Raw genomic sequence first — 56688 nt, 5'->3', positions numbered from 1 at the left:
AGAAGATATTCGGCAGTCATGCCCTTCAGCATCATCGCCGCCGTGGTTTCGTCGGCGATGCCATCGGGGATCTTGACCAGATGCCGCGCTTCGATGACCCGCTGCTCGCGATAGGCGCCCAGCGGCGTGACATAGGCAACGCGATCGCCCTCCTTCAACCCCTCGACGCCCTCGCCTACGGAAAGGACCACACCTGCAGCCTCGCCCCCGAGGATGAGCGGGAAGCCGGTTGGCGACGGGTAAAGGCCCGAGCGGTAATAGGTATCGATGAAATTCAGGCCGATGGCTGTATGACGGATCAGCACCTCGCCGGCGCCGGGCGCGCGCACATCGATCTGCTCGTAGCGCAGGACCTCCGGACCGCCATTTTCATGAATGCGAATTGCAGCGACCATTTAGTCCCCCTTTTTAAGTCCAAGCTTCGGAAACAGCTGCATCACCCCGCCGATGCAGAACAAATAGATGCCCGCGAGGCCAATTCCGATCTGGATCGGTCGCGATGCGTCCATGTCCTGCACCAGCGCAACGATGCCGAACAGGCACCATGCGAGGAAAATGCCGAGGTTGAGCGAGCGCAGCCGCTTCACGCGCACCGGGTGCAGGAAGTTCATCGGCACGAACGAGAGCATTGCGGCAATGACGACCACGACGAACGACACCCACTCGCCCGGCGCGATTACGAAGAGCGTGAACACGATCATGTTCCAAACCACCGGGAACCCCTTGAAGAAGTTCTCCTTCGTCTTCATCCCGGTGTCAGCGTAGTAGATCGCGCTCGATACCACGATGATCGCCGCCGACAGGAACGACAGCTTTTCGCCCATGAAGCCGCTCTGGTAGAGCGCGAAGGCCGGGATCAGCACGTAAGTGACATAATCGATGATGTTGTCGAGCACCTCGCCCGACCAGTTCGGCAGCACTTCCTTGACGTCGAGCTTGCGCGCAATCGGGCCGTCGATGCCATCGACGAACAGCGCAAGGCCCAGCCACAGGAACATCGCCGTCCACTGCTTCTCCGCCGCCGACACCAGCGACAGAAAGGCGAGGAACGAGCCTGACGCCGTCAGCAGGTGAACCGAAAAGGCGCGCGCCTGCGGCCACGTTACCTTCTTCTTCGGACGCGGAATGCGGTCGGCGATTTTCTTTTTCAATGGGATATCGTCTTCTGTCACGGTCCGCGCCAATCCAGCTTGCAGATTTCGGCCGATCGGCCGGCGAAGTTCCAGTTGCGGCCGAAGGCGCGCATCCTGCTCTTGTCGGACTTTGCCACGATGATTTCTGGCGCGATCCAGTATTGCGAATTGGTGATGACGGTGTCGCCATCCGGGCTCTTGCCCGGAACCGGCGTCACAGCGCCATCGATGATGCCGGGTATCTGGAAAATGCGGGTCTTGTCACGGATCTCGTAACTGATCTTGGCGCGCTGCACGCCGAGGAACTTGCCGACGAGGATCGAAAGAAGGCCCGTGGTGCCGCCGGCCTTGCCCGAAAAGATCTTCTCGATCCCCTTCTGGGCATAGATCGAGGCGCGGTCGTCGAGGAACAGCCCGGCGGTCCAGTTCCCGCGACTCATGTAGCCCGGAATTTCCATCACGAGACCGAGGTTGAGGCCGGAGAGATCCACATCGTCGAAATGGCCCGCATCGATGCGAAAGCCCGCCCAGGTCTGGCAATAGCCCTCGGTCGGCGGATGCTGGCCCAGCGACAGCACGCAGGGGCAAAAGACCGTGCAATTGCACGACAATACAAGTTCGCCTTTCAGCGCCCAGCTCTTAACGGCCATCGCAACCTCCCTATGAAAGAGACGCTACAAGGAGCGCCGCCGCCCATACAAGCAATATTCCGCCAGCGAGCCTTGTGAATACCCTTCCGGCCTCCTGCTTTTCAACAAGTGAGAAGATGCCGATCAGCACCATCCAGAACAGGTTCATGGTGCCGACGGCGAACATCACCAGCATCAGCGCCCAGCAGCAGCCCACGCACCAGACGCCCTGCTCCATGCCGAGCACGAAGATGCGAATCGGCCTGACGCTCCAGCGGGCGAAAAGGATCGTGAACGGGTTGCGGCATTTTTCGAGGCAGGCGTCCTTCAGGCCGCTGAATTGGTAGAGCCCTGCGAGGCCGAGAATCACTGCCGCAGCGACGGAGCCCAGGGGCGCTCCAAGGTCGTGGCCAAGTGCTCGCAGGATCGCGGTCACGGTGGCAAAGATGAGCGCGACGCCCGACCAGACGGTGAGGTAGCCGGCTACCAGCAACAACGGCGAAACGGCTGCCTCCCCCTTGGCCGTGGCGGTATCCGCGATCTCGCAGTAGGTGCGGATCATCGGCGCCGCCGACGGAAGCATCATCGCCACCGACATCAGAACCCACATCGCCAGCAAGGCGAAGAATTCGCCGGCGGCTCCTCCGGGTGCGCTCGGAGACAAGCACAGAACGAAGAATGTCTCCAGAAAGCCAGGCAGCTCGAGCGCCGGAAGTGCTTCAAGCAGATTGCTTCCCGGACCGCCGCGCTGAATCTCCGCTGCGCGTCGCGACATCGACAGCAGGACCAGCCATGACAGGACGACACTCAGTCCCAACGTCAGGTAGACCAGGCTTCGTGGCCGGCGCGACGCCTCGGCAACGGCCCGCGCGGGTCCTTCAAGGTTCGAGAAATCGTCGCGCGGATCGGCCATCCTTCTCGAATGAGCCATTTCGTCTCGTTGATCAAGCGCCTGAAAAGGCTCTATATCGCGGTATGAAGTTCGATGCTGATATCGTCATTGCCGGCACCGGCCCCGCTGGTCTTCTGGCAGCCCTGGCTCTGGCTCAGGCCGGCCTGTCTGCAATCCTGGTCGGACCTCCGGTCAACACTGGCGACCGGCGCACGACGGCGCTGATGAAACCGTCGCTCGACTTCCTCGATGGGCTGGGCGTCCTTGACGCGGTCAAGGAAGGTTCGGCTCCGCTGCGCGTCATGCGCATCGCCGACGCCACCAGCCGCCTGCTGCGCAGCCCCGTCGTGAGCTTCCGGGCCGCCGAGATCGGCGAAGAGTACTTTGGGCTCAACATTCCGAACCGGAACATGCTGCCGGCCCTCGATGCAGCGGTAAAGGCTAACGACGGTATCCGCATCGAGACATCGATCGTCGCGCACTGGCAGCCGCTTGAAGACGGCATTCAGGCCGAGCTCGAGAACGGCAAGATCATCACGGCAAAACTAGCGGTCGCGGCTGATGGCCGCCTTTCGCCCGCCCGCGAGGCTGCGGGGATCAGCGTGCGTACTGCCTCCACCGGCCAGTCCGCCCTCGTCTTGGATTTCGCGCATACGCGTCCGCACGACGACACGTCGACCGAGTTCCACACCGAGCATGGCCCGTTCACGGTGGTGCCGCTGCCCGGTATGCGTTCGAGCCTCGTGTGGGTCTCGCGCCCGCATCGTGCGGAAGAACTCAAGGCCCTGCCTGACGCTGAACTGTCGCGCCTGATCGAAGAGCGCATGCAGTCGATGTTAGGCCGCGTCGAGGTTTCGCCTGGCCGTCAGGTCTATCCGCTGAACGTCACCCTCCCCGCGCGCTTTGCCGCGAACCGCATAGCGCTGGTCGGTGAAGCTGCGCACGTATTCCCGCCGATTGGCGCTCAGGGCCTCAATCTCGGCATCCGCGACGTCGAGGGACTGGTGAAGATGGCTCGACGCTATCCCGCCGATCCGGGTGCTGCGGCAGCACTGTCTTACTACGACCGCCTGCGCCGCCCGGACATCATCGCGCGCTCATCGGCCGTCGACCTGTTGAACCGCTCGCTGATGGCGGACGCCCTGCCTGTCCAGTTCGTGCGCACCGCGGGGCTGAACCTCCTCGGCGCTGTCCCGCCCCTGCGCAACTTCTTCATGCGCGAGGGCCTGCGCACCGGCGCCGGCATCATGAGCCTCTTCAGGGAAAGAGGTCCGGTGGCAAGGTTCCGCTCCGAATGAGGTAGAGCAGACCGGTGATGGTCGCGATCGACAGTACGGTCGTGATCAGGATGCTCGCCGAGGCCCGCTGAACCCAAACATTGTACTGTTGGGCGATGACGAATACGTTCGTCGCCGTCGGCAGCCCCGCGAGTATCACTGCCGAGTACATCCAGGCGGGCTCGAAATTGCCGACCAGGCTCAGCACTACGTAGCAGAGCGCCGGGTGCACGATGAGCTTGAGCGCCGTGATGAGGCCGAGCTCGCGCGGCACCCGCTTCAGTGGCCGCAGCGCCAGCGTCACGCCCATTGCAAACAGCGCGCAAGGCGCGGCGGCCTGCGCAAGATACTGGATCAGCTTCGAAATGGCTTCCGGCGGCTGGTATTCGTACACCGCCGCCACCACGCCGATCATCGTCGCGACGATGAAGGGGTGGGTCAGGATCTTGCGAACGACGTCGAAGACCAGCTGAGAGGCTGGCGGCTTCTCGTCGCTCGCAAGCGCCATCATCAGCGGCGCGACGGCAAAGTGCAGCGCGTTCTCGCAGCTGAAGATCAGCGCCACCGGCACGGCCGCTTCAGGACCGAATGCGAGCAGTGCCAAGCCTGGCCCCATGTAGCCGATGTTACCGTAGGCAGCCGCCAGGCCCTTGATCGTACTTTCAGCCAGATTGCGTGAGAAGATCAGTGATCCGGCGAACATCAACGTGAAGACGATGTAAGTTGCCAAAGCCGAACCGGCGATGAAGCGCCACTCGGTCAGCTGATGTACGGGAGTGCGCGAGATGAGCTGGAAGAACAGTGGAGGCAAGGCCACGTAGATGATGAAGGTATTCATCCATCCGAGGGCTTCCAGAGGCTGGCGGSTGAGACGGGCTGCGATGGCGCCTATGAAAATCATCCCGAAGAAGGGAAGGACCAACCCGACAATTTCAGCCATAGTTCCCTCAGTTACCAACCTTGTTGTGCGGCTACTTCGCCTACATACGTCGGTCAAGCCGAGACAGTTGAAAAGCCGACCGTCATGCGCAAGATTACGCGCAAAGGTTCATGCACATGCCTGAGTTCAAGACTGCGAAATTCAAGATCGGCCAGGTCGTCCGCCACCGGCTGTTCCCCTTCAGGGGCGTCATCTTCGACGTTGATCCGGAATTTGCGAACACCGAGGAATGGTACGAGGCCATTCCGGCCGAGGTACGCCCCGCGCGCAACCAGCCGTTCTACCATCTGCTGGCCGAGAACGATGATACCGAGTACGTCGCCTACGTCTCCGAGCAGAACCTGGTCATCGACGACTCGGGGGTCCCCGTGCGTCATCCTGCGTTGAAGGACATCTTTGACGTCACCGGCGAAGGCTACGTCCTGAAGCAGAAGATCAAGCATTAGCCAGAAGACAGAAGGCAACAAAAAAGGCGGGGTCGAACCCGCCTTTTCTCGTTTCGCATTGATCGAAGGGATCAATTGCCCTTCTTCGCCTTTTCCTGCTCTTCCTTGAGCTTGGCGGCAAAGTCTTCCGTGTTGCGGTTGACGAATTCCTGCAGCTGGCGCTGGCGGTTCTCGATGTCCTGCTGCTGCAGCGGCTCACCATCGAACGCGCCGGTGAAGCCGGCGAGCGAAACCTTGATCGGGTTCGGCTGGTTCTGGAAATTCACCGACGTGAACGTCACGTTCGAACCCTTCTTGAACTGCGCCACAAGCTGGTCGGTCAGCGGAGCTTCCGCGATGCAGCGATCCGGCAGGCAGATCATGTAGTCGATCTTCTGGGTCTGGCCGCCGTCGATCTGCATGCCAATGCCCGGAGGCACGAGGCGGCCGGTCGGGACCGTTACCTGGAAGATCTTGCGGTTCACCTTGCCCTTCACCTCGATCAGGCTCACGCCCGTCAGCAGCTGGCCGGTGTCGGCAACGCTGATGTTCTGCACATTGCAGATGTCGACGTCTTCCTGCTTGCTGCAGGCCTTGAACCAGCCCTTCGGCATTTCCGGCTGCTGAGCGGCTGCAGGGGTCATCGTCATGGCCGCGACGGCAAAGGCACCGCCAGCCAGGAGTGAAAGGCGGGACACGTCGGTCTTCCGGCTGTTCATAGGGTCGTGTTCCTCTCAAGACATATGAGCTGCTTGGCAGCCGTCTGTGCTGCACAGGTGATCAGCAAATACGGCGACAGCATGACTTCTAGCGCCTGTTACACCGCCATGTCGAACGAATCCAGTGCCGCCATCGATATTGCCAGGCGACTACCGCGATTCCGGCACTTTCCCTGTCATGCTAGGGTCAGTTGATTCGCCGTGCATATCCGTTCCGGAGCCTGATTGATGCGCCTTCTGGCCGCTGCCTTTGCCGTTTTCTCTGCGCTCGCCAGTCCGGCACTCGCCGCAGGACCGAGCCATGCCCTTGCCATGCATGGCGAACCCGCCCTCCCCGCCGACTTCCAACATTTTCCCTATGTCAATCCAGACGCACCCAAGGGTGGCAGGGTCGACTATGCCTGGCAGGGCTCGTTCGACAGCGTCAATCCGTTCATCGTCCAGGGCGACGCAGCGCGCGGCCTTGCCGACCTCGAGCTGGGCAACAACGTCTTCGAGACGCTGATGCATCGTTCGGCCGACGAGCCGTTCACGCTCTATCCGCTGATCGCGAAGACCGTGGAGACGGACGACCAGCGCACCTTCGTCGAGTTCACGCTGGACGAACGCGCGCGCTTCTCCGATGGCGAGCCCATCAAGCCGGAGGACGTGATCTTCACGATCGAACTGCTGCGCGACAAAGGTTTTCCCCGCTACGCGACCACCGCCAACAAGGTCGCCAGCATGAAGAAGGTCGGCGAGCGCGGCGTGCGCTTCGAGTTCGCGGAACCCGACCGCGAGCTGCCGCTGATCCTCGGCCTGATGCCGGTGCTGCCCAAGCATGCAACAGACGCCGAAAACTTTGACCGTTCGACGCTGAAGCCGATGGTCGGCTCGGGCCCCTACCTGATCGCCAACATCCGCCCGGGCGAGTCGATTACCCTGAAGCGGAACCCCGACTACTGGGCGAAGGACATTCCGACCAAGGTCGGCCACGACAATTACGACGAGATCCGGATCAACTACATCCGCGACGACAACACGATTTTCGAGGCCTTCAAGAAGGGCTCGACATCGATCAATATCGAGACGGATACCGGCCGCTGGACGACGGGCTATGATTTTCCGGCAGCGCGCCAGGGCCGGGTGATCAAGGACGAGTTCCCGAAGCGCACGCCGTCCGGCATGTACGGCTTCGTCATGAACACCCGTCGGCCGGTGTTCGGCAACCGCGATGTTCGCCATGCACTGAGCGGCCTGTTTGATTTCGAATGGGCGAACCGCAACCTCTTCAATGGCGCCTACGCGCGCATCCGCAGTTTTTATGATGGCTCGGAGCTTTCCTCGTTCGAACGTCATGCAAGCCAAGAGGAAAAGGCACTACTTGCCGACTTCCCGGACGCGGTGCTCCCTGAAATAATGGAAGGCACCTGGCAGCTGCCGGTCTCCGACGGCTCGGGCCGCGATCGCAACTTCCTGCGCAAAGGCATGGATGCGCTGAAAGCCGCCGGCTACCGGCTGGAAGGCTCCAGGCTGGTCGATGCGGAAGGGAAACCCCTCTCGTTCGAGATCATGCTGAACGGTCCCTCCGCGGTGCCGGTCGCAACCGCATGGAGCCGCACGCTCGAACGCCTCGGTATAACGGCGCAGATCCGCGTGGTCGACGCAGCGCAGTACCTGCAGCGCCAGCGCGTCTATGATTTCGACGTCATGCTGTTCAACTACACCTCGTCGCTTTCGCCGGGCGTCGAGCAGGTCTTCCGCTGGGGCTCGGCCAACCGCGACCGCGACGGCACCTACAATTTCGCCGGGGTTGCGGAACCGGCGATCGATGCGATGATCGACAGACTGCTGTCGGCGCGGACGAAGGAAGAATTCGTTACCGCGGTCCGCGCCTATGACCGCGTGCTGCTTTCCGGCGCCTATGTGGTGCCGCTCTATCACCAGCCCGTGCGCTGGATCGCCCGCTGGGAACAGATCCAGCGCCCCGAGGTTACGCCGCTTCTCGGCCCGCAGCTGACGACGTGGTGGCATGCCGGCAAATGATTGGAAACGCTGATGCTTGAACGCACGGAACTTGTCATCGACGTCATCTCGGATGTGGTCTGCCCATGGTGCTTCATCGGCATGAAGCGGCTGGAGCACGCCGCCAACCTTGTCGAAGACGTCGAAATCAAGCCGCGCTGGCGGCCCTACCAGCTCGACGGGAACATTCCAAAGGGTGGCCTGCCCCGCAAGAAGTACATGCTCGACAAGTTCGGCAGCGAGGACCGCATCAACCAGATGCACGAGCGGATTTCGCAGCTTGGCGAAGTCGAGGGCATCCGCTTCAACTTCGACGCCATCCAGGTGTCGCCGAACACGCTCGATGCCCACCGCCTGATCCGCTGGGCGGGCTCGCCCAAGGCGCCTGCGGGTGCGCAGCGGCTGATGGTCAAGCGCCTGTTCGAGCTTTATTTCGAGGAAGGCCGCGACATCGGCGACCACAACGTGCTCATAGAGGCTGCCGACGAATGCGGCCTGGACGCCGCCCTCGTTACAGCTCTTCTTCCCTCGCCGGCTGACGAAGAATCGCTTCGCGCGGAAATCGCCTCGGCGGGTGCAATGGGAATTACCGGTGTTCCAAGCTTCGTCTTCGAGAGCAAATATGTCGTCGTGGGGGCGCAGGAGTCGGAAATGCTTGCGGATGCGATCCGCCAGATCGGCGCCGCCAAGGCGCGCGGCGAACTCGCCAAGGACTTCTGAAGACAGCTTGTTTTAATGAAAGAACGCCCCGGCCGTTACCGGGGCGTTTTCGTTTCAGGCCGCCTTGTCGACCAGCTTTGCTAGCTGGGTCATTATGACCGCGGACCCGGCAAGCCGCTTCTTCGGCGTCGGCCAGTCGCGCATCAGTACGATGCTCTGGTCGGGCCGGATCTTTGCCAGCGAGCCCTGCTCCGCGATGTAGCGCACCAGTCCTGCCGGTTCCGGGAACGTCTTGTTGCGGAACTGTATGACGACGCCCTTGGGTCCGGCATCGAGCTTTTCGACGTTCGCCTTGCGGCACAGCGCCTTGATGTAGACGATCTTAAGCAGGTGCTCGACTTCCTCCGGCATCGGCCCGAAGCGGTCGATCAGTTCGGCGCCAAAGCCGTCGATCTCTGCCGGCGTCTCGAGGTCGGCGAGGCGACGGTAGAGAGCAAGCCGCAGCTGCAGGTCCGGAACGTAGCTTTCCGGGATCATGACTGCCGTGCCGACGGTGATCTGCGGCGACCAGCTTTCATCAAATGTCTCGCCGGTGCCGCGCAGCTCTGCCACGGCCTCTTCCAGCATCTGCTGGTAAAGCTCGAAGCCGACTTCCTTGATGTGGCCGCTCTGCTGGTCGCCCAGGAGGTTGCCGGCGCCGCGAATGTCGAGGTCGTGGCTGGCAAGCTGGAAGCCAGCGCCGAGCGTATCGAGCGACTGCAGCACCTTGAGACGTCGTTCGGCCAGCGGGGTCAGAGACTTGCGTGCGGGCAGCGTGAACAGCGCGTAGGCACGCAGCTTCGAACGGCCGACGCGGCCGCGCAGCTGATAAAGCTGGCCGAGACCGAACATATCGGCGCGGTGGACGATCATCGTGTTGGCCGTCGGAATGTCGAGGCCGGATTCGACGATGGTCGTCGACAGCAGCACGTCATACTGGCCGTCGTAGAAGGCGTTCATGATGTCGTCGAGCTCGCCGGCAGCCATCTGTCCGTGCGCTGTCGCAACCTTCAGTTCGGGCACGTGCTCTGATAGGAAGGTCCTGATCTCGTCGAGGTCGGCGATGCGCGGGACGACATAAAAGCTCTGGCCGCCGCGATAGCGCTCGCGCAGCAGAGTTTCCCGGATCACCAGCGGATCAAACGGCGAGATGAAGGTGCGCACCGCCATGCGGTCGACTGGCGGCGTCGTTATCAGCGACAGCTCGCGAACGCCGGTGAGCGCCAGCTGGAGCGTGCGCGGGATCGGCGTCGCTGAGAGTGTAAGCACGTGGACGTCCGTCTTCAGTTCCTTCAGACGTTCCTTGTGCTTGACGCCGAAGTGCTGCTCCTCGTCGATGATGAGAAGGCCGAGGTTCTTGAAGGTGACGCCCGAGCCAAGCAGCGCATGCGTGCCGACGACGATGTCGACGGTGCCCTCCTCAAGCCCCTTCTTGGTTTCGGAGAGTTCCTTGGAAGTAACGAGGCGGGAGGCTTGCCGGACGTTGACCGGGAGACCGGCAAAACGCTGGCTGAAGGTGCGGAAGTGCTGGCGCGCAAGCAGCGTCGTCGGCACCACGACAGCAACCTGAAAGCCTTCCATCGCCGCAAGGAACGCCGCGCGCAGGGCAACTTCCGTCTTGCCGAAACCGACGTCGCCGCAGATCAGGCGGTCCATCGGCCTGCCAGCGGCAAGATCCTCCATGACGGCGTCGATTGCCGTCTGCTGGTCGTCAGTTTCCTCGTAGGGGAAGCGCGCCGCGAACTCCGCATAAACGCCTTCCGGCGGCATCATCACCGGCGCCGGGCGCAGCTGGCGCTCGGCGGCGATCTTGATGAGCTGGCCCGCCATTTCCAGCAGGCGCCGCTTGAGCTTTGCCTTGCGCGATTGCCAGGCAACGCCGCCGAGCTTGTCGAGCACCGTCTCCGACGACTCGGAGCCATAGCGCGACAGAAGCTCGATGTTCTCAACCGGGAGGAACAGGCGATCATCGCCGGCATAGTGGATTTCAAGGCAGTCGTGCGGCGCACCTGCCGCCTCAATCGTCTTGAGGCCGACAAAGCGGCCAATGCCGTGGTCCGCGTGGACGACGATGTCGCCTTCGGAGAGTGCAGCTACCTCGGCGATAAAGTCAGACGCCTTCTTGCGCTTCTTGGCGCGGCGGATCAGGCGGTCGCCGAGGATGTCCTGCTCGGCGAGAACGGCGAGGCTGTCCGTCTCAAAACCGGCCTCGAGCGGCAGGACGACAAGCCCGGCCTGCCCCTTCGCCAGCTTCTCAACCTCGTCAATGCTGCCGATCTTCTGCAGGTTTTCGAGCCCATGCTCGGTGAGAACCTGCGTCAGCCGATCAAGCGAGCCTTCGCTGTAGCCCGCGATCAACACGCGCTTCTTGCCGGCGCGGCTGTCTGCAATGTGCTTTACGGCATGGTCGAAGACGTTGACGTTCGGGTCAGCGCGCTCTTCCGCAAAGTTGCGGCCCTGGCGGGCCCCAGCGTGGCGCAGCGCGCGGCCGAGCGTCGGCGGCGTATCGAACGGCGTGAAGTCGACCGATTGCCGCTCCTCTGCCCTCGCCTTCACCTCTTCCGGCGTCAGGTACAGGAGCGGCGGGCGCACCGGCTTGTAGGGAACAGCGTCGACAAGGCCTTCGCTCTGCTTCGACCGCGCCTCGTAGTGATCAACGATCAGCGCATAGCGCTCGGCAATCGCCTCATGCGCGAGATGATCAAAGATCACCGGTGCGTCGGGCAGGTAGTCGAAGACCGTCTCCATCTCCTCGTAAAAGAGCGGCAGCCAATGTTCCATGCCGGCGAAGCGGCGTCCTTCGCTCACCGCCGCATAGAGGGCGTCGTCTCGAGAAGGCGCGCCGAACGCCTCGATATAGGCGCGGCGGAAGCGGCTGATCGTATCGGGCGTTAGCGACACCTCGCTCATCGGCTTGAGCGAGAACGACTGCTTCTGGCCGGTCGTGCGTTGGGTGGCGGGGTCAAACGCGCGGATCGACTCCAGCGTATCGCCAAAGAAGTCGAGGCGTACCGGCTCACCCCCGGGCGCATAAAGATCGAGAATGCCGCCGCGCACCGCATATTCGCCGACATCGCGCACGGTGGGCACGCGCTCGAAGCCGCTGGTCTCCAGATGCGCCAGCAGCTGCTTCATGTCGACCTGGTTGCCGGGTCGTGCTGCGAAAGACTGGGCCGCAATCGCCGCGGCCGCAGGCATCCGTTGCAGGAGCGCGTTGGCGCTGACGAGGATGATGGCGCGGTGCGGCTTTTCCCGCAGCGCGGCCATTGCCGTCATGGCGTCGAGGCGCCGCGCGGCTGCGTCCGCACCGGGCGAGACGCGGTCATAGGGAAGGCAGTCCCACGCCGGGAGTTCGAGGAGGGGAATGCCGGGCGCCGCGAATGCAAGCACTTCGGCAAGCGCCGGAATGCGCTGGCCGTCGCGCGCGACGAAGATGAGCGGCTTCTCCCCCAACTGGCCGGCGATCGAGGCGAGTGCAAACGCCTCGTAGCCGTCAGCAATGCCGTCGACGATGGTTGCCCCGCGCTCGGGCAGGTGGATAGCGGGAAGAATGCTCATCGGCAAATACTAGACCAGAGCGGAGTCGCGATAGCTGAGGATCTTGGCGAAGACGGGCGTGTCGTGCTCCGCCGGCACGGGCTTTTCGCCGAGCACCCACTTCAGGATGTCTCCGTCGTCCTCGGACATGAGACGTTCGTAGATATTCAGCTCCTCCTCCGTCAGCTTGTCGATCTCGCCATCGGCGAAGGAGCCCAGGATGAGGTCGACCTCGCGCATTCCGCGATGCCATGAGCGATACAGGATCCTGCGGCGGCGTGTATCAAGGTCGGCGCTTGTGCGCGTTGTTCCGGTCATGTCGGACGAAATTCCTCTGGGCTGTGGAAAGCCATGGATGATGGGCGGATATAGCGTCTGAAATTGCCAATGTCAGCCTTTGCGGTCACACATGACCGTCATAAGGTTCGCGCATGCGACCTACCCTGCTTGATCCGATCTTTGCGCCGGCCACTACCCTCGATGGAATTGGGCCTAGGCTTGCGGGCCTGCTCGCGAATGTCGTGCCGCACGACACGAGTGGCCGCGAGGTCCGCGTCGGTGATCTACTCTTCGTGCTGCCGTACTCGATCATCGACAGGCGCAAGACGTTTCGGATCAGCGAGGCGCCGGAAGGCGTGGTGGTCACGATCAGGATCACCATCGATCATCACCAGCCGCCGCCATCCGGAAAGGGCAAGTTGCCGTACCGCGTCTTCGGCCACGACTCATCCGACGACATCGCGCTGACTTTCTTCCATGCCAAGGGCGAGTGGCTGCTCAAGGCTTTGCCGGAAGGCATGGATGTAATTGTCTCCGGCAAAATCGAGCGCTTCAACGGCCGCGCGGCAATGGTGCATCCCGACCACATGGTGCCGGTTTCGCGGGCAGAAGAGCTGCCCCTGCTCGAAAACGTCTATCCGCTGACCGCCGGACTTTCGGGAAAGGTGCTGCGCCGCGCAATCCTCGCTAGCCTCGACCGGCTCCCGGACCTGCCGGAATGGCTGGATCCGGAACTGGCAAAGCGCCAGAGCTTCCCGAGCCTCCGCATGGCATTGCACCGGCTGCACCAGCCGTCCGACCCCCTCGATGTAAATCCCGACAGCCCGCCCTGGCGCCGGCTCGCCTATGACGAGTTCCTGGCTGGCCAGCTTGCGCTGGCTTTGGTGCGCAAGCGCCTGCGCAAAGCGAGCGGACGGCCGCTCATCGGCGACGGTTCTATCGAGCAGAAGATCAGGGCGGCACTGCCCTACTCGCTCACTGGCGCGCAGGAAAAGGCCATCGAGGACATTCATGCCGACCTTTCCTCATCTGAGCGGATGCTGCGCCTTCTGCAGGGCGACGTCGGCTCGGGCAAGACGGTTGTGGCGCTGATGTCTATGGCACGCGCGGCGGAAGCCGGCGGCCAGTCTGCGCTGATGGCACCGACCGAAATCCTCGCGCGGCAGCACTTTACCACCATCAGCAATCTTGCCGCCAAGGCTGGACTGCGGACAGCAATTCTGACCGGCCGCGAAAAGGGACGGGAACGCACCGAGACGCTGAAGGCGATCGCTTCCGGCGAGGTAGAAATCGTCATCGGCACCCATGCCATCTTCCAGGATACGGTGGAGTTCAAGAACCTCGTGCTCGCCGTCATCGACGAGCAGCACCGCTTCGGCGTCCACCAGCGCCTCGCGATCTCTGCCAAGGGCCAGGCCGTCGACATGCTGGTGATGACGGCAACCCCGATTCCGCGCACGCTGGTGCTCACCGCCTTCGGCGACATGGATGTCTCGCGCCTGACCGAAAAGCCGGCGGGTCGCAAACCGATCCAGACCGTCACCCTGCCGCTCGAACGCCTGCCTGATCTCATCCGCCGCATGCAGTCGGCGATTGCCGAGGGCCAGAAGGTCTACTGGATTTGCCCGCTGGTCGAGGAGTCGGAGGAAATCAAGCTGATGTCGGCCGAGGACCGCTTCGCGGCTCTCAAGCCCGTCTTCGGCAACCAGACAGGCCTGATCCACGGCCGCATGAGCGGTGCGGAGAAGGATGCCGCAATGCTCGCCTTCAAGAACGGCGAGACGCGCATTCTGGTCGGCACCACAGTCATCGAAGTCGGCGTCGACGTGCCCGACGCGACCATCATCGTCATTGAACATGCCGAGCGCTTCGGCCTGGCCCAGCTGCACCAGTTGCGCGGCCGCGTTGGGCGCGGGGACCGCCCGTCGAGTTGCGTGCTGCTTTACAAAGAACCGCTGGGGCTGATCGCCAAGCAGCGCCTGTCGGTCATGCGGGAGACGGAAGACGGCTTCCGCATTTCCGAGGAGGACCTCAAGCTGCGCGGCGAAGGCGAATTGCTGGGCACCAAGCAATCAGGCACCCCGGGTTTCCGCGTTGCGCGGATCGAGCGCCACTCGGACCTGCTTGAAATCGCCCGCAACGACGCACGCCTCATCCTGGAGCGAGACCCGGAACTGGTCTCGCCCCGGGGTGAAGCGCTGAAAGTGCTTCTCTACCTCTACGGCCGCGACGATGCGGTGCGGCTGCTACGGGCGGGGTAAGCCGCCCTACTCCACCGTCACGGACTTGGCGAGGTTGCGCGGCTGGTCGACATCCGTGCCAATGAACACCGCCGTGTAGTAAGCCAGCAGCTGGATCGGCAGCGCGTAGACGATCGGCGAGATGATCTCGGGAACATCCGGCACCACGATGGTCGACAGCGTCTCGACGGTCGCCTCGGCAGCGCCCTTTGCGTCGGTGATCAGGATGATCTTGCCGCCGCGTGCCGCCACTTCTTGCATGTTCGAGACGGTTTTCTCGAAGATGCGGTCATGCGGCGCGATGACGATGACCGGCATCTTCTCGTCGATCAGCGCGATCGGCCCGTGCTTCAGCTCGCCAGCGGCATAGCCTTCAGCGTGGATGTACGAAATTTCCTTGAGCTTCAGCGCGCCTTCCATCGCCAGCGGGAAATTGGTGTCGCGGCCGAGATAGAGGACGTGCTTGTAGTGCGAGAGATCGCGCGACAGCCGCTCGATCTGGCTCGCCAGCTTCAGCACCTGATGCGCCATGCCCGGCGCTTCCGAAAGCTGTCTCACCAGCTGGGCTTCCTGCGTGGCGTCGATGGTGCCGCGCGCCACCGCCGCCCGCAAGGCGAGCGATGCAAGGACGGAAAGCTGGCATGTAAACGCCTTCGTCGACGCGACGCCGACCTCGGGGCCTGCCAGGGTCGGGAAGACGATGTCGGATTCTCGGGCGATCGTCGACTCGCGCACGTTGACGATCGCGCCGATCGGCAAGCCTTCACTGCGGCAGTAGCGCAGTGATGCGAGCGTATCGGCCGTCTCGCCCGACTGCGAGATAAACAGCGCGGCGCTGTTCTTCGTAATCGGCAGTTCGCGGTAGCGGAACTCGGACGCGATATCGATGTCGACCGGCAGGCGCGCGTAGCGCTCGATCCAGTATTTGCCGATCAGGCCGGCCAGATACGCCGTGCCGCAGGCTGAGATGTAAAGCCGGTCGAGTTTTGCGAAGTCGAAGGGCAGCTGGAAATCCTTGACCTTTCCGTTTGCGAAGTCGAGGTAGTTCGCGAACGTGTGCGAGACGACTTCTGGCTGTTCATAGATCTCCTTCTCCATGAAGTGCCGGTAGTTGCCCTTGTCCACCATGTAGGCAGAGCCAAGCGACTGCTGCTTGCGGCGCGTGACCGGCGCGCCATCAATGTCGAATACCTGAACACCGCTGCGGCGAATGACCGCCCAGTCCCCATCCTCAAGGTAGGTCACCGAATTGGTGAAGGGCGCGAGCGCGATCGCGTCGGACCCGAGATACATCTCGCCATCGCCATGGCCGACCGCAAGCGGCGGGCCGTTGCGCGCACCAACGATGAGGTTTTCGTCGCCGCGGAACATGATCGCGAGCGCGAAGGCGCCGCGCAGCTGCTTCAGTGCAGCGTGGGCGGCGGCGACCGGTTCCTTCCCGGATTTTAGTTCACGAGTGACCAGGTGCGCGACCACCTCTGTGTCCGTCTGCGAGACGAAGTTGTAGCCGTCGGCCATCAGCGAGGAACGCAGCTCAGCAAAATTCTCGATAATTCCGTTGTGTACGACCGCCACATCACCCGAAAAATGAGGGTGCGCGTTGGTCTCGTTCGGCACGCCGTGGGTTGCCCAGCGGGTATGGCCAATGCCGATTGTGCCGGCGAGCGGCTCTTCCTTCAGGCGGCGCTCGAGATTTACGAGTTTGCCCTCGGCGCGGCGACGGCCGAGCTGGCCGTTCGAAATGGTGGCAACGCCGGCGGAGTCATAGCCGCGATATTCGAGCCGCTTCAATGCATCGACGATGAGGGGAGCCACGTCCGTGCGCCCCAAAATCCCCACGATACCGCACATGCCGAAGACCCTTTCCTGCCCGCGTTGCAACCGTCATAGGAGGCCAACTGCTACGGGAAAAATCACAATAGTTTTCAGAAAGTATTGCAACCGAAGGCAGGCCGCCTCCGGAAATTCCCGTCTATTTTCCGGCTTTTGCCTTGAGTCTTTCACGCAACTGCCGGCCAAGGTCGGGCTTGTTTTCCTGCCGAGCCCGGCCGAACGCCAGCGCGTCCGTGGGAACGTCCTGGGTAATCACGCTGCCCGAAGCGACATAGCCGCCTTCGCCGACGCGTACCGGGGCGACGAGCGACGAATTCGAGCCAATGAAAGCCCCCGCGCCGATCTCTGTCCGGTGCTTTCCGAAACCATCATAATTGCAGGTGATCGTTCCCGCGCCAATGTTGGCCTTTGCCCCGACATGGGCGTCGCCAATGTAGGTCAGGTGGTTGACCTTCGCGCCCTGGTCGAGAACGGCGTTCTTGACCTCACAGAAATTGCCGACCTTGGCGGTCGGGGAAACGCGCGTGCCGGGACGCAGGCGCGCGAATGGGCCAATCTCGGCATTGGCCTCCACAATGGCACCCTCAAGGTGGGAGAAGGCACGGATGCGCGCACCGGCAGCGACTTTGACGCCCGGACCGAAGAACACGTTCGGCTCCAGCATCACATCGGCTTCGAGTTCGGTGTCATGCGACAGCCGCACCGTTTCCGGCGCCAGCATCGTCACGCCTGCGAGCATGAAATTCCGGCGGCGGCGCTGCTGCCAGACGGCTTCCGCCTCTGCGAGTTCGGCACGCGTATTGATGCCCAGAACGTTCTCGTATGCCGCTTCGGTGGCCACGACCTTGAGGCCACGCGAGGTCGCAATCTCGACGATATCGGTGAGGTAATACTCGCCCTTGGCATTCTCGTTGCGGACGGCATCGAGCAGGCTAAGTGCGTGCTCGCCCGCAATTGCCATCAGGCCACCGTTGCAGAAGGTGATGAGGCGCTCCTCATCGTTGGCGTCGCGTTCCTCGCGGATGGCAACCAGCGCGCTGTCCTTTTCGATCAGCCGGCCATATCCATCCGGATTGGGGGTCCGGAACCCCATGACGACCACAGCAGCGCCCTTCGCAAGTTCCGCACGGAGCGCTGACAAGGCTTCAGCCTCGACGAGCGGTGTGTCACCGAACAGGACCAAGATATCATCATAGCCGCGGCCGATCTTTTCGCGGGCCGCAAGAACCGCATGCGCTGTGCCCAGCCGCTCGCTCTGCAGAAAAACCTGTGCCTCCGGTGCAAACGGGGCAACTGCCTGGCGCACCCGTTCGGCTTCCCGCCCGACAACGACGGCGATGTCGGTTCCGCGCGCCGCGTTTACCACATGCGCCACCATCGGCAGGTCCGCCACCGGATGCAGCACCTTGGGCAGCGCACTCTTCATGCGCGTACCCTCGCCTGCAGCGAGAATGATCGAAAGGCAGCTTCTCTGGCTCATGCGGGAATCCAATGATGTCTGGCTCGCGGCTTGTGTAGCATCGGGATCGGATTGCTCCAACCCCTGCAAAACGTCATGCCAGTACGGCGTCCTCTATCCGAAATTGGACGGAACGCTGACCATTCCACCAATTGGATGAGATTGTCCCCGCCACGTGGACTGCACGCCCCCGGTTTGTGAGCAGGAAATTGCCAAGATCGGTCCCGATCGTGCGGAACGCCATGGCCTGCAGCCGCGCGCCGGTTTGGGAGCGCAGATCGACGCGCAGATGATTCTCGCCAACGACACGTGCATCCGCGATAGTGTGCCGCGGCATGGCCAGCACCGGCTGCGGATGGCCCGGCCCGTAGGGACCAGCGCTTTCCAAACGGTCGAGCAGGTCGAAATTCGCACCGTCAGCCGACAGCGCCGCGTCGATCTCCAGCACTGCCGCATCGCGCAGCCGCATCACGTCATCGGCCGCCCATTCCTCGAAGAAGGCCCGCAGCGCGCCGAGTTTTTCGCGCTCGACAGTAATGCCGGCTGCCATCGCATGTCCGCCGCCCTTGACGAGCAGGCCGCGCTCGACTGCCTCGCGAACCATGCGGCCGAGGTCGAAGCCGGGAATCGAGCGGCCAGACCCGGTACCGATGCCGTTCGGGTTGAAATTGATCGCGAACGCTGGGCGCTTGGCGTGTTCCTTCAAGCGCGCGGCGATGAGGCCAACGATACCGGCATGCCAGCGATCGCTCGCGGTCACCAAGACAGCGGGGCCGTTACCGGCTGCCAGCTCGGCATCTGCCTCGTTCTTTGCCTCGGCGAGCATGACCTGCTCCATGGCCTGCCGCTCGCTGTTGAGGCGGTCGAGCGTCTCGGAAATGGTGCGGGCATCAGTCGGATCATCGGTGGCGAGCAAGCGGCTGCCGAGCGCTGCATCGCCGATGCGCCCGCCTGCATTGATGCGCGGACCAAGCAGGAAGCCGAGATGGAAGGTGTTGAGCGGTTCGCCGATGCGCGAGACACGCGCAAGCGCCGTCAGCCCGGCATTGCCCAGCCGACGCATCGCGATTAGCCCCTTCACCACGAAAGCACGGTTGACGCCGATGAGCGGAACGACGTCGCAGACGGTTGCCAATGCGACGAGGTCAAGGAAAGAGAGAAGATCCGGCGGCGAGGTGCGGCTGCCCCGCTCGCGCAACATCGCCACCGTACGCACCAGCGTGACAAACACGACGCCCGCAGCGCAGAGATGTCCCAGCCCCGAAATGTCGTCCTCGCGGTTCGGATTGACGACCGCGATGGCATTTGGCAGCGGACCACCGACCTGATGGTGGTCGAGCACGACCACCTGCGCACCAGCTTCGTTGGCCGCATCGATCGCAAGGGCGCTGTTGGTACCGCAGTCGACGGTGATGATCAGCCTCGCGCCGCGTGCCACCAGTTCGCGCATCGCATCCGGATTGGGGCCATACCCTTCAAAAATCCGGTCAGGAATGTAAATCTCGGCGTCGATGCCGTAGTGAGCGAGAAAGCGCTTCAGCAGCGCGGAGGAAGCCGCGCCGTCGACATCATAGTCGCCGAAGATCGCCACCTTCTCCTGTCGCGCGATCGCATCGGCAATGCGCCCGGCGGCAGCATCCATGTCGGTGAATGAGCGAGGATTGGGCAGGAGATCCCGAACCGTCGGATCGAGAAAGCGCAGCGCGTCCTCCTGCGACACGCCGCGGCCCGCTAGGACCCTGGCCACGATGTCCGGCACGCCATGCGCCTGTGCCATGGCAAGTGCCGTGTTTTCCTCGCGAAGACCCAGCCGGTGAACCCACGCAAGGCCGTTCACCGACTTATGTACATCAAGAAAGTAGCGCCGATCCGCCATATCCGACCCCAATCAGGCCGCGAACATAGAGGCTCGGCGCTGTTTTGCCAAAGCTCAGCCGAACTTTTCCATATCCTGATGGTGCGCCTTGATCTCGCGAACGGTGCGCGAGGACGAGCGCATGACGATGGTGTGCGTCTGGATCGAGTCGCGGCCGAACTTGACACCGGACAGAAGGTTGCCGTCGGTCACGCCGGTTGCAGCAAAGAGCACGTCGCCGCGAGCCATCTCTTCCATCGAGTACACTTTGTTGGGATCGGAGATACCCATCTTTGCGGCGCGCTCGATCTTCTCCTCGGTGTTGAGCTGCAGGCGACCCTGCATTTGGCCACCGATGCAGCGAAGTGCTGCGGCAGCCAGAACGCCCTCGGGAGCGCCGCCGGTGCCCATGTAGATGTCGATGCCAGTCTCGTCCGGGTTGGTGGTGTGAATCACGCCAGCGACGTCGCCGTCGCCGATCAGGCGGATTGCGGCGCCCGTCGCACGGACAGCCTCGATCAGCCGGGCATGGCGAGGACGGTCGAGAATGCAGGCCGTGATCTCCTGAACCGGAACGCCCTTCGCCTTGGCGAGGTTTTCAATGTTCTCCTGCGGCGAGGCGTCAAGATTGACGATACCGGCCGGGTAGCCCGGACCGACCGCGATCTTGTCCATGTAGACGTCCGGCGCGTAGAGCAGGCTGCCCTTCTCGGCAATCGCGATAACCGCGAGCGAGTTCGGCAGGTTCTTGGCGCAGATCGTGGTGCCTTCCAGCGGATCGAGGGCGATGTCGACGCCCGGGCCATCACCCGTGCCGACTTCCTCGCCGATGTAGAGCATCGGAGCCTCGTCGCGCTCGCCTTCGCCGATGACGACGGTGCCCTTGATGGGCAGGCGGTTCAGTTCGGCGCGCATGGCGTCGACAGCCACTTGGTCGGCGGCCTTCTCGTCGCCCCTGCCGCGAAGACGTGCGGCGGCAACCGCTGCGCGCTCCGTGACACGAACCAGTTCAAGGGTGAGAATGCGGTCGAGACCGGATGTGGCAGGCTTGGCCATCATGACGAACCTTCTGTGAGATCAGGCATTTGCCGGATAGGGTTGGCCTCTTTTGTCAAAGAGACCCACCCCTAGCAAGAGCGATTCACGGTCCGTCCCGACATCAATCGATTGAATTGATCCGGCTTTTTCAGGCCGGACGTTCAATCCGGATGACCTGCGGCTTGTCGACCAGATGACCATCCTTGGTGATGGCCTCGACGGCCTTGCGGATGGACGCCTCGCTGGTCGAATGGGTGACGAGAATGACGGTCTTGTGGTCGCCGATCTGCGGGTCGGCGGCGCGCTGGACGATCGACTCCAGCGAGATATCGTTTTCGGCCATGCGCTTTGCAATCGCTGCAAACACTCCCGTCCGGTCATGGACGGTCAGGCGGATGAAATAGCCGCCCTCGTGCTTGCGCATCGCTGCCTTCTTGTAGGGCGCGAGCTCCTTCGCCGGACGGCCGAAGACCGGGCCGTGCTGGAAGCCGGGACGGCTCTTGGCAATGTCGGCGATGTCGCCGATGACGGCCGAAGCGGTCGCGTTGCCGCCGGCGCCCGGACCGGACAGCAGCAACTCACCTAGAATGTCCGTTTCGATGGCAACTGCGTTGGTGACGCCGTGGACCTGCGCAATAACCGACGACGTGGGCACCATCGTCGGGTGGACGCGCTGTTCGATGCCGCTTTCACTGCGCTGGGCAACGCCCAGGAGCTTGATGCGGTAGCCGAGCTCAGCCGCGGCCTTGATGTCGGCCTGGGTGATGTTGGAGATGCCTTCGAGGTAGATGTCGTCCGGCGAGATCTTCGTGCCGAAGGCAAGGCTCGTCAGGATCGACAGCTTGTGCGCGGTATCGTTGCCCTCGATGTCGAAGGTCGGATCGGCCTCGGCGTAGCCGAGACGCTGCGCGTCAGCGAGGCACTCTTCGAACGAGATACCTTCCGCTTCCATCCGGGTCAGGATGTAGTTGCAGGTGCCGTTGAGGATGCCGAACACGCGCGAAACCGAGTTGCCGGCGAGCGACTCGCGCATGGTCTTGATGACCGGAATGCCGCCGGCGACTGCCGCTTCGTAGTTGAGCAGCACGCCGTTCTTTTCCGCGATCGCTGCGAGTGAGACGCCAGAGCGCGACAGCAGGGCCTTGTTCGCGGTGACGACATGCTTGCCGCGCTCGAGGGCTGCTTGGACACTCGCCTTTGCCGGACCGTCCTCGCCACCCATCAGCTCGACGAAGACGTCGATGTCGGTCTCACGTGCAAGCGCGACGGGATCATCGAACCATTGGACGCCGGAAAGGTCGACGCCGCGGTCACGAGTGCGGTCGCGTGCGGAGACCGCGGTGACGGTGATCGCCCGGCCGCACTGGCGGGTTAGTTCATCCGCCTTCTCAGCCAGAACGCGCGCCACCGAGGCACCAACGGTGCCCAGACCGGCAATTCCAACACGCAATGCTTCGCTCATGCCGCGGGCATCCTTTTCTGTCAGTCTTTGATTGAGGAACTATCTGCGGGCGTTCAGCGCAACGACATTGTCCGGAGTCGAGCCCACCGAGCTCAGGAAGCGCTTGATGTTGCGCGCTGCCTGCCGGATGCGGTGCTCATTCTCGACCAGAGCGAGACGGACATAGTCGTCACCGTGTTCGCCGAAGCCGACACCCGGCGCCACCGCAACATCGGCCTTCTCGACGAGGAGCTTCGAGAACTCCAGCGAGCCGAGGTGGCGGAACTGTTCGGGGATGGGCGCCCACGCGAACATGGTCGCTGCGGGAGCGGGAATCTCCCAGCCAGCGCGCGAGAAGGAGTCGACCATTACCTCGCGACGGCGGTGGTAAACTTCGCGCACTTCGGCAATTTCGGAGCCGTCACCGTTCAGCGCAGCCGTCGCCGCAACCTGGATCGGCGTGAACGCGCCGTAGTCGAGGTAGGACTTCACGCGGGTCAGCGCGGCGATCAGACGCTCGTTGCCAACCGCAAAGCCCATGCGCCAGCCCGGCATCGAAAACGTCTTCGACATCGAGGTGAACTCGACCGTGCAGTCGATCGCGCCCGGCACCTGCAGCACCGACGGAGGCGGATTGCCATCGAAGTAGATCTCGGCGTAGGCGAGGTCGGACAGGATGATCAGCTCGTTCTTTTTCGCGAACGCCACGACGTCCCGGTAGAAATCGAGCGTGGCGACCAGCGCCGTCGGATTCGACGGGTAGTTGAGGATCAGCGCCAGCGGCTTCGGCGTCGAGTGGCGGATCGCGCGCTCAAGCGCCGGGATGAACTTGTCATCAGGCTCGGCCTGCATCGAGCGGATCACCCCGCCGGCCATCAGGAAGCCGAAGGCATGGATCGGATAGGTCGGATTGGGGCACAGGATCACGTCGCCCGGCGCGGTGATCGCCTGCGCCATGTTGGCGAAGCCTTCCTTCGAACCCAGAGTCGCGACGATCTGGGTATCGGGATTAAGCTTCACGCCGAACCGGCGGGCATAGTAGTTCGCCTGCGCTTTACGCAGACCCGGGATGCCCTTCGACGACGAATAGCGGTGGGTGCGCGGGTCGCGGACGACCTCGACCAGCTTGTCGACAATGTTCTGCGGAGTCGGCAGGTCGGGGTTGCCCATGCCGAGGTCAATGATGTCTGCACCACCCGCTCGCGCCGCTGCCTTCAGCTTGTTAACTTGCTCGAAAACGTATGGCGGAAGCCGGCGGACCTTGTGAAACTCTTCCATTGGAGAATCCGATCGCGAGGAGGTTGGGGCAGTTGACGCGCGCTATACACCTAAACCTTCTGGTGGTCGATAGTTCAGCGGCCTTCTATTGCCTTCAAAGCCTCGTCTGCATGGCTGTTTCCAAGCCGGCGCAAGGTTGCCGTTTCATCGGCGACACCTCCCCCTCCGGCAGACAGAGTATCGCGCCTCTGGCGCAATTCTTCGGACTTCGCGGCCACTTCCTCCGGCGTCAGGTGCTCGGCGGCGGGAGTGGGAATGACATTTAGATTCGGATATGCGCCAGGGGTGGCAAACGCAGCCGACGAGGGCTGCGGCTGCGCAGACGTCTGCGCTGCGCCGGACGGCACGGCGTCTTCGATTGTCGCGGTCCCGCACCCCTGGAGTGCCGGAAACAGAATTGCCATCAGGAGGGCGATGCGCCGCATTGTCATTGTTTCACCGCCTATCACAAATAGATGATCGCTGTTGGACCGGACTTCACGTCACATGGTAATATGCCAACACAGGCTTTCTGAAAAGGAAGCAACGGAGGACGCGATTTAGCATGACCATACGCGAGGATCGCGGTGCCCATCCCCTGCCCCCCAATGTGGAACAATATCTGGTCAAGGATCCGGAGCGCTTTGCGCTGAACATTGCTCGCGCGATCGAGCAGGCCGGCAAGGCGGCGGCGGCGTGGGCGGCTGCGCGCGAAACCGGTGAAATACGTGACGCGGCTGCCGAACCCGTCACCGACATGGTCAAGACGTTCTCCCGGCTCACAGAATACTGGCTGAAGGACCCTTCCCGCGCGCTCGAGGCGCAGACGCGCCTCTTCGCATCCTATCTCGACGTGTGGTCGAACTCCGTCCAGCGCATGTCTCATCCCGAACTGCACGCGATCGCCGAACCGGAGAAGGGAGACAAGCGCTTCCAGGACCCTGAATGGGCGGAGAACGCGTTCTTCGACTTCCTGAAGCAGGTCTATCTCGTTACCACGCGCTGGGCGACCGAACTGGTCGAACACGCGGAGGATCTCGATGAGCGCACGCGCCACAAGGCGCAGTTCTACGTCAACCAGATCAGCCATGCGATCTCGCCGTCGAATTTCCTGCTCACCAATCCCGAGCTGTTCCGCGAAACGATGGCGACGAATGGCGAGAACCTCGCCCGCGGCATGGAGATGCTGGCCCAGGATATCAACGCCGGGCACGGCGAGCTCAAGCTGCGGCAGGCGGAACCGGACCACTTTCAGATCGGCAAGCACCTTGCATTGACGCCCGGAAAGGTGGTGGCGCGCAGCGAACTCGCGGAGATCATCCAGTACGAACCGACAACCGACACCGTGCTGAAGCGGCCGCTGCTCATTTGCCCGCCCTGGATCAACAAGTTCTACATTCTCGATCTCAACCCGCAGAAATCCTTCATCCGCTGGGCGGTCGGGCAGGGTCATTCGGTGTTCGTCATCTCCTGGGTGAACCCGGACGAGCGACATGGCAACAAGGACTGGGAAGCCTATATCCGCGAGGGTCTGCAGTTCGCACTCGACACGATCGAGCAAGAGACCGGCGAGCGAGAAGTCAACGCAATCGGCTATTGCGTTGGCGGAACGCTGCTTGCCGCAGCACTCGCCCTCTTCGCACAGGAAGGCGAAGACCGCATCAAGTCGGCCACGTTCTTCACGACGCAGGTCGACTTCACCCATGCGGGCGACCTGAAGGTATTCGTCGACGAGGACCAGGTGGCGGCCCTCGAGCGCGCCATGTCCGGCAAGGGCTATCTTGAGGGCACACGCATGGCGATGGCCTTCAACATGCTGCGGGCCGGCGACCTCATCTGGCCCTACGTCGTCAACAACTACATGCGCGGCAAGGCGCCGGTTCCGTTCGACCTGCTCTACTGGAACTCGGATTCGACCCGCATGAGCGCGGCCAACCACTCCTACTACCTGCGCAACTGCTATCTAGACAACAACCTGTCGCAGGGCCGGATGGTGCTGGCCAACCGCACCATCTCGCTCAAGGACGTCACCGTCCCGGTCTACAACCTCGCCACGCGCGAGGACCACATCGCCCCTGCCCGCTCGGTGTTCCTTGGCTGCAGTTTCTTCGGCAGCGACGTTACCTATGTCCTGGCTGGCTCCGGCCACATCGCCGGCGTGGTCAACCCGCCATCTTCAGGCAAATACCAGTACTGGACCGACGGCGGCGCACTTGATGATTTCGACACCTGGGTCGCAAAGGCTAAGGAAACGCCGGGCTCGTGGTGGCCACACTGGCACACGTGGATCGAGCAGCAGGACAGCGAACGTGTTCCCGCGCGCGCGCCGCTTGCGAGCGGCCGGCCTTCGTTTGGCGATGCCCCCGGAGAATATGTGCGGGTGCGCGTCTAGGCTCTAGCCCAGCGTTCCAAGAACCGGGAAAGTCTCGAGCAGCCAGAACGACGCCGTCTGGATGCCGCCGGTGAGGAACAGCACGCCGGCGACTACCAGCAGCCCGCCCATCACCTTTTCGACCCGGCCGAGATGCACACGGAACCGGCCAAGGAATCGCATGAACGCGCCGGAGAACAGCGCCGCGACAAGGAACGGAATTCCGAGCCCCAACGAATAGGCGAAGAGCAGCAAGGCACCTTCGCTGACGGTGTCGCGACCGCCCGCAAGCGTCAGGATCGGCCCAAGGACCGGGCCGATGCAGGGCGTCCAGCCAAATGCGAAGGCAAGGCCCATCACATAGGCGCCGAGGGCGCTCGCCGGCTTGCCCCCACCCTGGAAGCGGATTTCCCGCGATAGCAGCGGAATGCGGATGATACCGAGGAAATTGAGACCCATCACGATGATGAGTAGGCCCGCCGTAATCGCCAGCTCCTGCTGCCAGGCGCGCAGGAAGCTGCCGATCGAGGAAGCGCCCGCGCCGAGCGCGACAAAGACGGTCGAGAAGCCAAGGACGAAGGCGACGGATGCGCCTACGAGTGCCCGGCGGGCAGGCGTCGTCGCGGTGGCCTTCCCGTCACCCGCGCGAAAATCGTCGATGGAAACACCCGCCATGTAGCAGAGGTAGGGCGGAACCAGCGGCAGGACGCAGGGAGAGAGGAAAGAGAGAGCCCCTGCCCCGACTGCGCTCACATATCCGACATCAATGGCCATATCCAAGCTCACCCGTCTGATCGGGCCACCGATATAGCCGTTCGGTCGCGTGCGCACCAATCACCAAGACGTGGCAAAGGGTCGCTAAACTAAAAAACTCCCGCCGGTGTCCCGGCGGGAGATGGGGCAAAATGACGAAAAATCAGTTTGCGAAGTAGTTCTGAGTGCCGTGCGCCTCGATCGCCTCGGCGATCCGGGAAAGCGCGTGAACGTAAGCCGCGGTGCGGACGGTGATCCGCTTCTCGCGCGACAGGTTCCAGATCGCCCGTCCCTCGCGCTCCATAATGGTGCGCAGGCGGTCGTGGATCTCTTCCACGGTCCAGTAGTAGCCCTGCTTGTTCTGCACCCACTCGAAGTAGGACACGGTGACACCGCCGGCATTGGCGAGGATGTCAGGAAGGACGACGACGCCCTTCTTCTCGAGGATCTCGTCGGCGTCGGTGGTGACCGGGCCGTTGGCGAGCTCAAGGATCACCTTCGCCTTGACCGACTCGGCGTTGTCCTTGTGGATCATGTTTTCCAGAGCCGACGGGACGAGGATATCGCAGTCCGCGCCGACCAGCTCTTCCGCGCTCATCAGCTCGTGACCGTGCTGGCCAACGGTCGAGACGACCGAACCGCCATTGTCCTTCGCGGCGAGCAATGCGTCGATGTTCAGGCCGCCCTCGCACTTGACCGCGCCTTGGGAGTCCGAAACAGCGACGATCTTGTGGCCGTCAGCTGCGAACAGGCGGGCGATGTGCTGGCCAGCATTGCCGAAGCCCTGCACCGCGATACGCAGCTGCTGCAGGCCGAGGTCGCCAGCAAGGTGACGGACGAGGTAATAGCCCCCGCGTGCGGTCGCGTCGCCACGGCCGAGCGAACCACCGAGGGCGATTGGCTTGCCGGTGATGACCGCCGGCTCGGAACGGCCAACGATCTGCGCATACTCGTCTGCCATCCAGCCCATCACCATAGAGTTGGTGTAGACGTCCGGAGCCGGAATATCGCGATCCGGACCGATGGTGCGGGCGAAGGCCTGGATATACGCGCGTGACAGGCGCTCGAGCTCAGCCTTCGACAGCTTGCGCGGATCAACCTGCACCGCCCCCTTGCCGCCACCATACGGCAGGTTCATCACGGCGCACTTGAAGGTCATCCAGAAGGCGAGCGTCTGGACTTCGTCGGCGTTGGAATCCGGGTGGTAGCGGATGCCGCCTTTGGTCGGGCCGCGGGTGTCATCATAGCGGCAGCGCCATGCGAGGAACGACTTGCGCGAGCCATCATCCATGCGGATCATCAGGCGAACCTGGGTGGTTTCGCGAGCATATTTCAGCTTCTCGATGACATCCGGATCCAAGGTCAGGTGGGCCGCCGCTGCGTCGAGACGAACGAGGGCGTGATCGAGAAGGCTTTCTTCCGACATCATTCTTCCTATGGGCCAGTGCACAAAAATTGGTAGCTGCTGCTTACGCGATGGGCATGTCGCACGCAAGCTCTGTCAGCGATGCTGACCTAATTTTTGTAATTTTTGCTCATTTTTTATTCGCGCCGCGCAATTATGACGCACGCGCCTTCCGATGCGGGAAATTCTTGCGAAGACCGCGCCTGCAGCCTCATCACGATGATTATTTTGAAGGCAGGAACGTTCTTGGCGCCGGGGGAACGCTTTTGACGCCGCCCTACGGGGTCGACTGCCGTATGAAAAAGCGCAAGGAGATCGCGGAAGAACGCCTGAAAGGCGCAGCCCCGCGACTCAGCAGTTGGCTACCGTGTAGCTAAGAACCGCAGCTATCCTGTCGCGCGCAAAGGAAGCGGGCCGCATCCCTGTGCAGCCCTCGACGAAAAGAAAATCGGCACGCAAAAGCCGGCTCATCCCGTCCGCGCCCACATGAGCCGGACCCTTGCGTGCCGCTGTTCGCCTTGCGGTGTTAGTTGCACTTGAAGGTTGCAGGTGTTTCGCGACCATGCATGGCGAACGTTCCCTGAAAACTCTTTGGCTTGGGGTTCTTCACCCGCAAGGCCCCGGCGGTGCCAATCTTGTAGGCCGAGGCACTGATCGACCGTACGGGATATGGCGTGCCCTGATAGCTGTAGGCGACGATCTTGCCACCCTTCACCGTGACCTGCATCCCCGCCCCGGCGCAGACGGCGTCCGGCAACGTCACAGCGGAAGCAGAGCCCGACGCCGCGGCCAGTAAGAACCCCGCAGTTGCGGCGACAAAAATCTGTTTCATCAGGACAATCCTCCGCCAGGTTACGCAGCAAACTCTTCCCGATACTGACTGAATTCTGTGTGCATACATCCCCCGATTTGGGGAGAAATCTGGCCGACTCTTGAGTAGCTGTGCCATCCTGACGCTGGGGAAGTATCAGGTGGGGGAAACATGGCCGACACGATCAAGGTCCTGGACCTGATCTATGAGGCGGCGTTCGTGCCGGAACGCTGGCTTGAAGTTCTGGATGTGATGGCGCGGGGCGCGGATGCGCACGGTACCGCGCTGTTCAACGCAACCGCGACCGCGACGCGAGCACTTGCATCCACTTCGCTGGAGGATCTTGCGCAAAAGATGATCGGCGAGGGCTGGATTGCCCGCAACACCCGCGCCGCGCGCCTGATGACGATTGAACATGACGGCTTCATCGACGAGTCGGAATATTTTTCGGAAGAAGACTATGAGACGATGCCGATCTTCACCGAGGTAATGAAGCCGCTGGGCTACGGCTTTGGCACTTCGACCCGCATCTGCACGCCAAGCGAAGACCAGATCATCTTTGCTGTCGAGAAGAAGAAGGCGAGAGGACCCGTAACGCCGGACGCGATTTCCTATCTCAACCAGCTGAGGCCACATCTCGCCCGGGCGGCAATGATGTCGAGCCGGCTCGCCTTCGAACGGGTCAACGCGGCGATCGAGGCGCTGCAGATCAGCGGCCTGCCCTCGGCGGTCCTGCGCAGCGACGGGCGGGTGCTTGCCGTCAACCCGCTGCTCGAGCGCATGGCGCCGCAAGTGACGACCGCCGCGCAGGGGCGCATCCGCTTCCAGCATGCAAAGGCGAACACGCTTCTTGCCGAGACGCTCGAGCAGCTTCGCGTGCTCGGCAGCCAGGCGAGCAAGTCGTTCCCGCTGCCGATGTATGAAGATAACCCGGCCGCGATCGTCCACTTCGTGCCGATCGAGGGCATGGCGCGCGACATATTCAGCAACGTCGCTGCGTTCCTGATTGTCACGCCAATCGACCGTCAGCGCATGCCGGCGACCGAGACGATCCAAGGCCTGTTTGACCTGACGCCGGGCGAGGCGAAAGTCGCCCGGCGGCTTGTTACCGGCAGCACGATCGACGCGGTGGCGGCGCAACTGACGATCAGTCGCGAGACTGTGCGTTCACACGTCAAGGCAATCCTCGCCAAGTCCGGCATGAGCCGGCAGGCCGATTTTGTCGCCGCAATTGCCAGCATCCGCACGATCGAGCGCTAGACGTTCTGGTCAGCCGCAGAACCACGCAATGAAGGCCGAGGAAGGAATGATGGACACGTTGTTACAGACGCAGTCATCGCTTCTTAGCTCGCTGAGCGGCATAGAACTTCGCGGCACGGACCTCGCCCCTGCCCTGCAGTCACATGAACTCCGCGTTGACCCACAAGTGGGTCAGGATGCTCGCCGCATAGCCGAGGGCAATCGCCCAGGCCCAGCGTAGATGGTTCATGAAGGTGAGTGGTTTGCGCACCAAGCCCATAAGACACGCGGGGCAGCGGCCGACCGGAGCTTGCAAGCCCAGGGCGTACAAGTTGCTATCGTGCAACCTATCTGCAGCAGGCAGAACGGTGCTCCCTGAGAGGGGGAGGATCGTGGGCCCGCAACCGGATGTCACGGGACCAATTGAGTAGTACCGACCCCTCTCGGGAGAAATACCGGCAGAGGCGCAGCGCATATTCGGCGACACCAACTCCTACTTGACCACGAAAGTCGCGGCCTGGCCTTCGCCGCTCGAGCCTGGAATGCGTACTGTGAAGGTTCCCGGCCGGATGGTGACGAAGGTGATTTCTGCTTCGCCGGCTGCGTCAAATTCCAGTGAGTCGAGGCCTAGGGGGCGCACTTCGATGTCGTTGATGACGACCTCGTTGATCCAAACATTGCGGAAGAATTCGGCGCCGGAGATCGCAAGTTCCGCCGTTCCGTCCGCCTCGATCGTCAGGCGGTAGTGCTTGCCCGATTCCAGTTCATACGGCTTCTCCGCAAGAGGAGCGCTCGCCGAAAGTTTGAGGGAAGGCTCAAGTCTCTCGGCTCGCGTCAGTAGTCCCTGCTGCGCGAACGCCTGCAGGGGTACTGCAATGGACGCTGCCAGCGTAGCTGCGGCGATGATCGCACGAACTTTAATCATAGGGGTCCTCCTTCTTTCGACTTCTTCCAGATGACTTTGATCTGTCGCTCGAAATTGCGGGGCGATTGCGGAACAGGTCCGCAAGACCACCCATGGTAGCAGAAAGTTCCCTCCTGTCTGCCCCAGGGGCATTACCACCATCAGGTGAGGTGGCGCAGGACCGCGGGAGGGCACACGCTTCCGAACTGCTTGGCACGGCCATCACCTACGCTTAGGCGCAGGTGACGGGATAAGCGAATCGCGGAAATCTTGGAGCACTCGGAGAATGAGTGCGAGGCCACAACCAAAAAGTCCTAACTTGCCGGTGCAGGTGTCATTGAAGCCATCCGCGCAGGAACGAAAGCGCGGTAAAAATGTAAAGTGCTGGCGGGTCGTAAAATGGCCGTTTTGCTGACGGGCGCTAAGTCATTGATTTTGGTGATCGCGCTGGGGCTCGAACCCAGGACCTACTGATTAAAAGTCAGTTGCTCTACCGGCTGAGCTACGCGATCAACAGCGTCGAAACGGCGCCCGGAAGTGGGCCGGAACATAGGTAGCAGAAGCACACTGGTCAACACCAATCTCGTTGGTGCATCCTCTTTTGGGGAACGTTTCAACAGACGAGCCGTTTTGCCATCAAGGGACGCGAACGTTCCCGCCCCGAAACGCTAGCGAGGAAATGGCATGTTGAAGATAGTGTCTACCCTGTGTGCGGCCGCGATGGCAGTATCCGTGCCTATGGCGGCCCCGGCCGTGGCGATGCCACTTGGCTCGCCTGTTGTCGATCAGACATCGAATGTAACGCAAATTCAGTACCGTGACCACCGGCATAACGACCGGTTCGAGCGTCGCGGCCGTGACGTCTATTGGCGCGGTCATCGCGGGTCCCGCGAGTACCGCCCCGGCTACCGCCGCCACGGCGACTTCTGGTTCCCGGCAGCAGCTTTCATCGCAGGCGCAATTGTCAGCGGCGCAATCGCCAACCAGCAGCCGCGCTATGTCGCTCCGCCGACCCGCGTCTATCGCGGCAACAATGCGCATGTCGAATGGTGCCTGAACCGCTACCGGTCCTACCGCCCGTCCGACAACACCTTCCAGCCGTACAACGGCCCGCGCCGTCAGTGCACGTCGCCCTATGGCTGATCGGAAAAATCAAGGTGAGCGAAGGGAGGAAGCATCCGCTTCCTCCCTTTTCTTTGCCTGAAGTCACGCGTTGAAGGGAAAATCCGGCAGCTGGTTGAAAGCTGCGCGCAGGGCCTCTGACCAGCCTTCCGACACCTCGCGGTAATACGGATCGTCCTGCTCGAGCCGCGTTTTGTAGGTGACCATGAGCGAATCGCGCTCATAGAACAGCAGGTCGAGCGGCATGCCGACCGAAAGATTCGCGCGGATGGTCGAATCGAACGAGATCGCCAGCAGCTTTGCTGCCTGAGAAAAGTTCATGTCAGCATCGTACGCACGGATCAGGATCGGCTTGCCGTACTTGGTCTCTCCAATCTGGAAGAACGGAGTGTCGTCGCCGCTCTCGATGAAATTGCCCTCGGGATAGATCAGGAACAGGCGCGGCTCGCCGCCCTTGATCTGGCCGCCGAAAATGAAGGAGGCACTGAAGGCGTCGGCGTTTTGGCCGCCCGAAGCGGAGGTGGCGATCACCTCTTTCACTGTATCGCCGATCATGCGGGCGGCCTGGAACATTGATGGCGTCTTCAGGAGCGATGGAGAACGCTCCGCCACAGCCTTTGACCGCTCGTCCAGCAGGCTCACAACCGACTGCGTGGTTGCCAGATTGCCGGCCGACAGCAGCACGAAGATGCGCTCCCCGGGCACTTCCCACGTGTACATCTTGCGGAAGACCGAGATCGAATCCACGCCGGCATTGGTGCGCGTGTCCGACATGAAGGCGATGCCGCGATTGAACTTCAAGCCGACGCAGTAGGTCATCTCAGTGCTGCCCTGGTACCGATCACGGATTACTGCTCGACCGTAATGTGAACTTCAAGCAGTTCCTGCGCCTGCCCGAGGCGTATACCGGAAATCGGCATCGCATCGCGGTAATCGCGGCCCGTTGCCAGCCTGACATAGCGCCCGTCGGGCGAAATTCCGTTCGACACGTCGAAGCCGACCCAACCGAGACCGGCAATATGTGCCTCCGCCCAAGCGTGAGTCGCGGCTTGCTCGGTGGTCTCGTTCAGCATCAGGTAGCCGCTGACATAGCGGGCGGGGAAGCCTAGTTCGCGCGCACTGGCAATGAAGATGTGCGAATGGTCCTGACAGACCCCCTCGCCCCGCTCCAGCGCTTCTTCCGCCGTTGTGGCCGCGTCTGTCGTGCCGACGCGGTAGGCAACGCGATCGCGGATGGCGTTGGACAGGCCGTGCAGCCGCTCGATGTCATTGCCCGAGGTGAACGGTGCAGCAATTTCCGCCGTCAGTGCGCCGGGCTGGGTCAGTGGGGTCGCTTGCTTGAACAGCCACAGCGGCGCGTAGCCCGAATGCGGGCCAGTGACGCCAGCCGTGTCCCGGACCTCGATTTCGCCACGCGCGGTGATGGAGATAAGGGTTGAGCCCGACGGAACGCTGTAAAGCCGCGTGTCATTGCCGAACTGGTCGAAGAACCGGACCTCTTCGTCGGCACCCAACACGTCTAGCTGCCACGAAATGATCTCCTGCGTCTGAGCCGGCGGCGGGCAAAGCCTGATCCGCTGCAACGCGTAAGGCACCGGAGCATCATAGGAGTACTGCGTGGAATGAGAAATCTTCAGCCGCATCAGAAGAACCTGTAATCTGCTGCAACTTCGTCGCCCAACCTGTTGTTGCAACGAATGAATTCCGTCAGATATTCGTGCAGACCGTCCTCGAAGATACGATCGATCGTGTTGGGCTGCAGCTTGGCGCGGATCTCGTCCAGCGTGTCGTGGCAGGTGTGGCGCTCGCCATAATCGTCGGCCAGAAGTTCGAGGCTTTCGGCAATCATGCGGTAGCAGAACGCCAGTGAGCGCGGCATGCGGCGGTTGAGGATCAGGAAGTCCGCGATGTTGCGCGGCTTGTAATCGCCCTCATAGACCCAGCTGTAGGAGCGATGAGCCGAAACCGAACGCAGGATCGATTCCCACTGATAGTTGTCGAGTGACGAGCCCACCCAGGAAATCGACGGCAGCAGCACGTAGTACTTAACGTCGAGGATGCGGGCCGTGTTGTCGGCACGCTCGACATAGATGCCGAGCTGGGCGAAATCGAAAATCTCGTTACGAAGCATCGTACCGTGGAAGGCGCCGCGGATGAGCGCGGTTTGACGCTTGATCTTGTCGAGGATCGACGGAAGCTCGCGCTGGTCGATTTCCGGGGCCAGCAGCTTCTTCAGAAGCATCCAAGTCTCGTTGATGCTTTCCCACGTGTCGCGTGTCAGAGCAGTGCGAACCATGCGCGCGTTGGCGCGGCCCATTTCAATGCATGAAAGCACGCTCGACGGGTTGCCGGGATCGCGCAGGAGAAAATCGCCGACCGTCTCGGCTGTGTATTCGGGGTGGCGCGCGTCGAACGCATATTTCGCGCCGGCGCTGAGGACCACCGACGCCCATTCGTCCGAGGCGGCTTCGGTGCGGGTCAAAGCGAGGCGAAGGCCGGCGTCGACGAGACGCGCCATGTTCTCGGCTCGCTCAATGTAGCGGCCCATCCAGTAGAGGCCGTTTGCCGTGCGTCCAAGCAGCATGTCAGTTGGCCCCGCTAGTCATCGAGCACCCATGTGTCCTTGGTTCCGCCACCCTGCGAAGAGTTCACCACCAGCGAACCTTCCTTGAGCGCGACGCGGGTGAGCCCGCCCGGAACAATGCGGATACGGTCGGACACCAGGACGAAGGGGCGAAGGTCGACATGGCGCGGTGCAAGCCCCGCCTCGGTGAGGATCGGACAGGTTGAGAGCGCAAGCGTCGGCTGGGCGATGTAGTTGCCAGGCTTGGCCCTGAGCTTGGCGGCGAATGCCTCGCGCTCCTTTTTCGAAGCTGTCGGGCCAACAAGCATGCCGTAGCCGCCGGAGCCGTGCACTTCCTTGACCACCAGCTCTTCGAGATGCTCGAGCACGTATTTCAGGCTATCCGGCTCCGAGCAGCGCCACGTCGGGATGTTGCCGAGCAGGGGCTTGCGACCGGTGTAGAACTCGACGATCTCCGGCATGTACGAATAGATCGCCTTATCGTCAGCGATGCCGGTGCCGGGGGCATTGGCAATCGTGATGTTGCCTGCGCGGTAGACGTCCATGATGCCGGGCACGCCCAGGGTCGAATCCGGGCGGAAGGTCAGCGGGTCAAGGTAGGCATCATCCACACGGCGGTAGAGCACATCGATCTGCTTGTAGCCCTGCGTCGTGCGCATCGCGACATGGCCGTCAATGACGCGCAGATCATGCCCCTCGACGAGTTCGACGCCCATCTGGTCGGCAAGGAAGGCGTGCTCGAAATAGGCCGAGTTGTACATGCCGGGTGTGAGCACCGCGACGGTCGGACGTCCGTTCACGCCTTTCGGCGCGACCGCAGACAATGACTGGCGCAACAGCTGCGGATAGTCCTCGACGGGCCGCACCTTCACCTTCTGAAACAGCTCCGGAAAGAGCTGCATCATCGTCTCTCGGTTCTCCAGCATGTAGGAAACGCCGGAGGGTGTGCGGGCATTGTCTTCGAGGACGAAAAACTCGTTCTCGCCGGTGCGGACGATGTCGACGCCGATGATGTGGGTGTAGACGCCGGCGGGTGGGCGAACGCCGATCATTTCCGGCAGGAAGGCATCGTTGCCGGCAATCAGGTGCCTCGGGATGCGGCCCGAGCGCAGGATTTCCTGGCGGTGGTAGATGTCGTCCAGGAATGCATTCAGCGCCTGGACGCGCTGCTCGATTCCCTGGGTGAGCCGCCGCCACTCGCTTCCCGAAAGAATTCGCGGGATGATGTCGAACGGGATGATGCGCTCCGCGGCTTCCTGTTCACCGTAGACCGCGAAGGTGATGCCCGTTCGGCGAAAGACGGTTTCCGCATCGAGCATCTTTTCTTTGAGGCGGGAAGGATCCTGCGACTGCAGCCAGGCGTCATAGCCTGCATATGGCTGCCTTACTCCGGCGTCACCTGGACGCATTTCATCGAACGCTGCCAAACGGATACCTCCATTCGCACCCATATCAATGGGCATCTTGAATGAAAGCAAGAACTTTTCGCAGACCCTCGCCGCAAAGCCTTTCGGCTGGGCACGATGACTAAGACTGAGGCAGCGGCGCGACGAATTACGTCTAGCGAATGAGCAGGTTAAGCCACGAAGTTAAACGAACAGAACTTCATGGCACGCAGCTGTAGAAGCAAGCCCTGCGAATCTTTTCCTAGAGTGGGGCGATGTCGCCCGCAGCCCAGCCTGCGGTAATTTCGGCAGCGCGCTCGACGAAGCGTCCGGCCTCGATCGCCGCGCGGATGTCAGCCATGAGCTGCTGGTAGTAAGAGAGGTTGTTCCAGGTCAGCAGCATCGCGCCCAGAGCCTCACCCGACTTCACCAGATGGTGCAGGTATGCGCGCGAATAGTCACGCGCGGCCGAGCATGGGCTTTCCTCATCGAGAGGACGCGGATCGTCGGCGTGGCGCGCGTTGCGCAGGTTCACCTTGCCGCGGCGGGTGAAGGCGAGGCCATGGCGCCCTGCCCGCGTCGGCATCACGCAGTCGAACATATCGATACCGCGCGCGACGGACTTGAGAATGTCGTCGGGCGTTCCCACGCCCATCAGGTAGCGGGGCTTGTCGGCCGGCAGGACCGGACAGGTGATGTCCAGCATGTCGAGCATCACTTCCTGCGGCTCGCCGACGGCAAGGCCGCCAACCGCGTAGCCTTTCAGGTCCATGGCCTTCAGGGCTTCCGCCGACCGCTCGCGCAAGCGCGGAACATCGCCGCCCTGAACAATGCCGAACATCGCCTTGCCAGGCTGGTCGCCGAAGGCGACCTTGCAGCGCTCCGCCCAGCGCAGCGAAAGCTCCATCGCACGCTCGATTTCTTTCTCCGAGGCAGGCAGCGCCACACACTCGTCGAGCTGCATCTGGATGTCGGAGTCGAGGAGTCCCTGGATCTCGATCGACCGCTCCGGCGACATCTCGTAGCGGCGGCCGTCGATGTGCGACTGGAAGGTCACGCCCTGCTCGTTCAGCTTGCGCAGCTGCGCTAGCGACATCACCTGGAAGCCGCCGGAATCGGTCAGGATCGGGTACGGCCAGCGCGCAAACTCGTGCAGGCCGCCGAGCCTCGCAACACGCTCTGCGCCCGGACGCAGCATCAGGTGATATGTGTTGCCGAGGATGATGTCGGCGCCGAGATCGCGCACCTGGTCCATATACATGGCCTTGACGGTGCCCCCGGTGCCGACCGGCATGAAGGCCGGCGTTCGGATGGTGCCGCGCGGCATCGTGATCTCGCCCCGCCGCGCCTTGCCGTCAGTAGCGAGAACCTTGAACGAGAACTGTTCGGTCACGTGTCACTCCGGAAAAGCAGGCTGGAGTCGCCGTAGGAATAGAAGCGGTAGCCGCTGGCGATCGCGTGGGCGTAGGCCGCCTGCATCGTCTCGAGGCCGCAGAAGGCCGACACCAGCATGAACAGCGTCGAACGCGGCAGGTGGAAATTGGTCATCAGGACATCCGCGGTGCGGAACCTGTAGCCGGGCGTGATGAAGATGTCGGTCGCGCCGGACCATTCCTTCAGAAGACCATCAGGACCGACGGCGCTTTCCATCAGCCGCAGCGAGGTAGTGCCGACGGAAACGATGCGTCCGCCGCGCGCCTTGACGGCATTGAGCGCCTCGGCAGTGCGCGCGGAGACGTGGCCGATCTCGGAATGCATTTTGTGGTCGGCGGTATCGTCGGCCTTGACCGGCAAGAAGGTGCCAGCGCCGACATGCAGCGTCACGAAGTGCCGCTCGATGCCGGCGGCATCCAGCGCCTCGAACAGTTGCGGCGTGAAGTGAAGCCCAGCAGTCGGCGCGGCAACGGCGCCCTCCTCGCGGGCATAGATCGTCTGGTAGTCGATCCGGTCGCGCTCGTCGTCCATACGGCGCGTAGCGATATAGGGCGGCAGCGGAATATGTCCGACGGCGTGCAGCGCCTCGTCGAGCGCAGGACCGGATAGATCGAAGGCTACCGTGACCTCGCCCGCCTCGCCCTTCTCGACGACTGTGGCGTCGAGCGAGCCGATCAGGCAGGTGTTACCGCCGTGGCCGAAATTGATGCGGTCGCCGACGATCAGCCGCTTGGCCGGACGCGCGAACGCCTTCCATCGGTCGGCCGCCACGCGCATGTGCAGCGTGGCGTCGATCTGCGCAACCGAACCGTCGCGGCGGCGCAGGCCGGTCAGTTGGGCAGGAATGACACGGGTATCGTTGAAGACGAGCGCGTCGCCCTTGCGCAGCAGCGACGGCAGGTCGCGCACGATCCGGTCCTCGAACGGCTCACCTTGGCGCACGACCAGCATACGCGCCGAATCCTTCGGATCTGCGGGCCGCAGCGCGATCCGTTCATCGGGCAGGTCGAAGTCGAAAAGGTCCACTCGCATCAGGCACGACCATACAAGGTGACGTCACCCCAATGAATGCCGGCAACGCGCTTGAAGAAAACTGGAGAGAAGGACGCGGCCGCGTTCAGCCGGCCACGTCCCGAAAGGCAATTACAGGTCGGCGGCAACGCGCATCGAGACGATGCTGTCGGGATCGCGCACAGGCTCGCCGCGCTTGATCTTGTCGACGTTTTCCATACCCTCGATGACCTGGCCCCAAACCGAATACTGGCGGTTCAGCCACGGAGCGTCCTCGAAGCAGATGAAGAACTGCGAGTTGGCCGAATTCGGGTTCTGCGAACGCGCCATCGAGCACGTGCCGCGCACGTGCGCCATGTTCGAGAACTCGGCCTTGAGGTCCGGCTTGTCCGAGCCGCCCATGCCGGTGCCGGTCGGGTCGCCGGTCTGGGCCATGAAGCCGTCGATCACGCGGTGGAAGACGATGCCGTCGTAGAAGTTCTCGCGGGCGAGTTCCTTGATACGGGCGACATGGTTCGGAGCCACATCCGGCAGCAGCTGGATGACGACCTTGCCCTTGGTCGTTTCCATGATGATCGTGTTTTCGGGGTCCTTGATCTCGGCCATGTGGCGTCCTTCCTGATCTGGAGTTTCTGTTTTACTTGGCGTCCGCGGCAATGCGGACGGAGATCATGCGGTCCGGATCAGTGACTTCGCCGTTGGGGCCCTGTCCGCGCTTGATGTTGTCGACGAATTCCATGCCGCTCTCGACGTTGCCGACGATGGTGTAGGAGCCATCGAGGAACGAGCCCGGAGCGAACATGATGAAGAACTGCGAGTTGGCTGAGTTCGGATCCTGCGAACGGGCCATACCTACCGTGCCACGCGCGAACGTCTCGTTGGAGAACTCGGCCTCGATGTTCGGAAGCGACGAGCCGCCCATGCCGACCCGCTGGCTGTTGTAGCCGTTCTCGAGGTCGCCAAACTGCACGTCGCCGGTCTGGGCCATGAAGCCCTCGATCACGCGGTGGAAGGCCACATTGTCGTACTCGCCGTCGCGAACCAACTTCTTGATCTGTGCAACATGCTTCGGCGCCAGATCCTCACGCAGCGCGATCACCACCTCGCCGTCCTTGAGCTTGATGATCATCGTATTCTCGGGATCTGCCGCGAGTGCTGCAGAGCCAGCGAACAGGCTGGCCGCGACAAGGGCCGACGAGACGAATTTCAGAAACTGCATGAGTGGCTCCGTGTTCAGGCCTTGAACTTTCGTTCAAGCGCCTCGGCAACATTGGACGGGACGAAAGGGCGGATGTTGCCGCCCATCGCGGCAATCTGCCGGACGAGTGTGGCAGTAATCGTGCGCACCGACGGGCTTGCCGGCAGGAATACCGTCTGCAGTTCCGGCGCCATGATCCCGTTCATGCCCGCCATCTGCATCTCATAGTCGAGATCGGTGCCATCGCGCAGGCCCCGGATCAGCATCGACGCGCCGTGCTCGCGCGCGGCATCTACCAGCAGCCCTCTGAACGAGACGATCTTCAATTTTGCAGCGTCCACGCCCGGTTCCTGCTTCGCCCACCCCTCGATGAGTTCCACGCGCTCCTCGAAGGTGAACAGCGGCTGCTTGGACGCCTGGATACCAATCCCGACAATCACCTCGTCGGCGAAAACCATCGCGCCCTTGAGCACATCGAGGTGGCCGTTGGTCAGCGGGTCGAATGACCCGGCATAGAATGCGATGCGGCTCTTCATGGTCTGGCTTCTATCTGGACGAACAGCCCAAGGCAATCGGGCATCCGGCAGCAGATGAATGCCGGATGAACGGCTCCCTCAGTAACGGTTCAAGCTGAATCCTTCAAAACGCATTCAGCATGAAACGAAAGGCCGCTTCAACCGTTAGCTGAGCACGAAGGAGATGCGCGATGATGATCTACCTGCTTGCTGCCACCATGACCCTGGCCATGCTGATTGCAACCGCCCTGGGTCTCCACAACGAAGCCCAGAGCGTCAAGCTGGAAGCGCAGCGTAAGGCTGCTCGTCGCAACATCACCTTCGGCTAACTTAGTCCTCCAGTGGTGCGGGTGGTGCATCCTGCGCGCCATCCGCACTTTCTTCATTGTCTTCCGGTTCGGAGATGCGCTCCACGGAGACAACCTTCTCACCTTCAGCCAGATCGAAGATGGTCACGCCCTTGGTTGCGCGGCTGGCGAGACGGATGCCGTTGACCGGCACACGGATCACCTGGCCGCCATCGGAGACCAGCATGATCTGGTCTTCGTTCTCGACCGGGAAGCCCGCAACAAGACGACCAATTTCGGCGACCTTCGACACATCGGTTGCGCGGATACCCTTGCCGCCGCGTCCGGTGACGCGGAAGTCGTAGGACGACGAGCGCTTGCCGTAGCCGTACTCGGTGACGGTTAGCACGAACTGTTCGCGCGCCCTGAGCTCTTCGAAGCGCTCCGGCGACAGCGCGGTCTCCTCGCCAACATCCTCGTTGGTGAGGCTGATCTCCTCACCCTCGGTCTCTCCGTTCGCCAGGCGACGCTCCGCAGCTGCTTGCCGCAGATATGCGGCGCGGTCTGCCGGGCTCGCGTCGACGCCATGCAGGATCGTCATGGAGATCGCCTGCTCGTTCTCGCCGAGTGCGATGCCGCGCACGCCCTGGGAATCGCGGCCCTTGAAGACGCGGACTTCCGTGACCGGGAAGCGGATGCACTGGCCGGAGTTGGCGATCAACAGCACGTCGTCGTGCTCGGTGCAGGTTTCGACCGCAAGGATGGCATCGCCTTCCTCGTCGAACTTCATCGCGATCTTGCCGTTCCGGTTCACCTGGACGAAGTCGCTCAGCTTGTTCCGGCGCACGGTACCGCGCGTCGTCGCAAACATCACGTCGAGGTTCGACCAGCTGCTCTCGTCCTCGGGCAGCGGCAGGATCGCCGTGATGCGATCGCCTGCCTCGATGTTGAGCAGGTTGACGAGCGCCTTGCCACGGGACTGCGGCGTGCCAATCGGCAGGCGCCAGACCTTTTCCTTGAAGACGATGCCGCGCGAGGTGAAGAACAGGACCGGCGTGTGGGTGCTGGCGACGAACAGACGCGTGACGTAGTCCGTATCCTTCGTTGCCATGCCGGAGCGACCCTTGCCGCCGCGAGCCTGCGCCCGGTAGATCGAGAGCGGCACGCGCTTGATGTAGCCTTCGTGCGTGACCGTAACGACCATGTCCTCGCGCTGGATGAGGTCTTCGTCATCCATGTCCGCGCCGCCTTCGGCGATTTCCGTGCGGCGCGGGGTGCCGAACTCGTCGCGCACAGCAATGAGCTCGTCCTTGACGATCTGCAGGATGCGCGGGCGTGAGGAGAGAATGTTGAGATAGTCGGAAATCTCGGCGCCGATCGTATTCAACTCGTCCGCGATTTCGTCGCGGCCAAGAGCCGTGAGGCGCTGCAGGCGCAAATCGAGGATGGCGCGGGCCTGCTCTTCCGAGAGGTTGTAGGTGCCGTCCTCGTTGATCTTGTGGCGCGGGTCGTCGATCAGGCGGATCAGCGACTCAACGTCAGCGGCCGGCCAGCGGCGCGTCATCAGCTGGTCGCGCGCGGTCTGCGGATCAGGCGCCTGGCGGATCAGCTTGATGACCTCGTCGATGTTGGCCACGGCAATCGCCAGGCCGACGAGGACGTGGGCGCGTTCACGCGCCTTGCGCAGCAGGTACTTCGTGCGGCGGCTGACAACTTCCTCGCGGAAGCTGACGAAGGCCCTCAGCATGTCGAGCAGCGACATCTGCTCGGGCTTCCCCCCGTTCAGCGCGACCATGTTGGCGCCGAACGAGGTCTGCAGCGGAGTGTAGCGATAAAGCTGGTTGAGGATCACCTCGGCGTTGGCGTCGCGCTTCAGCTCGACGACGACGCGATAGCCCTGACGGTCGCTTTCGTCCCGAATGTCGGAGATGCCCTCGATGCGCTTGTCCCGCACCAGCTCAGCCATCTTCTCGATCATCGTCGCCTTGTTCACCTGATAGGGAACCTCAGTGATGATGATCGCCTCGCGGTCGTTGCGCATCTCCTCGATATGCACCTTGCCGCGCATGATGATCGAGCCGCGACCGGTCTGGTACGAGGAGTAGATGCCGGCACGGCCAAGGATGATGCCGCCGGTCGGGAAGTCCGGACCCGGGATGTGCTCCATCAGCTCCGGCAGCTCGATCTCTGGATTGTCGATGAGCGCAATGCAGCCGTTGACCAGCTCGCCCAGATTGTGCGGCGGAATGTTGGTCGCCATGCCGACGGCAATACCGCCCGAGCCGTTGGCGAGCAGGTTCGGGAAGCGCGCAGGCAGCACCTTCGGCTCGACCTGCGAACCGTCATAGTTGTCCTGGAAGTCGACAGTGTCCTTGTCGATGTCCTCGAGTATCTCGTGGGCGACTTTGGTCAGGCGGGCTTCGGTGTAACGCATCGCCGCCGGAGGGTCGCCGTCGATCGAGCCGAAATTGCCCTGCCCGTCGATGAGCGGCACTCGCATCGACCAGTCCTGTGCCATGCGGACCAAGGCGTCATAAATCGAGGCGTCGCCGTGCGGGTGATATTTACCCATCACGTCCGAAACCGGACGAGCCGACTTCACGTATTTTCTGTTCCAGTGGTAGCCGCTCTCATGCGACGCATAGAGGATGCGGCGATGTACGGGCTTGAGGCCATCTCGCACATCCGGCAGCGCACGCGAAACGATCACGCTCATGGCGTAATCGAGATAGCTTCGCTGCATCTCCTCTATGATGGAGATCGGCTCGACACCTTCAGGCAAGTCCTGAGGCTCGCGCGGCGTGGTCTGGTCAGTCAATGGAGATCACGATCATGCTGGAAAACACCCTCCCCTTATATAGGAATTGGAGCAATTTTTCCAAATCGGAGAGCAGATTTCCAAAGCCAAATTTTCGTTGCGCGCCAATGGCTTACAAAGCACCCGGGAAAGCTGTTCATGAAATGCGCCGCACCCTCCCGGCAAACCGCCAAAACGGGGGCCTCAGAGCGAATCGCTTATGCGGGATTTTTCTGCCAGACTGGGCAAAATCCGCCGCCGAAATTGCGCCGACAGTCGGAAGAATAGGGGGAACTTGCCGCATGCCGAGCATCGACGTCATATTCAACGCCTTCGTGACGATCCTTGTGACGATTGACCCGCCCGGCCTCGCGCCGCTGTTCCTGGCACTCACTCCAGGCATGCATCGCGGCCAAAGAATGCAGGTGGCGACACGCGCTTGCATCATCGGTTTCGGGGTGCTGACGCTGTTCGCGATCGCCGGAACGGTGATCCTCAACGTGTTCGGGATCACCCTTCCCGCATTTCGCGTGGCTGGCGGCCTGCTGCTGTTCTGGATCGCTTTCGAAATGATCTTCGAGCGGCGCCAGGAGCGGAAGGAGCGCAGCGCGGAAACCGCCATAACGAAGGATCACATCCATAACATCGCCGCCTTCCCCCTCGCCATCCCGCTGATGGCCGGTCCGGGCGCGATTTCGGCGACGGTACTTCTGTCTGGAAGGTTTCCGGGCGCGAGTGGCGGCTTCTGGCTGGTGTTGATCCTTGCCGCCTGTATCGGCATCACCTGGCTGACATTCGCAGCAGCGGAGCGCATCGAGCGCTTCCTGGGTGAAACCGGCCGCTCGATCCTGACGCGCCTGCTCGGGGTGATCCTCGCGGCACTGGCGGTTCAATTCGTGGCGGATGGGATCAAGGCACTGATGGCCGCCTGAGCCGGAGAAGGACTGTCCGGCCCAGGCAAGCTCGGTTCGCTTGGGAGGCGAGCCTTACTGCTGTTGTGCGGGCTGCTGGGCGGCGGGCGCACCGCCTGCGGCGGCAGCCTTGGTGATCTCGCCGTTGATCCGCTGCGCCAGTTCCGGATCGGCCTGCGCAGCCTGAATGATCATGTTGTATTCCTCGACGGTGATCCCGTCGGTTGAGTTGACGGCGTCAACCATCTTCTGTCCCGCTTCCTGCTGCAGCTTCTGCTGGGCCTCAACGGATCCCGCGGCAGCGATCTGCGGCTGGTATTCCTGGGTGACCTCGCTGACCTCAAGGAACGCCGTGGCGAATGACTGCAGCTTCTGGTCATCGATCTGGGGGGCGGTGGCGGCAGGTGCCTGCGCTTCCGGCGCGGGCGCCGCAGGCGAGGCCTCCTGTGCAGTTGCCACGCCCAGCGATCCGGCGATTCCGAAGGCGACAGCGGTCACGCCGGCAAGGAGGGTACGGTTCAGTTTCATGCACTTAATCCTCTTCTGGGTCCGCGAGCGGACGGAAAAGGCGATCGCAGAAGTCCCCTGCCCCGCATGCGAAAGCCGTGTACGAAGCAAACCGCCAGAAGCCGATTTGAATGTGGCGCAACCCGCGCCAAAAGATGAATTTGCCTCACATATGCGAAACGGGCGAGATAAAGATTTATCTCGCCCGCTCAATTCGTGACTCTGCCTTGAAGTCTTACTTGCGTGGCAACTGCGGAACAATCGACCGCTTGGGCGTGTTCTTGTCCTTGTCATCGCCCGCCGCCGCAGCAGCAGCCTTCTTCGCTGCCTTGCGCTTGGGCGGCTGAGCTTCCGGCACTTCCTTCTTCGGCTTCACCGGCATCTCGTCGGCGATCGCATCGAGCTTCAGGATGTCGAGGCCGAGATCGTCCTTCTCCACCGAAACGCGAACCGTGCCACCGTTACGCAGCTTGCCGAACAGCACTTCGTCCGCCAGCGGCTTCTTGATGTGCTCCTGGATGACGCGGGAGAGCGGGCGAGCGCCCATGCGCTCGTCGTAGCCCTTGTCAGCCAGCCACGCGATTGCATCTGGCGTGAGATCGAAGGTCACGCGGCGCTCGGCCAGCTGGGCCTCCAGCTGCATGACGAACTTCTGCACCACCTGATGGATGACCGGCACCGGCAGCGAACCGAACGGGATGATCGCGTCGAGACGGTTGCGGAACTCGGGCGTGAACAGGCGGTTGATCGCCTCCATGTCGTCACCCTCGCGCTTCGACGAGCCAAAGCCGATAGCAGCCTTGGCAAGGTCCGCCGCGCCCGCATTCGTGGTCATGATCAGGATCACGTTGCGGAAGTCGACCTGCTTACCGTTATGGTCGGTCAGCTTGCCGTGGTCCATGACCTGCAACAGGATGTTGAACAGATCCGGATGCGCCTTCTCGATCTCGTCGAGCAGCAGCACGCAGTGCGGATGCTGGTCGACGCCGTCGGTCAGCAAGCCGCCCTGGTCGAAGCCCACGTAGCCGGGAGGCGCACCGATCAGGCGCGACACGGTGTGGCGCTCCATGTACTCCGACATGTCGAAGCGCAGGAGTTCGACGCCGAGCGACTTCGCCAGCTGCTTGGCAACCTCGGTCTTGCCGACGCCGGTCGGGCCGGAGAACAGGTACGAGCCGATCGGCTTGTCCGGTTCGCGCAGGCCGGCACGTGCCAGCTTGATCGCGGAAGAAAGCGCCGTGATTGCCGTGTCCTGCCCGTAGACGACGCGCTTGAGCTCGTCCTCGAGCGAGGCGAGAACCTTCTCGTCGTCAGCGGACACGGTCTTCGGCGGGATGCGTGCCATGGTGGCGACGGTCGCCTCGATCTCCTTCACCGTGATCGTCTTCTTGCGCTTGTTTTCCGGCAGCAGCATTTGCGACGCGCCGGTCTCGTCGATCACGTCGATGGCCTTGTCAGGCAGCTTGCGGTCGTTGATGTAGCGCGACGACAACTCCACCGCCGCCTTGATGGCGTCGTTGGTGTACTTGACCTTGTGATAATCCTCGAAATAGGGCTTGAGGCCCTTCATGATCTCGATGGCATCCTCGACAGTCGGCTCGTTGACGTCGATCTTCTGGAAGCGGCGCACGAGCGCACGATCCTTCTCGAAGAACTGCCGAAACTCCTTGTAGGTGGTGGAGCCGATGCAGCGGATCGCACCCGACGACAGGGCTGGCTTGAGCAGGTTCGACGCATCCATCGCGCCGCCCGAGGTAGCGCCCGCACCGATGACGGTGTGGATCTCGTCGATGAACAGGACTGCGCCCGGATACTCCTCGAGCTCCTTGACGACCTGCTTCAGACGCTCCTCGAAGTCACCGCGGTAGCGGGTACCTGCAAGCAGCGTGCCCATGTCGAGCGCGAAGATGGTCGCATCGCGCAGCACCTCCGGCACATCGCCGTCGACGATGCGCTTGGCGAGGCCCTCGGCGATCGCCGTCTTGCCGACGCCAGGATCACCCACATAGAGCGGGTTGTTCTTGGAACGCCGGCACAGCACCTGGATCGTGCGGTTGATTTCGCTCTCGCGGCCGATCAGCGGGTCGATCTTGCCCGCCCGCGCCTTCTGGTTGAGGTTCACGCAATATGCAGTAAGCGCGTCTTGCTGCTTCTTCTTGCCGCCTTCGTCGCCCTCGCCATGCGTGTTGGGAGACTCGTCCTCGTTGGCGCCGCGTGGCGTACGGGTCTCGGAAGCGCCGGGGCGCTTGGCAATGCCGTGGCTGATGTAGTTCACGGCATCATAGCGCGTCATCTGCTGTTCCTGCAGGAAGTACGCGGCGTGGCTCTCGCGCTCAGCGAAGATGGCTACAAGGACGTTTGCGCCGGACACCTCTTCACGCCCCGACGACTGGACGTGGATGACCGCCCGCTGGATGACGCGCTGAAACCCGGCAGTGGGCTTCGAATCTTCGTCATAGCCGGTGATCAGATTGTCCAGCTCGGTATCGATGTAGTTGAGGACGGTCTGCCTCAGCTCATCGAGGTTGACGTTGCAGGCCCGCATCACGGCTGCCGCGTCAGGGTCATCGATGAGCGCCATCAACAAATGCTCAAGCGTGGCATATTCGTGATGGCGCTCGTTCGCCAGTGTCAATGCCCTGTGCAGTGCCTGTTCCAGGCCTGGGGTGAAAGCCGGCATTCAGAACCTCATTTCTTTTCCATCACGCACTGTAGCGGATGTTGGTGCTGTCTGGCGAAGTCCATGACCTGAGTCACTTTGGTCTCAGCCACCTCGTATGTATAGACCCCGCATTCCCCCACCCCATGATTGTGCACGTGGAGCATGATACGGGTCGCGGACTCCCGATCCTTCTGGAAGAAGCGCTCCAAAATGTGGACGACGAACTCCATGGGCGTATAGTCGTCATTCAGGATAAGCACCCTGTAGAGCGACGGCTTCTTAATCTTCGGCTTGGTGCGGGTTATGACTGCAGTCCCGCGCCCGGTCCCGTTGCCACGATCCTCTTCACCCTGCATCCTGAACATAAGTCCAGTCCTTGCTTCCCCTGCCTTCACCGCTCAAATTCCCTGCTTGAGCCGTGCCCAGCGACACGACATGTAGGCACTTCTAAACGAATTTTAAGACCTAATCGCGCGCTGACAATATGCGCGGCACTCACGTGTCTGCGAAAACTCGCAAGTGAAGGTCCCCAGACGAAAAACCCGGCAGCGTGAACGCGGCCGGGTCCCAACATTCCAGTAATGCGGTTTTGCCAGACTTTACCGCGCTCTAGCAATCAGCGATTCAAAAGGCAGGTACGCGCTTTTCGCGAGCTCAGCATAAAGCTCGCTGAATTTCGTCATCTCGGAGACGAACTCCTTGTACGCCTCGTTGGCGAACTCGGCCTGAAGATCAACCACCTTGTCGAACGACTTGGCCGACACGAGTTTCTCCGCGGCGACGGTGTTGGTCTCGAAGACCCGCTTGGAATATTCGGCAGCTTCCAGGGCAATGGCCTGCGCATTCTGCGCAACGGAAGCGACACTTTTCAGGCCGGTGTCGATCAGCTCCTGGCCAAACTTGCCGACGCTTTCAAACGACTGATCCATTCCTGTTCCTTCTATGAACGCCCCACGCGACGCATTGCACATACATATTTTGCGCTGCAGCATTCTTCAACCTCGACGGTCCTGAATCCGGATTGGCGCAGGGGTTACCTAGAAGTTGAGCGAATTGGTGAACATGCCGGTTACCATAAACCTACTGGTAAGACTCTCGCCGCTATCGTCGGTCAAGCAGTGTCGCCTCCCAAGGCAGTGCCCCCCCAAGAAGACCGTCAAAGAGCGTTTTTGCTATGTTTGTGCGTACGGCGTCCGCTGAGTTTTTCCATTCGTTCGCGAATCTCCGCAGAGCTGCAACCCTCGTATTCGCCACCTTTTTCATCATAGCCTCATCGCTCGCTGCCTCGGCTGCCGCCAGCGATTCTCGCTACGCGGCCTACGTGATCGACGCTAAGACAGGCCAGGTGCTCTTCGCGAAGAACGCGGACAAGCGCCGCTTTCCGGCGTCCCTGACCAAGATGATGACCATCTACCTCCTGTTCGAGGCGATGAAGACGGGCCGCGTTTCGCCGCAGACGCAGATCCCGGTCAGCGCGCGTGCCGCTGCAGAGCCGCCGACCAAGCTCGGCGTTCGCGCTGGCGGTTCGGTCAGTGTCGACACCGCAATCAAGTCGCTCGTGACCCGCAGCGCGAACGACATTGCCACGGCAGTCGCGGAATACCTCGGCGGCTCCGAGGATGGCTTTGCGCGCATGATGACCAACAAGGCGCGCCAGCTTGGCATGACCGGCACTCAGTACCGCAATGCCCATGGCCTGCCCAACCCGAACCACTGGTCGACCGCACGGGACCAGGCGATCCTCGGCATCGCGCTGCGCGAACATTTCCCGCAGTACTATCGCTATTTCTCGGTCCGCTCCTTCCAGTTCGGAAAGCAGTCGATTCACTCGCACAACCGCCTGCTCGGCAAGCTTGAGGGCTCTGACGGCATCAAGACCGGTTACACCCGCGCCTCCGGCTTCAACATCGCCACCTCGGTGCAGCGTGATGGCCGTTCGATCGTAGTGGTCGTTATGGGCGGCTCGAGCGCCGCAAGCCGCGACCAGCACGTCGCTGCCCTGGTTCGCGAGTATTTCCCGAAAGCGTCGCGCAAGGGCGGTGGCGGCCTTGTGAGCGCTCCGCGTCCTGGCAAGGGCGAGGCCCCTGCGGTCGCCGGCTTGACGCTGCCGAAGCGTGACATCCCGACCCCATACGGCCGTCCGGACATGACCGGCGAGATGCAGGTCGCTGCATACGCAGAGCCGGAAACGGCTCCGGCGGTCGCGGCCGTCGCTGCCGCCATGCCTAAGGCACCGGCTGCGGAGCGTATTACGCCACCTGCGGAAGTTCCGGTTCCGGTCGCGGCACCTGCCCCGGAGGATCGTTTCCCGGTCGATGCCATGAGCACCGCGTCGATCCAGAACTCGGGCTGGGCGGTTCAGATCGCCTCGTCGACCTCGCAGAAGGAAGCCCTCGCCGCGCTCGTGCGTGCCGGCAAGGACGCCCCCGGCATCGTCTCCGATGCCAACGCCTTCATCGAGGAATTCCAGAACAAGGGCACGCTCTACTATCGCGCCCGCTTCGGCTTCAACTCGAAGAACCAGGCCGTCAACGCCTGCAACGCACTGAAGAAGAAGAAGATCGACTGCTTCACGGCGGCGCTCTGAGAGTTGCTGAAATGAACCCGCGTTTCCCGGTTAGTAATGTGTCGAAGGGAGACTTACCTTTGAGAAGACAACAGAGTTTCCTTGGCTTCATTGATCCTCGCCGCAAGGAAGGAGCTGCCCCCGAGGTCGGGATGCACGCGCTGCATCAGACGGCGATGGGCCTTCCTAATGTCCGCCGCACTGGCTCCCGCTTCAAGACCAAGGATCTCGTAGGCCTCCTCCTTGCTCATGGAGCCAGAAGCTGGCGCGCTACTCTTCCGCTCGCCACCATCCGCCTTGCGGTGTTCACGCCAGACGGGAAATCGGCGGTCAAGGTACGCCTCCAGTAACTGGAGACTTTCCGGATCGGACGAAAGCTCCTTACCGAGTTCGATGAGGTCATCGAGGTCAAGGGAGGCCAAGGCTTGCCCTTCCCGGCTCCCGGCAAGGATATGCCCTTCGAGCATGCCGCTGTCATGATCGAGTTCCATCTCGAGTGCGGCGGTCCTGACCGATGAACGCATGCCGGACGATGGCTTCGCAGCCTCCCGGCCCCGGCCGCGCAGATGCCAGGCAAAAGCGGCCGACATCAGCATACCGCCCGCGGCTGCCCGTCCCGTTAGCAGCAGTCCCGCTCCCAGGACCGCTAACAGGCCGGGTCCTATAAAACGAAGCGCCTGCGATAGCTTCCGGGCATCCGCCTTCAGGAACAGCATCAGCAAGCCAATGACCACGGCAACGACCGCCGTGACATAGAATAGTATCGTCATCCTCCTCCACCCGAAGATCCGAGGTGGGCGATCAGCAGCCGGTCCTCAGGCCTGCCCCGAGCTTCAAGAGCTTTCAGACCGCCCGTGGCATAAACCGCCACGGCCGAGAGCAGCTTTGCGAGTGTATCCGCCGAACTTGAATTGAACCGGAACCATGCGCCCTTCGACAGCCGCGCGAACTCGCGAAACGCCGTCTCGGTCGCCGGATCGTGACCTTCCTGGAAAGCGAAAATCGGCACCCCGCGCAGGCCGAGCTGACCGGCTTTCTGGGCGAGCAGGTCGACATTCTCCTCCATCGCGTCGCCGATATAGACGAGGGCGTTGACCTTGCCCTTCTCGGTTTCCTTCAGCGCATGCGAGAAGACCTTGCCGATCTGCGTCGCCCCACCGCGGCAGTCGATCTTCGTCATCAGGTTCTTGAGGGACGTCGTATCGGCGACGAAGCGCGAGGCCCGGCATTCATCGAAGCCACGGAAGTAGACGAGCTGCACGGCAAGGCTGCCTGCCTTGCCGACCGCGTCGAACATCTCCGCCTGGAGCTTGCAGGCGAGGTCCCACGTCGGCTGACGGCTCATCGTGGCATCGAGCGCGAGGATCAGCCGACCGGTTCCGGAGGCGACCGGAGCCATCGTCTGCACCTGACGGATAAACGCGTCGATCTCTGACGGACCCGAGCGTTTGACGACCGGGTCCGCATCCTTCCTGGTGGGAGTCAGCGGTTTCTTCTCGCTCATAGCTTGAAGATGTGCCGCCCCTAGCCTCCTTGCAAGCCCTCGTTCAGAGAAGGCCGAGTTCGGTGAGTTCGCGGCGAAGCTCGAGCGGCAATTCGTCGTCGGTTCCGGCACCGGAAAGGTCGGCCGGCACGTCCTTTGGATCCAGGTAGCGCCAGCCCTGGAATGGCCGGCGCGGCTGCCATTCGGTGCGCACTACCTCCGGATCGAGCACCAGGCGGCAGCGGCCGACGCCCTCTGCGTCCGTGAACGGGCGGACGTCGATGAGCCGCTGGCGGCACTGCACGCCGCCCTTGATGATCCAGTAGAGCGAGCCGCCATCCAGCAGTTCCTCTACCCGCTTCGGAACCATGCGCGTCGTGTGGAACTGCTCGACCGGCATGCCCGCACGGCGCTTTTCGTCCAGCTTGAGCGCGATCCAGTCTTCGAGGTCCTCGACGCTCTCGCAGCCGACGCACAGTTTGATGAGGTGGAGTGCCATGGTCCCTATCTAATCGCGGCGGGTGTCAGGATGAAGGCCATGGCGATGCTGTCCACAGCGCTCAGCACTCCACCACGTTCACGGCAAGACCGCCGAGGCTAGTCTCCTTGTAGCGCTCGTTCATGTCGAGACCGGTCTGGCGCATCGTCTCGACCGCGGCGTCGAGCGGCACGAAATGCTTGCCATCGCCCTTGATCGCGAGCGACGCCGCCGTCACCGCCTTTACGGCACCCAGCGCATTGCGCTCGATGCAGGGCACCTGCACCAGTCCGCCAACCGGGTCGCAGGTCATGCCGAGATGATGCTCGAGCGCAATTTCCGCCGCGTTCTCGACCTGCTCCGGCGTGCCGCCCATCACGGCACAAAGCCCCGCAGCCGCCATTGCCGACGCGGAACCAACCTCGCCCTGGCAGCCGACCTCGGCGCCTGAAATGGAGGCGTTGTGCTTGATGATGCCGCCAATCGCTGCTGCCGTGAGCAGGAAGTCTCGGATGGATTCCTGATCGGCTTCAACATGGAAGTGCAGCCAGTAACGAAGTACGGCGGGCACGACGCCGGCCGCACCATTGGTCGGCGCGGTGACGACGCGGCCGCCGGCTGCGTTCTCCTCGTTCACCGCCATCGCGTAGACGGAGAGCCAGTCGTTGGCGAGCAGCGGGTTTGGCCGGTTGCTGCGCCAATCTTCCTGCAGCTTGTCATGCAGTTGCCTTGCGCGACGACGCACCTTCAAGCCGCCCGGCATGATGCCTTCCTGGGCAAGGCCACGGTCGATGCAGGCGGACATGGCGCCCCAGATGGCATCGAGCCCCGCATCAAGCTCCTCGCGCGACATCAGGCGCTCCTCGTTCGCGCGCTTCATCTGCGCGATCGACAGGCCGCTCTTCGCCGCCATCGCCAGCATCTGCTTGGCATTCTCGAACGGATAAGGGAAACCTTTGCTGCCGCCCTTGCGCAACGGCCCCTCAGCCTTCATCCGCTGCAACTCTTCCTCCGAAACGACGAAGCCGCCGCCGATCGAATAGTAGACGCGGCGCAGCAGCAGGCGGCCATCAGCAGCGAATGCCGAGAAGGCCATGCCGTTGGCATGCCCCGGCAGCGGCTGCTTCTTGTCGAGCACGAGATCCGTTGTGGGATCGAAATCGTACGTGGGATGGCCGGGCGGCGTAATGCTTTTCGTCCGCACCACCTCGGCAAGCACCTCATCGACCTGATCCGGGTCGACGGTTGTCGGCGTAAGGCCGGTCAGGCCGAGGATGACGGCGCGGTCGGTCCCGTGGCCGACGCCGGTAAATGCCAGCGAGCCATGCAGGCTGGGGGCAAGCCGCCTCACCTTCACGCCTACCGGCCGTGGCCAGTCCTTGCCGAGAAGCTCATCGAGAAACCGCGACGCAGCGGTCATCGGACCCATGGTGTGGGAGGACGAGGGTCCAATTCCGATCTTGAACAGATCGAACACGGAAAGGAACATGCGAAAGACTCCAATGCTGCGCCGATGTTGCCCCTGTTGCGATACGCATTGCAACCAGCGAACCGACGCGACCTGCCTTTGATGCGACATCCCTGAAAAGAAAAAGGCGCGGACGAGCCGCGCCAAAGGAATTCTCTAGGTCAGTGGGCTTCGGATTCAGCCTGCCGCAAGCATGGTTGCGGCCTCGGGGCCGCCAAGAAGCCAGGCCAGCATGAATATACCGGCGAAACCAATCACTGCCTTCGCGGTGACGCTCCAGCAGGATTTGTGAACGCTATCGTCCATGTTCTTCCTGTTAGCTGATTGAACTATTTTCGGCTCTCGTGCGCCGTGACGGCCCCTTCCGTCTGGCCGCTACATAGCCCGTCCCGAATCTGTTCGCAATGCACAAAAGGGCAAAACGGTGTCCCTGCACCGCTCAAAGGTTAATTCGCGAAAATTTCTCTTAAACTTTTCAGTCATTTAACTAATCCACATGCTTAATGGGAAGTTACCTCACAGGGCGAAATTGTGTCCGTGTGCGCGTGGCGAATGTGTGCAAATTACGGCACTCTGGGCCCATGTTGTCCGATTCCCAGTTCCTCACCCGCCTCGATCTCGTCGCCCTGGCATTCTTCCTGTTGTGCTGGGGCGTATTCTCTCCCGGTGTCATCGGCCGCATCATCTCGCGGCCGACGCTGACGTCGATGATGGACGGCCAGAGGTCGAACTGGATGCGGACCATGGCGCGGCGCGAGCTGCGCATGGTGGACACCGGCATCATGAGCGGCCTGCAGCAGGGCACAGCCTTCTTCGCCTCGAGCTGCCTGCTGGCGATCGGCGGCTGCTTCGCCCTGTTCGGTTCGACCGATGCGTTTCTGGAAGTGCTGAGCGAGATCCCAGCGCCGCAGATTGCGTCACGCAAGGCCTTCGAGGCCAAGGTGTTTGGCCTCATTGGCATTCTCTCCTACGGCTTTTTCAAATTCGGCTGGTCCTACCGGCTGTTCAACTACTGCTCGATCCTGATGGGCGCCGTGCCGTCCTACCGGGAGGATCCGGCGCTCCAGCCTGAGCTGGACGTTGCAGTACAGAGGGCAACGCGCATGAATGTGCTAGCCGGCCGCCACTTCAACGAGGGGCTGCGCGCCATCTTCTTCGCGCTTGCTTATCTTGGCTGGTTCATCGGTGCGTGGATGTTGATCGCCACGACCGTCTTCATCATCTTCGTCGAGATCCGCCGCCAGTTCTTCTCAGCCGCACGCGACGCGGTGGCCGAGTAGCCGTCAGGGCATCGGCGGGAACATGCCGTCGATGCGACCGGTGAGCCGATAGGCGAACAGGCCGATCCATTCGCGCAATCCGAGCGCGAGGTTCTGCATCGAATCCGCGACATTGTCTTCCGCCAGACCAAATGTCTCTGTCCCTGCGGTCCGGTAGTCGACGGGCCAGGGCACGACGTCGAATCCCGCCTTGCGGAACAGCCCCACAGAACGCGGCATGTGGAAGGCAGAGGTGACCAGCAGCCAGACTTCGCCCGGCTGCGGCTGCACCAGTTCGCGCGTGTTCAGGGCGTTCTCGTGGGTGTCGCGTGACTCCCTTTCGAGGACCAGCCGCTCCGGCTCGACGCCGAGGGCCGTCAGGAGGCGCGGCGCGGTATCGCCATCGCCTTCCCCGTCGAGTAGCAGCGTGCCGGTGCCCCCGGTCACGACGATCTTTGCCTCCGGATAGAGCCGCGCCAGGACCGCGGCCTCGACAAAGCGGTCGCCGCTGGCGTTTAGTTCGTAGCCGCCCCGCGCGAGGTTGACCGCGCCCTCAAAGCCTCCGCCCAGCACGATGATGCCGGTCACATCGTCCGGCGGCGGGGTGGGACGCTCAGAATAATCCTCCAGCGGATGCAGCAGCAGCGCGCCGGTCGTCGTCCAGGCTCCAAGCCCCAGCACCACCAGCGCCGTTACGCTGCAGAACATCGACAGCCGCCGCAGCTTCAGAAGCCGAGACGCAATGGCCGCGATCAGGAGAATCCCGATCAGGTTGATCGGCGTCGCCAGGATCCAGAAAATCTTGGAGAAGGTGAAGAACATCGTCGCCCCCGCGTCAGGTCGCAGTCGCTATGTCCTCGCAAGAATCCAGCAGCGGAGCAAGGCGCCCCCGAAAACGAAAAGGGGAGCCCGGAGGCTCCCCTGAATTCGATACGTCCGACAGCGGAACGCGGTGCTTACCACCACTTCTCCGGCTCGAAGCGGCCTGCGGCCTGCTCGATGACATGGGCGGTGCGGAACAGCGTCTCTTCGCCGAACGGCTGGCCGATCAGCTGCAGGCCGAGCGGAAGGCCCTTGCTGTCGAGGCCCGCTGGCACAGCGATACCCGGCAGGCCCGCCATGTTCACGGTCACGGTGAAGATGTCGTTGAGGTACATCTTCACCGGGTCGCTGGCGAGGTCCTGGTCGGCGATGCCGAACGCGGCCGACGGGGTCGCCGGGGTCAGGATCGCATCGACACCCGCATCGAACGCCTGCTCGAAGTCGCGCTTGATGAGCGTGCGGACCTTCTGGGCGCGGACATAATAGGCGTCGTAGTAGCCGGCGGACAGCACGTAGGTGCCGATCATGATGCGGCGCTTCACCTCGCGGCCAAAGCCGGCAGCGCGGGTGTTTTCATACATCTCGATGATGTCCTTGCCCGGGACGCGCAGGCCATACCGGACGCCGTCATAGCGGGCGAGGTTCGACGAAGCCTCGGCCGGCGCGACGATGTAATAGGCCGGCAGCGCGTACTTGGTGTGCGGCAGCGAGATGTCGACGATCTCGGCGCCGGCGTCACGCAGGTAGGCAATGCCCTGCTGCCAAAGCTTCTCGATCTCCTCCGGCATGCCGTCAACGCGGTACTCCGCAGGGATGCCGATCTTGAGGCCCTTGACCGACTGGCCGATGGCGGCCTCGTAGTCCGGAACCGGCAGGTCGACGGAAGTCGTGTCCTTGGGATCGACCGAAGCCATCGACTTCAGCAGGATCGCGGCATCACGGACATCGCGGGCGATCGGGCCGGCCTGGTCCAGCGACGAGGCGAAGGCAACGGTGCCCCAGCGCGAGCAGCGGCCATAAGTCGGCTTGATGCCGACGGTACCGGTGAACGCCGCCGGC

The 56688-nt window shown here is 62.4% G+C and carries 52 protein-coding genes and 1 tRNA gene (1 of these 53 only partly in view); 12 read left to right on the top strand and 41 right to left on the bottom strand.

Annotation, left to right across the window (positions count from 1 at the left end):
* The 4 genes in view from L610_RS10550 to L610_RS10535 are tightly spaced (at most 17 nt apart) and all read right to left on the bottom strand, a layout consistent with a single transcriptional unit that may run on beyond the window.
* Positions 1 to 395, bottom strand: partial view of a quinone oxidoreductase gene (locus tag L610_RS10550; protein WP_144704885.1) — the 5' portion only. It extends 583 nt beyond the left edge of the window; only the first 395 of its 978 coding nucleotides appear in the window; the start codon lies at positions 393 to 395; its stop codon lies beyond the left edge, outside the window.
* The gene (gene pcsA, locus L610_RS10545; protein WP_246658981.1) at positions 396 to 1151 is read right to left on the bottom strand and encodes a phosphatidylcholine synthase; all 756 of its coding nucleotides are present in this window, start codon (positions 1149 to 1151) and stop codon (positions 396 to 398) included.
* Positions 1152 to 1168: 17 nt separating this feature from the next.
* Positions 1169 to 1783, bottom strand: a complete 615-nt coding sequence (locus tag L610_RS10540) for a DUF1326 domain-containing protein (protein ID WP_144704879.1) — start codon at positions 1781 to 1783, stop codon at positions 1169 to 1171.
* 10 nt (positions 1784 to 1793) lie between these two features.
* Positions 1794 to 2693, bottom strand: a complete 900-nt coding sequence (locus L610_RS10535; RefSeq protein ID WP_246658980.1) for a DUF2182 domain-containing protein — start codon at positions 2691 to 2693, stop codon at positions 1794 to 1796.
* 44 nt (positions 2694 to 2737) lie between these two features.
* Between L610_RS10535 and L610_RS10530 the strand changes: the two genes are divergently transcribed.
* Positions 2738 to 3952, top strand: a complete 1215-nt coding sequence (locus L610_RS10530) for a UbiH/UbiF family hydroxylase (protein ID WP_144704876.1) — start codon at positions 2738 to 2740, stop codon at positions 3950 to 3952.
* Here L610_RS10530 and L610_RS10525 read toward each other — a convergent pair.
* On the bottom strand, positions 3912 to 4871 hold the full coding sequence (locus L610_RS10525; RefSeq protein ID WP_144704873.1) for an AEC family transporter: 960 nt from the start codon (positions 4869 to 4871) through the stop codon (positions 3912 to 3914). The two genes, L610_RS10530 and L610_RS10525, sit on opposite strands and share 41 nt — an antisense overlap.
* Before the next feature lie 116 nt (positions 4872 to 4987).
* On the opposite strand from L610_RS10525, the gene hspQ reads away from it, so the two are divergent.
* On the top strand, positions 4988 to 5317 hold the full coding sequence (hspQ, locus tag L610_RS10520; RefSeq protein ID WP_144704870.1) for a heat shock protein HspQ: 330 nt from the start codon (positions 4988 to 4990) through the stop codon (positions 5315 to 5317).
* 71 nt (positions 5318 to 5388) lie between these two features.
* Here hspQ and L610_RS10515 read toward each other — a convergent pair whose 3' ends face one another.
* The gene (locus L610_RS10515) at positions 5389 to 6015 is read right to left on the bottom strand and encodes an invasion associated locus B family protein (protein ID WP_024846889.1); all 627 of its coding nucleotides are present in this window, start codon (positions 6013 to 6015) and stop codon (positions 5389 to 5391) included.
* Positions 6016 to 6243: 228 nt separating this feature from the next.
* On the opposite strand from L610_RS10515, the gene L610_RS10510 reads away from it, so the two are divergent.
* Complete coding sequence (locus L610_RS10510; RefSeq protein WP_144704867.1) at positions 6244 to 8040, top strand: extracellular solute-binding protein; 1797 nt, start codon at positions 6244 to 6246, stop codon at positions 8038 to 8040.
* Positions 8041 to 8052: 12 nt separating this feature from the next.
* On the top strand, positions 8053 to 8739 hold the full coding sequence (locus tag L610_RS10505; protein ID WP_144704864.1) for a DsbA family oxidoreductase: 687 nt from the start codon (positions 8053 to 8055) through the stop codon (positions 8737 to 8739).
* A 54-nt stretch (positions 8740 to 8793) separates the two neighbouring features.
* Here the strand turns inward: L610_RS10505 and mfd are convergent, their stop codons facing one another.
* The gene (gene mfd, locus L610_RS10500; protein ID WP_144704861.1) at positions 8794 to 12276 is read right to left on the bottom strand and encodes a transcription-repair coupling factor; all 3483 of its coding nucleotides are present in this window, start codon (positions 12274 to 12276) and stop codon (positions 8794 to 8796) included.
* A 9-nt stretch (positions 12277 to 12285) separates the two neighbouring features.
* Positions 12286 to 12573 carry a succinate dehydrogenase assembly factor 2 gene (locus tag L610_RS10495; RefSeq protein WP_024846893.1) on the bottom strand — a complete coding sequence of 96 codons (288 nt, stop codon included), beginning with the start codon at positions 12571 to 12573 and terminating at the stop codon, positions 12286 to 12288.
* 113 nt (positions 12574 to 12686) lie between these two features.
* On the opposite strand from L610_RS10495, the gene recG reads away from it, so the two are divergent.
* Positions 12687 to 14795, top strand: coding sequence for an ATP-dependent DNA helicase RecG (gene recG / locus L610_RS10490; RefSeq protein ID WP_144704857.1), 2109 nt, complete (start codon positions 12687 to 12689; stop codon positions 14793 to 14795).
* Between the two features lie 6 nt (positions 14796 to 14801).
* Here the strand turns inward: recG and glmS are convergent, their stop codons facing one another.
* From glmS to L610_RS10455, 7 genes are all read right to left on the bottom strand, one after another.
* On the bottom strand, positions 14802 to 16625 hold the full coding sequence (gene glmS, locus L610_RS10485) for a glutamine--fructose-6-phosphate transaminase (isomerizing) (RefSeq protein ID WP_144704854.1): 1824 nt from the start codon (positions 16623 to 16625) through the stop codon (positions 14802 to 14804).
* A gap of 121 nt (positions 16626 to 16746) precedes the next feature.
* Complete coding sequence (gene glmU / locus L610_RS10480) at positions 16747 to 18087, bottom strand: bifunctional UDP-N-acetylglucosamine diphosphorylase/glucosamine-1-phosphate N-acetyltransferase GlmU (RefSeq protein ID WP_144704851.1); 1341 nt, start codon at positions 18085 to 18087, stop codon at positions 16747 to 16749.
* Positions 18088 to 18160: 73 nt separating this feature from the next.
* Positions 18161 to 19942 (bottom strand): single-stranded-DNA-specific exonuclease RecJ, encoded by a 1782-nt coding sequence (gene recJ / locus L610_RS10475; RefSeq protein ID WP_144704847.1) that lies wholly within the window; start codon positions 19940 to 19942, stop codon positions 18161 to 18163.
* Positions 19943 to 19996: 54 nt separating this feature from the next.
* Positions 19997 to 20977, bottom strand: coding sequence for a class II fructose-bisphosphatase (glpX, locus tag L610_RS10470; protein WP_144705102.1), 981 nt, complete (start codon positions 20975 to 20977; stop codon positions 19997 to 19999).
* A gap of 130 nt (positions 20978 to 21107) precedes the next feature.
* Entirely contained in the window at positions 21108 to 22421 is a 1314-nt protein-coding gene (locus L610_RS10465) for a homoserine dehydrogenase (protein WP_144704844.1), read from the bottom strand.
* A 39-nt stretch (positions 22422 to 22460) separates the two neighbouring features.
* Positions 22461 to 23678 (bottom strand): LL-diaminopimelate aminotransferase, encoded by a 1218-nt coding sequence (locus tag L610_RS10460; protein WP_144704840.1) that lies wholly within the window; start codon positions 23676 to 23678, stop codon positions 22461 to 22463.
* A 74-nt stretch (positions 23679 to 23752) separates the two neighbouring features.
* Entirely contained in the window at positions 23753 to 24103 is a 351-nt protein-coding gene (locus tag L610_RS10455) for a hypothetical protein (protein ID WP_144704836.1), read from the bottom strand.
* A 119-nt stretch (positions 24104 to 24222) separates the two neighbouring features.
* On the opposite strand from L610_RS10455, the gene L610_RS10450 reads away from it, so the two are divergent.
* Positions 24223 to 26049 (top strand): alpha/beta hydrolase, encoded by a 1827-nt coding sequence (locus L610_RS10450; RefSeq protein WP_144704833.1) that lies wholly within the window; start codon positions 24223 to 24225, stop codon positions 26047 to 26049.
* Positions 26050 to 26052: 3 nt separating this feature from the next.
* On the opposite strand, the gene L610_RS10445 is transcribed toward L610_RS10450, so the two are convergent.
* From L610_RS10445 to L610_RS10435, 3 genes are all read right to left on the bottom strand, one after another.
* Complete coding sequence (locus L610_RS10445; protein ID WP_144704830.1) at positions 26053 to 26802, bottom strand: cytochrome c biogenesis CcdA family protein; 750 nt, start codon at positions 26800 to 26802, stop codon at positions 26053 to 26055.
* A gap of 142 nt (positions 26803 to 26944) precedes the next feature.
* Positions 26945 to 28207 carry a Glu/Leu/Phe/Val dehydrogenase gene (locus L610_RS10440; RefSeq protein ID WP_144704827.1) on the bottom strand — a complete coding sequence of 421 codons (1263 nt, stop codon included), beginning with the start codon at positions 28205 to 28207 and terminating at the stop codon, positions 26945 to 26947.
* Between the two features lie 505 nt (positions 28208 to 28712).
* Positions 28713 to 29018 (bottom strand): hypothetical protein, encoded by a 306-nt coding sequence (locus L610_RS10435; RefSeq protein WP_144704824.1) that lies wholly within the window; start codon positions 29016 to 29018, stop codon positions 28713 to 28715.
* Between the two features lie 150 nt (positions 29019 to 29168).
* Between L610_RS10435 and L610_RS10430 the strand changes: the two genes are divergently transcribed.
* On the top strand, positions 29169 to 30257 hold the full coding sequence (locus L610_RS10430; RefSeq protein WP_144704821.1) for a helix-turn-helix transcriptional regulator: 1089 nt from the start codon (positions 29169 to 29171) through the stop codon (positions 30255 to 30257).
* A 472-nt stretch (positions 30258 to 30729) separates the two neighbouring features.
* Here the strand turns inward: L610_RS10430 and L610_RS10425 are convergent, their stop codons facing one another.
* Positions 30730 to 31161: a hypothetical protein gene (locus tag L610_RS10425; protein ID WP_024846907.1), complete on the bottom strand. Its 432-nt coding sequence runs from the start codon at positions 31159 to 31161 to the stop codon at positions 30730 to 30732.
* Between the two features lie 415 nt (positions 31162 to 31576).
* Positions 31577 to 31652: transfer RNA gene (locus L610_RS10420), tRNA-Lys, on the bottom strand.
* Between the two features lie 172 nt (positions 31653 to 31824).
* Between L610_RS10420 and L610_RS10415 the strand changes: the two genes are divergently transcribed.
* Positions 31825 to 32283, top strand: a complete 459-nt coding sequence (locus L610_RS10415) for a BA14K family protein (RefSeq protein WP_144704818.1) — start codon at positions 31825 to 31827, stop codon at positions 32281 to 32283.
* A gap of 63 nt (positions 32284 to 32346) precedes the next feature.
* On the opposite strand, the gene L610_RS10410 is transcribed toward L610_RS10415, so the two are convergent.
* From L610_RS10410 to coaD, 9 genes are all read right to left on the bottom strand, one after another.
* Positions 32347 to 33081 carry a proteasome-type protease gene (locus L610_RS10410; protein ID WP_144704815.1) on the bottom strand — a complete coding sequence of 245 codons (735 nt, stop codon included), beginning with the start codon at positions 33079 to 33081 and terminating at the stop codon, positions 32347 to 32349.
* 29 nt (positions 33082 to 33110) lie between these two features.
* Complete coding sequence (locus tag L610_RS10405) at positions 33111 to 33905, bottom strand: transglutaminase family protein (RefSeq protein WP_024846911.1); 795 nt, start codon at positions 33903 to 33905, stop codon at positions 33111 to 33113.
* The gene (locus L610_RS10400; protein ID WP_024846912.1) at positions 33905 to 34846 is read right to left on the bottom strand and encodes an alpha-E domain-containing protein; all 942 of its coding nucleotides are present in this window, start codon (positions 34844 to 34846) and stop codon (positions 33905 to 33907) included. Before L610_RS10400 ends, L610_RS10405 begins: the two co-directional genes overlap by 1 nt.
* Before the next feature lie 14 nt (positions 34847 to 34860).
* Positions 34861 to 36273: a circularly permuted type 2 ATP-grasp protein gene (locus L610_RS10395; protein WP_024846913.1), complete on the bottom strand. Its 1413-nt coding sequence runs from the start codon at positions 36271 to 36273 to the stop codon at positions 34861 to 34863.
* A 220-nt stretch (positions 36274 to 36493) separates the two neighbouring features.
* A complete protein-coding gene (gene tgt, locus L610_RS10390) occupies positions 36494 to 37624 on the bottom strand; it encodes a tRNA guanosine(34) transglycosylase Tgt (protein ID WP_144704809.1) in 1131 nt (376 codons plus the stop codon).
* Positions 37621 to 38697 (bottom strand): tRNA preQ1(34) S-adenosylmethionine ribosyltransferase-isomerase QueA, encoded by a 1077-nt coding sequence (gene queA, locus L610_RS10385; RefSeq protein ID WP_144704805.1) that lies wholly within the window; start codon positions 38695 to 38697, stop codon positions 37621 to 37623. The genes tgt and queA overlap by 4 nt, the downstream gene beginning before the upstream one ends.
* Before the next feature lie 111 nt (positions 38698 to 38808).
* The gene (locus L610_RS10380) at positions 38809 to 39282 is read right to left on the bottom strand and encodes a peptidylprolyl isomerase (RefSeq protein WP_024846916.1); all 474 of its coding nucleotides are present in this window, start codon (positions 39280 to 39282) and stop codon (positions 38809 to 38811) included.
* A gap of 31 nt (positions 39283 to 39313) precedes the next feature.
* The gene (locus tag L610_RS10375) at positions 39314 to 39895 is read right to left on the bottom strand and encodes a peptidylprolyl isomerase (RefSeq protein ID WP_024846917.1); all 582 of its coding nucleotides are present in this window, start codon (positions 39893 to 39895) and stop codon (positions 39314 to 39316) included.
* A gap of 14 nt (positions 39896 to 39909) precedes the next feature.
* On the bottom strand, positions 39910 to 40410 hold the full coding sequence (gene coaD / locus L610_RS10370) for a pantetheine-phosphate adenylyltransferase (RefSeq protein WP_144704771.1): 501 nt from the start codon (positions 40408 to 40410) through the stop codon (positions 39910 to 39912).
* A gap of 170 nt (positions 40411 to 40580) precedes the next feature.
* Between coaD and L610_RS20215 the strand changes: the two genes are divergently transcribed.
* Positions 40581 to 40718: a hypothetical protein gene (locus L610_RS20215; protein ID WP_186441422.1), complete on the top strand. Its 138-nt coding sequence runs from the start codon at positions 40581 to 40583 to the stop codon at positions 40716 to 40718.
* 1 nt (position 40719) lies between these two features.
* On the opposite strand, the gene gyrA is transcribed toward L610_RS20215, so the two are convergent.
* Complete coding sequence (gyrA, locus tag L610_RS10365) at positions 40720 to 43494, bottom strand: DNA gyrase subunit A (RefSeq protein WP_144704768.1); 2775 nt, start codon at positions 43492 to 43494, stop codon at positions 40720 to 40722.
* A gap of 281 nt (positions 43495 to 43775) precedes the next feature.
* On the opposite strand from gyrA, the gene L610_RS10360 reads away from it, so the two are divergent.
* Positions 43776 to 44405, top strand: a complete 630-nt coding sequence (locus L610_RS10360; protein ID WP_024846920.1) for a MarC family protein — start codon at positions 43776 to 43778, stop codon at positions 44403 to 44405.
* 54 nt (positions 44406 to 44459) lie between these two features.
* Here L610_RS10360 and L610_RS20210 read toward each other — a convergent pair whose 3' ends face one another.
* The 4 genes from L610_RS20210 to L610_RS10340 form a co-directional block, all read right to left on the bottom strand.
* Positions 44460 to 44912, bottom strand: a complete 453-nt coding sequence (locus L610_RS20210; protein WP_024846921.1) for a DUF4168 domain-containing protein — start codon at positions 44910 to 44912, stop codon at positions 44460 to 44462.
* A 214-nt stretch (positions 44913 to 45126) separates the two neighbouring features.
* On the bottom strand, positions 45127 to 47571 hold the full coding sequence (gene clpA / locus L610_RS10350; protein WP_144704762.1) for an ATP-dependent Clp protease ATP-binding subunit ClpA: 2445 nt from the start codon (positions 47569 to 47571) through the stop codon (positions 45127 to 45129).
* Between the two features lie 8 nt (positions 47572 to 47579).
* Positions 47580 to 47909, bottom strand: a complete 330-nt coding sequence (clpS, locus tag L610_RS10345; RefSeq protein WP_024846923.1) for an ATP-dependent Clp protease adapter ClpS — start codon at positions 47907 to 47909, stop codon at positions 47580 to 47582.
* 243 nt (positions 47910 to 48152) lie between these two features.
* Positions 48153 to 48545, bottom strand: a complete 393-nt coding sequence (locus tag L610_RS10340) for a phasin family protein (RefSeq protein ID WP_246658979.1) — start codon at positions 48543 to 48545, stop codon at positions 48153 to 48155.
* 182 nt (positions 48546 to 48727) lie between these two features.
* Here L610_RS10340 and L610_RS10335 point away from each other — a divergent pair, with 182 nt between their 5' ends.
* On the top strand, positions 48728 to 50140 hold the full coding sequence (locus L610_RS10335; protein WP_144704756.1) for a D-alanyl-D-alanine carboxypeptidase: 1413 nt from the start codon (positions 48728 to 48730) through the stop codon (positions 50138 to 50140).
* Between the two features lie 53 nt (positions 50141 to 50193).
* On the opposite strand, the gene L610_RS10330 is transcribed toward L610_RS10335, so the two are convergent.
* The 5 genes from L610_RS10330 to L610_RS20740 form a co-directional block, all read right to left on the bottom strand.
* Positions 50194 to 50889, bottom strand: coding sequence for a DnaJ domain-containing protein (locus L610_RS10330; RefSeq protein WP_144704753.1), 696 nt, complete (start codon positions 50887 to 50889; stop codon positions 50194 to 50196).
* Positions 50886 to 51623 (bottom strand): VWA domain-containing protein, encoded by a 738-nt coding sequence (locus L610_RS10325; protein ID WP_144704749.1) that lies wholly within the window; start codon positions 51621 to 51623, stop codon positions 50886 to 50888. Before L610_RS10325 ends, L610_RS10330 begins: the two co-directional genes overlap by 4 nt.
* A 43-nt stretch (positions 51624 to 51666) precedes the next feature.
* A complete protein-coding gene (locus L610_RS10320; RefSeq protein ID WP_024846928.1) occupies positions 51667 to 52101 on the bottom strand; it encodes a DUF1489 family protein in 435 nt (144 codons plus the stop codon).
* A 61-nt stretch (positions 52102 to 52162) separates the two neighbouring features.
* The gene (locus L610_RS10315; RefSeq protein WP_144704746.1) at positions 52163 to 53569 is read right to left on the bottom strand and encodes an L-serine ammonia-lyase; all 1407 of its coding nucleotides are present in this window, start codon (positions 53567 to 53569) and stop codon (positions 52163 to 52165) included.
* A 156-nt stretch (positions 53570 to 53725) separates the two neighbouring features.
* Complete coding sequence (locus L610_RS20740) at positions 53726 to 53854, bottom strand: hypothetical protein (RefSeq protein WP_256366547.1); 129 nt, start codon at positions 53852 to 53854, stop codon at positions 53726 to 53728.
* Between the two features lie 275 nt (positions 53855 to 54129).
* Between L610_RS20740 and L610_RS10310 the strand changes: the two genes are divergently transcribed.
* Complete coding sequence (locus tag L610_RS10310) at positions 54130 to 54828, top strand: DUF599 domain-containing protein (protein ID WP_371712994.1); 699 nt, start codon at positions 54130 to 54132, stop codon at positions 54826 to 54828.
* Between the two features lie 3 nt (positions 54829 to 54831).
* Here L610_RS10310 and L610_RS10305 read toward each other — a convergent pair whose 3' ends face one another.
* Both L610_RS10305 and L610_RS10300 read right to left on the bottom strand, forming a co-directional pair.
* Positions 54832 to 55629 (bottom strand): YdcF family protein, encoded by a 798-nt coding sequence (locus tag L610_RS10305; protein ID WP_144704743.1) that lies wholly within the window; start codon positions 55627 to 55629, stop codon positions 54832 to 54834.
* 134 nt (positions 55630 to 55763) lie between these two features.
* Positions 55764 to 56688: amidase family protein (locus tag L610_RS10300; protein WP_144704739.1), on the bottom strand; the 925-nt coding region annotated here is incomplete at its 5' end.

The organism is Aminobacter sp. J44 (assembly GCF_007829415.1).
Lineage (GTDB): Bacteria > Pseudomonadota > Alphaproteobacteria > Rhizobiales > Rhizobiaceae > Aerobium.
Note: the sequence above shows the minus strand (reverse complement) of the source record. Positions and strands in the feature narration are given on the sequence as shown.

Bases quoted from the DNA above. Each gene is read 5' to 3' on its own strand.
- L610_RS10445 (WP_144704830.1), bottom strand. From the start codon at position 26,802: ATGGCCATTGATGTCGGATATGTGAGCGCAGTCGGGGCAGGGGCTCTC.
- L610_RS10460 (WP_144704840.1), bottom strand. From the start codon at position 23,678: ATGGAAGAGTTTCACAAGGTCCGCCGGCTTCCGCCATACGTTTTCGAG.
- L610_RS10530 (WP_144704876.1), top strand. From the start codon at position 2,738: ATGAAGTTCGATGCTGATATCGTCATTGCCGGCACCGGCCCCGCTGGT.
- L610_RS10505 (WP_144704864.1), top strand. From the start codon at position 8,053: ATGCTTGAACGCACGGAACTTGTCATCGACGTCATCTCGGATGTGGTC.
- L610_RS10405 (WP_024846911.1), bottom strand. From the start codon at position 33,905: ATGCGGCTGAAGATTTCTCATTCCACGCAGTACTCCTATGATGCTCCG.
- L610_RS10340 (WP_246658979.1), bottom strand. From the start codon at position 48,545: ATGCTGCAGCGCAAAATATGTATGTGCAATGCGTCGCGTGGGGCGTTC.
- L610_RS10515 (WP_024846889.1), bottom strand. From the start codon at position 6,015: ATGAACAGCCGGAAGACCGACGTGTCCCGCCTTTCACTCCTGGCTGGC.
- L610_RS10305 (WP_144704743.1), bottom strand. From the start codon at position 55,629: ATGTTCTTCACCTTCTCCAAGATTTTCTGGATCCTGGCGACGCCGATC.
- glmU (WP_144704851.1), bottom strand. From the start codon at position 18,087: ATGAGCCAGAGAAGCTGCCTTTCGATCATTCTCGCTGCAGGCGAGGGT.
- L610_RS10310 (WP_371712994.1), top strand. From the start codon at position 54,130: ATGTTGTCCGATTCCCAGTTCCTCACCCGCCTCGATCTCGTCGCCCTG.
- L610_RS10510 (WP_144704867.1), top strand. From the start codon at position 6,244: ATGCGCCTTCTGGCCGCTGCCTTTGCCGTTTTCTCTGCGCTCGCCAGT.
- L610_RS10435 (WP_144704824.1), bottom strand. From the start codon at position 29,018: ATGAAACAGATTTTTGTCGCCGCAACTGCGGGGTTCTTACTGGCCGCG.
- L610_RS10455 (WP_144704836.1), bottom strand. From the start codon at position 24,103: ATGCGGCGCATCGCCCTCCTGATGGCAATTCTGTTTCCGGCACTCCAG.
- clpS (WP_024846923.1), bottom strand. From the start codon at position 47,909: ATGCAGGGTGAAGAGGATCGTGGCAACGGGACCGGGCGCGGGACTGCA.
- L610_RS10535 (WP_246658980.1), bottom strand. From the start codon at position 2,693: ATGGCTCATTCGAGAAGGATGGCCGATCCGCGCGACGATTTCTCGAAC.
- queA (WP_144704805.1), bottom strand. From the start codon at position 38,697: ATGCGAGTGGACCTTTTCGACTTCGACCTGCCCGATGAACGGATCGCG.
- L610_RS10375 (WP_024846917.1), bottom strand. From the start codon at position 39,895: ATGCAGTTTCTGAAATTCGTCTCGTCGGCCCTTGTCGCGGCCAGCCTG.
- L610_RS10415 (WP_144704818.1), top strand. From the start codon at position 31,825: ATGTTGAAGATAGTGTCTACCCTGTGTGCGGCCGCGATGGCAGTATCC.
- L610_RS20215 (WP_186441422.1), top strand. From the start codon at position 40,581: ATGATGATCTACCTGCTTGCTGCCACCATGACCCTGGCCATGCTGATT.
- L610_RS10330 (WP_144704753.1), bottom strand. From the start codon at position 50,889: ATGACGATACTATTCTATGTCACGGCGGTCGTTGCCGTGGTCATTGGC.
- mfd (WP_144704861.1), bottom strand. From the start codon at position 12,276: ATGAGCATTCTTCCCGCTATCCACCTGCCCGAGCGCGGGGCAACCATC.
- L610_RS10380 (WP_024846916.1), bottom strand. From the start codon at position 39,282: ATGGCCGAGATCAAGGACCCCGAAAACACGATCATCATGGAAACGACC.
- L610_RS20210 (WP_024846921.1), bottom strand. From the start codon at position 44,912: ATGAAACTGAACCGTACCCTCCTTGCCGGCGTGACCGCTGTCGCCTTC.
- L610_RS10400 (WP_024846912.1), bottom strand. From the start codon at position 34,846: ATGCTGCTTGGACGCACGGCAAACGGCCTCTACTGGATGGGCCGCTAC.
- recJ (WP_144704847.1), bottom strand. From the start codon at position 19,942: ATGGCGGATCGGCGCTACTTTCTTGATGTACATAAGTCGGTGAACGGC.
- L610_RS10325 (WP_144704749.1), bottom strand. From the start codon at position 51,623: ATGAGCGAGAAGAAACCGCTGACTCCCACCAGGAAGGATGCGGACCCG.
- recG (WP_144704857.1), top strand. From the start codon at position 12,687: ATGCGACCTACCCTGCTTGATCCGATCTTTGCGCCGGCCACTACCCTC.
- L610_RS20740 (WP_256366547.1), bottom strand. From the start codon at position 53,854: ATGGACGATAGCGTTCACAAATCCTGCTGGAGCGTCACCGCGAAGGCA.
- clpA (WP_144704762.1), bottom strand. From the start codon at position 47,571: ATGCCGGCTTTCACCCCAGGCCTGGAACAGGCACTGCACAGGGCATTG.
- L610_RS10335 (WP_144704756.1), top strand. From the start codon at position 48,728: ATGTTTGTGCGTACGGCGTCCGCTGAGTTTTTCCATTCGTTCGCGAAT.
- L610_RS10495 (WP_024846893.1), bottom strand. From the start codon at position 12,573: ATGACCGGAACAACGCGCACAAGCGCCGACCTTGATACACGCCGCCGC.
- L610_RS10320 (WP_024846928.1), bottom strand. From the start codon at position 52,101: ATGGCACTCCACCTCATCAAACTGTGCGTCGGCTGCGAGAGCGTCGAG.
- L610_RS10465 (WP_144704844.1), bottom strand. From the start codon at position 22,421: ATGAGCGAAGCATTGCGTGTTGGAATTGCCGGTCTGGGCACCGTTGGT.
- L610_RS10410 (WP_144704815.1), bottom strand. From the start codon at position 33,081: ATGACCTACTGCGTCGGCTTGAAGTTCAATCGCGGCATCGCCTTCATG.
- glmS (WP_144704854.1), bottom strand. From the start codon at position 16,625: ATGTGCGGTATCGTGGGGATTTTGGGGCGCACGGACGTGGCTCCCCTC.
- L610_RS10540 (WP_144704879.1), bottom strand. From the start codon at position 1,783: ATGGCCGTTAAGAGCTGGGCGCTGAAAGGCGAACTTGTATTGTCGTGC.
- L610_RS10315 (WP_144704746.1), bottom strand. From the start codon at position 53,569: ATGTTCCTTTCCGTGTTCGATCTGTTCAAGATCGGAATTGGACCCTCG.
- L610_RS10425 (WP_024846907.1), bottom strand. From the start codon at position 31,161: ATGATTAAAGTTCGTGCGATCATCGCCGCAGCTACGCTGGCAGCGTCC.
- glpX (WP_144705102.1), bottom strand. From the start codon at position 20,977: ATGGCCAAGCCTGCCACATCCGGTCTCGACCGCATTCTCACCCTTGAA.
- L610_RS10430 (WP_144704821.1), top strand. From the start codon at position 29,169: ATGGCCGACACGATCAAGGTCCTGGACCTGATCTATGAGGCGGCGTTC.
- L610_RS10450 (WP_144704833.1), top strand. From the start codon at position 24,223: ATGACCATACGCGAGGATCGCGGTGCCCATCCCCTGCCCCCCAATGTG.
- hspQ (WP_144704870.1), top strand. From the start codon at position 4,988: ATGCCTGAGTTCAAGACTGCGAAATTCAAGATCGGCCAGGTCGTCCGC.
- L610_RS10440 (WP_144704827.1), bottom strand. From the start codon at position 28,207: ATGTCGGAAGAAAGCCTTCTCGATCACGCCCTCGTTCGTCTCGACGCA.
- L610_RS10360 (WP_024846920.1), top strand. From the start codon at position 43,776: ATGCCGAGCATCGACGTCATATTCAACGCCTTCGTGACGATCCTTGTG.
- coaD (WP_144704771.1), bottom strand. From the start codon at position 40,410: ATGAAGAGCCGCATCGCATTCTATGCCGGGTCATTCGACCCGCTGACC.